33 protein-coding genes and 3 tRNA genes (1 of these 36 running past the window's edge) are annotated in these 48,466 nt (G+C 70.5%); 24 read left to right on the top strand and 12 right to left on the bottom strand.

Annotated elements, in window-relative coordinates:
* Positions 1-331 precede the first annotated feature (331 nt).
* Both B1729_RS01500 and B1729_RS01495 read left to right on the top strand, forming a co-directional pair.
* On the top strand, positions 332-6,343 hold the full coding sequence (locus tag B1729_RS01500; RefSeq protein ID WP_163630326.1) for a DNRLRE domain-containing protein: 6,012 nt from the start codon (positions 332-334) through the stop codon (positions 6,341-6,343).
* A 69-nt stretch (positions 6,344-6,412) separates the two neighbouring features.
* Positions 6,413-7,900, top strand: coding sequence for a glycerophosphodiester phosphodiesterase (locus B1729_RS01495; RefSeq protein ID WP_163630325.1), 1,488 nt, complete (start codon positions 6,413-6,415; stop codon positions 7,898-7,900).
* A 223-nt stretch (positions 7,901-8,123) separates the two neighbouring features.
* Here B1729_RS01495 and B1729_RS01490 read toward each other — a convergent pair whose 3' ends face one another.
* On the bottom strand, positions 8,124-9,689 hold the full coding sequence (locus tag B1729_RS01490; RefSeq protein ID WP_239525636.1) for a sugar transferase: 1,566 nt from the start codon (positions 9,687-9,689) through the stop codon (positions 8,124-8,126).
* Positions 9,690-9,945: 256 nt separating this feature from the next.
* Positions 9,946-11,115: a polysaccharide deacetylase family protein gene (locus B1729_RS01485; protein WP_163616609.1), complete on the bottom strand. Its 1,170-nt coding sequence runs from the start codon at positions 11,113-11,115 to the stop codon at positions 9,946-9,948.
* 121 nt (positions 11,116-11,236) lie between these two features.
* On the opposite strand from B1729_RS01485, the gene B1729_RS01480 reads away from it, so the two are divergent.
* Positions 11,237-11,635 (top strand): hypothetical protein, encoded by a 399-nt coding sequence (locus tag B1729_RS01480; protein WP_163616611.1) that lies wholly within the window; start codon positions 11,237-11,239, stop codon positions 11,633-11,635.
* A gap of 81 nt (positions 11,636-11,716) precedes the next feature.
* Here B1729_RS01480 and B1729_RS01475 read toward each other — a convergent pair whose 3' ends face one another.
* A complete protein-coding gene (locus tag B1729_RS01475) occupies positions 11,717-13,417 on the bottom strand; it encodes a hypothetical protein (RefSeq protein WP_204259985.1) in 1,701 nt (566 codons plus the stop codon).
* A 336-nt stretch (positions 13,418-13,753) separates the two neighbouring features.
* On the opposite strand from B1729_RS01475, the gene B1729_RS01470 reads away from it, so the two are divergent.
* Positions 13,754-14,419 carry a DUF305 domain-containing protein gene (locus B1729_RS01470; RefSeq protein WP_163616615.1) on the top strand — a complete coding sequence of 222 codons (666 nt, stop codon included), beginning with the start codon at positions 13,754-13,756 and terminating at the stop codon, positions 14,417-14,419.
* 107 nt (positions 14,420-14,526) lie between these two features.
* Here B1729_RS01470 and B1729_RS01465 read toward each other — a convergent pair whose 3' ends face one another.
* Positions 14,527-16,329 carry a DUF4398 domain-containing protein gene (locus tag B1729_RS01465; RefSeq protein ID WP_163630323.1) on the bottom strand — a complete coding sequence of 601 codons (1,803 nt, stop codon included), beginning with the start codon at positions 16,327-16,329 and terminating at the stop codon, positions 14,527-14,529.
* A gap of 353 nt (positions 16,330-16,682) precedes the next feature.
* On the opposite strand from B1729_RS01465, the gene B1729_RS01460 reads away from it, so the two are divergent.
* Complete coding sequence (locus tag B1729_RS01460; protein WP_163616618.1) at positions 16,683-17,195, top strand: ACT domain-containing protein; 513 nt, start codon at positions 16,683-16,685, stop codon at positions 17,193-17,195.
* 38 nt (positions 17,196-17,233) lie between these two features.
* Here B1729_RS01460 and B1729_RS01455 read toward each other — a convergent pair whose 3' ends face one another.
* Genes B1729_RS01455 through B1729_RS01445 form a run of 3 tightly spaced genes read right to left on the bottom strand, consistent with a single transcriptional unit; the run spans position 17,234 to position 21,866 of the window.
* Positions 17,234-21,148, bottom strand: a complete 3,915-nt coding sequence (locus B1729_RS01455) for a hypothetical protein (RefSeq protein WP_163630321.1) — start codon at positions 21,146-21,148, stop codon at positions 17,234-17,236.
* Entirely contained in the window at positions 21,145-21,390 is a 246-nt protein-coding gene (locus B1729_RS01450) for a helix-turn-helix transcriptional regulator (protein WP_163616622.1), read from the bottom strand. The genes B1729_RS01455 and B1729_RS01450 overlap by 4 nt, the downstream gene beginning before the upstream one ends.
* Entirely contained in the window at positions 21,390-21,866 is a 477-nt protein-coding gene (locus B1729_RS01445; RefSeq protein WP_163630319.1) for a DUF2975 domain-containing protein, read from the bottom strand. The genes B1729_RS01450 and B1729_RS01445 overlap by 1 nt, the downstream gene beginning before the upstream one ends.
* A gap of 142 nt (positions 21,867-22,008) precedes the next feature.
* Between B1729_RS01445 and B1729_RS01440 the strand changes: the two genes are divergently transcribed.
* Entirely contained in the window at positions 22,009-22,572 is a 564-nt protein-coding gene (locus B1729_RS01440; protein WP_163630317.1) for a dihydrofolate reductase family protein, read from the top strand.
* A gap of 38 nt (positions 22,573-22,610) precedes the next feature.
* Here B1729_RS01440 and B1729_RS01435 read toward each other — a convergent pair.
* The 3 genes from B1729_RS01435 to B1729_RS01425 all read right to left on the bottom strand — a co-directional run bounded on the left by B1729_RS01435 (position 22,611) and on the right by B1729_RS01425 (position 22,943).
* A tRNA-Phe gene (locus tag B1729_RS01435) sits at positions 22,611-22,683 on the bottom strand.
* 93 nt (positions 22,684-22,776) lie between these two features.
* A tRNA-Asp gene (locus B1729_RS01430) sits at positions 22,777-22,850 on the bottom strand.
* 20 nt (positions 22,851-22,870) lie between these two features.
* Positions 22,871-22,943: transfer RNA gene (locus tag B1729_RS01425), tRNA-Glu, on the bottom strand.
* 218 nt (positions 22,944-23,161) lie between these two features.
* Here B1729_RS01425 and B1729_RS01420 point away from each other — a divergent pair.
* Entirely contained in the window at positions 23,162-24,562 is a 1,401-nt protein-coding gene (locus B1729_RS01420; protein WP_239539304.1) for a M23 family metallopeptidase, read from the top strand.
* Between the two features lie 96 nt (positions 24,563-24,658).
* Here B1729_RS01420 and B1729_RS01415 read toward each other — a convergent pair whose 3' ends face one another.
* Positions 24,659-25,192 (bottom strand): inorganic diphosphatase, encoded by a 534-nt coding sequence (locus B1729_RS01415; protein WP_163616628.1) that lies wholly within the window; start codon positions 25,190-25,192, stop codon positions 24,659-24,661.
* Between the two features lie 214 nt (positions 25,193-25,406).
* Here B1729_RS01415 and tilS point away from each other — a divergent pair, with 214 nt between their 5' ends.
* From tilS to B1729_RS01330, 17 genes are all read left to right on the top strand, one after another.
* A complete protein-coding gene (gene tilS, locus B1729_RS01410) occupies positions 25,407-26,402 on the top strand; it encodes a tRNA lysidine(34) synthetase TilS (protein ID WP_163630315.1) in 996 nt (331 codons plus the stop codon).
* Positions 26,403-26,455: 53 nt separating this feature from the next.
* Complete coding sequence (gene hpt / locus B1729_RS01405) at positions 26,456-27,007, top strand: hypoxanthine phosphoribosyltransferase (RefSeq protein ID WP_163616632.1); 552 nt, start codon at positions 26,456-26,458, stop codon at positions 27,005-27,007.
* 245 nt (positions 27,008-27,252) lie between these two features.
* Entirely contained in the window at positions 27,253-29,259 is a 2,007-nt protein-coding gene (ftsH, locus tag B1729_RS01400; protein WP_163616634.1) for an ATP-dependent zinc metalloprotease FtsH, read from the top strand.
* Positions 29,260-29,268: 9 nt separating this feature from the next.
* Positions 29,269-29,874, top strand: a complete 606-nt coding sequence (folE, locus tag B1729_RS01395; RefSeq protein ID WP_163616636.1) for a GTP cyclohydrolase I — start codon at positions 29,269-29,271, stop codon at positions 29,872-29,874.
* Positions 29,871-30,716, top strand: coding sequence for a dihydropteroate synthase (gene folP, locus B1729_RS01390; protein WP_163616638.1), 846 nt, complete (start codon positions 29,871-29,873; stop codon positions 30,714-30,716). Before folE ends, folP begins: the two co-directional genes overlap by 4 nt.
* Complete coding sequence (gene folB / locus B1729_RS01385; protein ID WP_163616640.1) at positions 30,716-31,111, top strand: dihydroneopterin aldolase; 396 nt, start codon at positions 30,716-30,718, stop codon at positions 31,109-31,111. The genes folP and folB overlap by 1 nt, the downstream gene beginning before the upstream one ends.
* A complete protein-coding gene (folK, locus tag B1729_RS01380) occupies positions 31,108-31,668 on the top strand; it encodes a 2-amino-4-hydroxy-6-hydroxymethyldihydropteridine diphosphokinase (protein ID WP_163616642.1) in 561 nt (186 codons plus the stop codon). Before folB ends, folK begins: the two co-directional genes overlap by 4 nt.
* Positions 31,665-32,162, top strand: a complete 498-nt coding sequence (locus tag B1729_RS01375) for a DUF3180 domain-containing protein (protein WP_163616645.1) — start codon at positions 31,665-31,667, stop codon at positions 32,160-32,162. Before folK ends, B1729_RS01375 begins: the two co-directional genes overlap by 4 nt.
* A complete protein-coding gene (locus B1729_RS01370; protein WP_163616647.1) occupies positions 32,104-32,685 on the top strand; it encodes a PH domain-containing protein in 582 nt (193 codons plus the stop codon). The genes B1729_RS01375 and B1729_RS01370 overlap by 59 nt, the downstream gene beginning before the upstream one ends.
* Complete coding sequence (locus tag B1729_RS01365; RefSeq protein ID WP_163630313.1) at positions 32,682-34,520, top strand: PH domain-containing protein; 1,839 nt, start codon at positions 32,682-32,684, stop codon at positions 34,518-34,520. The genes B1729_RS01370 and B1729_RS01365 overlap by 4 nt, the downstream gene beginning before the upstream one ends.
* Complete coding sequence (locus tag B1729_RS01360; RefSeq protein WP_163630304.1) at positions 34,517-35,233, top strand: Rossmann-like and DUF2520 domain-containing protein; 717 nt, start codon at positions 34,517-34,519, stop codon at positions 35,231-35,233. Before B1729_RS01365 ends, B1729_RS01360 begins: the two co-directional genes overlap by 4 nt.
* Entirely contained in the window at positions 35,230-36,075 is an 846-nt protein-coding gene (panC, locus tag B1729_RS01355) for a pantoate--beta-alanine ligase (protein ID WP_163630302.1), read from the top strand. Before B1729_RS01360 ends, panC begins: the two co-directional genes overlap by 4 nt.
* A 28-nt stretch (positions 36,076-36,103) precedes the next feature.
* On the top strand, positions 36,104-36,898 hold the full coding sequence (locus B1729_RS01350) for an MBL fold metallo-hydrolase (protein ID WP_163630300.1): 795 nt from the start codon (positions 36,104-36,106) through the stop codon (positions 36,896-36,898).
* A gap of 144 nt (positions 36,899-37,042) precedes the next feature.
* Positions 37,043-38,566 (top strand): lysine--tRNA ligase, encoded by a 1,524-nt coding sequence (lysS, locus tag B1729_RS01345; RefSeq protein ID WP_163630298.1) that lies wholly within the window; start codon positions 37,043-37,045, stop codon positions 38,564-38,566.
* Between the two features lie 86 nt (positions 38,567-38,652).
* Positions 38,653-41,598, top strand: coding sequence for an AAA family ATPase (locus B1729_RS01340; protein WP_163630296.1), 2,946 nt, complete (start codon positions 38,653-38,655; stop codon positions 41,596-41,598).
* A gap of 57 nt (positions 41,599-41,655) precedes the next feature.
* Positions 41,656-41,829, top strand: a complete 174-nt coding sequence (locus B1729_RS01335; RefSeq protein ID WP_163616659.1) for a hypothetical protein — start codon at positions 41,656-41,658, stop codon at positions 41,827-41,829.
* Positions 41,830-41,845: 16 nt separating this feature from the next.
* Positions 41,846-48,034, top strand: coding sequence for a S8 family serine peptidase (locus B1729_RS01330; RefSeq protein WP_163630294.1), 6,189 nt, complete (start codon positions 41,846-41,848; stop codon positions 48,032-48,034).
* Between the two features lie 114 nt (positions 48,035-48,148).
* Here the strand turns inward: B1729_RS01330 and B1729_RS01325 are convergent, their stop codons facing one another.
* On the bottom strand, positions 48,149-48,466 hold the final stretch of the coding sequence (locus tag B1729_RS01325) for a DUF4192 family protein (RefSeq protein WP_163630292.1). 1,077 nt of this gene lie beyond the right edge of the window; only the last 318 of its 1,395 coding nucleotides appear in the window; the start codon falls outside the window, past its right edge; the stop codon is at positions 48,149-48,151.

Below are 48,466 nucleotides of genomic sequence, written 5' to 3'. Positions count from 1 at the left end.
GTTTCGGGTTCGACGGCCGCCAGCGTCCCTCACCTGCCGGCGAGGGACGTTCTCGCGCACACCATACAACGCAAGCGCGTCGTGCGGAATAGACCGTTCGAACGAGCGCACCCGCTCTGCGTTTCGGCGGAGGCGCAGGCCTCATCACGCGCCGGATGCTGCACCGCAGATTCCCTGGAGACAAAGCCCGAACGGAGGCGTACAGTGTGCCTAGCATCGTCCCGAATGCCGAGAGACGCGCCTGGGAAGCGTCCGAACTCGACGACTGGGAACCCGGCGGTGCATCTGGGAGGGCCCACGGCTACGCCTGTGGGCAGTGGGGGTGTGACCAATGGTCTCACGTGTCTGGGCAGGTGTCGTCGTAGCCTCGGCGCTGGTCGTCGGCCTCGTCGCGGTCACGCCGCCTGAACCGGCCGCGGCTCTGTCGCCCGGCGTTCAGTTCAGCGCCGACGACCTGCCGACGTGGCAGACCGACGGAACGGTGTATGCGCTCGCGCAGTCGGCCGGCAAGGTCGTGGCGGGGGGCACGTTCAGCGAGCTGCGTCCTCCTGACGGAGGTTCGGGTTCGCCGGTCGCCGTGAACGCCCTCGCGATCCTCGACGCCGAGACAGGCGACCCCGACGGCTGCCAGCTGAGTCTCTCACTGGCCGGCGGAACGCCGGCGGTCTATGCGGCCACCGCAGCGCCCGACGGCAACACGGTGTTCATCGGCGGCAACTTCTCGAACGTCGGAGGGGTGTCCACGGGTCGCATCGCGCAGATCGACGTTCGCACGTGCACCGTCACCGGCCTCCGCCTCCCCAGCATCTCCTCGATCGTGCACACGATCGCCGTGAAGGGGACGACGATGTACTTCGGCGGCATGTTCCTCACCGTGGGCGGTGAGGCGCGCCAGCGGTTCGCCGCGGTGGACGTCACGACCGGCGCTCTGCTTCCGTGGACGGCCAACGTCGACGACATCGGCCGAGGGATCGGCGTCTCGCCCGACGGCGCCAAGGTCGCGATCGGCGGAGACTTCTTCTCGGTCAACGGCGCGTCCTCGCACTCGATCGCGATCGTCGACGCGGTGACAGGTGCGAACATCCGCACCTATCCGGCCGGGTTCATCGCGAACAACTCGGTGACCAAGCACATCTTCAGCGCCGACGACGGCAGGTTCTACATCTCGAACGAGGGCACCGGCGGCGGAGTCTTCGACGGACGCGCGGCGTTCTCGTGGGCGACGGGCGACCAGCTGTGGCGCGACACGTGCCTCGGCGCCACTCAGATGACAGTGCAGTATCAGACGACCCTCTACTCCGTGAGCCACGGCCACGACTGCGGGTCGGTGAATGCGCAGCAGGACGGCACGCGTCACTACTTCCTCGCGCAGAGCGCGGCCGACGGCTCGCATTTCGCGTGGGACCCCAAATCGAACGACGGCATCGGCGAGAACATCGGCCCGCGCGCGCTCGTCATCGCGACCGGCAGGTCGACCGGGCAGCAGTTCATGTGGAGCGGCGGTGACTTCACGACGATCAACGGTGCGCCGCAGGACCACCTGACGCGCTTCGGGACCACCGACACCGGCAATCCGCCGGCGCCGACGGTGTCGGCGGTCGCTCAGAGCAGCGGGTCGATCGACGTCCGGATCCGCACCTCGGTGGACGACGACGACTCGAACCTCACGTACCAGGTCTTCCGCAACAACTCGTCGAGCCCGATCTGGAGCGGTGCCGCGTCTTCGGTGTGGTGGAATCGCCCGCAGGTGACGTTCGTCGACACCGATGTGGTCGCGGGGGAGACCTACACCTACCGTGTGCGAGCGACAGACGGCACGAACAGCTCGGTGCTCTCGCAGGTGGCGACCGCCACTGCGGTCGCACCGGAGGCCGATTACGCGGCATCCGTCCGTTCCGACGCGCCGGCGATCTACTGGCAGGGGAACACCTCGGGCTCGTGGTTGCAGGACGGCTCCGCGGCGACGACGAACACCAGCCGCCAAGGGGGCCTGCTCGAGAACGGCGCGGCGAACTCGGCCGACACACCCGTCACCGGCGACCCGAGCGGATCACTCGGCTTCGACGGAGGCGATGACTACGTCTGGCACCAGGGACTGGCCCCGGCGACGACGACGTACAGCGTCGAGACGTGGATCAGGACGACGACCACTCGAGGCGGCAAGATCGTCGGATTCGGAAGCGGTCGCCCGCGCACCGACAGCGGGGCGACGGTGCTCAGCGGCAGTTACGACCGGCACCTCTACATGACCAATACGGGCCGGGTGGTCTTCGGCGCCTACACCGGCTCGACCGTGACCCTGACCTCGCTCGGCGCGCTGAACGACGGGTCGTGGCACCACGTCGTGGGCACGCAGGGCGCGGGGGGTATGGCGCTGTATGTCGACGGAGTCCGCGTGGCGCAGAACTCGAACGCGGCCGCCCAGTCCTACTACGGGGTGTGGCACGTCGGCGGAGACAACCTCTCCGGCTGGCCGAACCGCCCGACGAGCAACTTCTTCGCGGGCACGATCGACGAGACCGCCGTCTACTCGTCGGCGCTCGGCGCGGGCGACGTGGCCGACCACTACGAGGCGGCGGGCCGAGAGCTCGATCTCAACCACGCTCCCGCGGATGCTTACGGCACACGCGTCTTCGTCACAGACCCGACGCTCTACTGGCGCCTCGGCGAAGCATCGGGCACCACTGCCGCCGACGCCGGCCGCTTCGGCACCTACCCCGGGACGTACCGGACCGGCGTCACCAAGGGTCAGCCGGGCATCATCCCCGGCGACACGGCGGTGACGACCCCCGGCACGCAGCAGGGCACGGTCGCCACGCAGGCCACGCTCACGCCCCCGGCGGCCTTCACGGCTGAGATCTGGTTCAACACGACGACCGCCGGCGGCAAGCTGTTCGGATTCGAGAACGCACAGACCGGCAACGGCACGAACTACGACAAGCACCTGTACATGACCGCGGGCGGCAATCTCGTCTTCGGCTCATGGGCCGGTTCCGCGGCAGTCGTGAGCAGTCCGCTCGGCTACGCCGACGGCACGTGGCACAGCGCGGTGGGGGTCCTGGACTCCTCCGGCCGGAAGCTCTACGTCGACGGCGTGCTCGTCGCCCAGAGCAGCGTGACCGGCGCGGATACGGCGAGCGGCTACTGGCGGATCGGCGGCGGCAACCTCAGCAGCTGGCCCGGCGCGACCTCGAACTTCTACTTCCGCGGGGCGCTGGACGAGTTCGCCGTGTACAACGGCGGCCTGAGTGCCAACGAGATCGCCCGCCATTACGCGCTCGGTGTACAGGACGTCGCGTCCCCGAGCACGCCGTCCGGGCTCACCGCCACCCACGGCTCCGGCGGCGTGGCCGTGTCGTGGACGGCATCCGCCGACAACACCGGCGTGCTGGAGTACCGCGTCTACCGGGGTACGTCGGCCGACTTCACCCCCGACGCCGACTCGTTCGTCGCGACCACGGCGACGACCTCGTACCTCGAGGACGCTCCCGCGCTGGGTACCTACTACTACCGGGTGACCGCGGTCGACGGCGCCGAGAACGAGAGCCTCCCGTCGGCGCCCAGGCAGCTCCTCGTCACCGACATCGACGCCCCGACGGCACCCGCCAGCCCGGCTGCCACGCAGGCGGGGGCGAATGGCGCGACCGTCACGTGGGCGCCGTCCGCGGACAACGTCGATGTGATCGACTACCTGGTCTACAGGGGGGATGCCGCGGGCTTCGCCATCGCCGACGGAACGCTGGTCGGCACGGTCGGCAGCACCTCGTTCAGCGAGAGCGGACTCTCCGCGGGCGCACACTACTATCGCGTCGTCGCGCGAGATGCGGCCGGCAACGTCAGTCAGCCCTCGGACACCGCGACGCTGACGATCGTCCCGCCGGATGTGACCGCCCCGAGCTCACCCGGCGGCTTCACGGCGACGCTGTCCAGCGGAACCACCGTGACGCTCTCGTGGAACGCCTCGACCGATGACCGCGGCGTCACCTCCTACGTGGTGTACCGGAGCCTCGTCGCGGACTTCACGCCGAGCGCCGGCAGCCGGATCGCGGAGGTCACGACGCCGGGTCACGTGGATACGGGGCGTGCCGCCGGCACGTGGCACTACAAAGTGACCGCACAGGATGCCGCAGGCAACGTCAGCGCTCCATCGTCCGCGTCGGTGACCATCCAGCCGCCTTCGCAGGCGGTCGAGGTGACCCTCACGCCCACCGAGGACGCGATGGTCGCGCAGGCGGCCCCGACGACCCTGTACGGCTCGTCGAACCAGCTGTCGGCGCGGGGCACCAACGGAACGATCGAGTCGTTCATCCGACTGCAGCTGCCGGCCGCGCCGGCAGGCACGGTGCTGACGAGCGCCGTGTTGTCGGTCCGCACATCGAACGACAGCACCGCCGCGACGACGGACTCTCCTCAGTTCCGCCTGGTGACAGGCGCCTGGACGGAGGGCGCCGTCAACTGGAACAACCGTCCGACCACGACCGCGACCGGCGTGCTGGGCACTCTCACGGGTGCGACAGCGCTCAACGCCGCCTACACCGTCAGCCTCGGCGCCGACGGACTGTCGTCCTTCCTGGGGCAGACGGTGACCCTCCGCATGTCGGGCACGAACAGCGACAACATCCGCCTGTGGTCCGCGGAGGCGTCGACGGCGTACCGGCCATCGTTGCGGCTGACTTTCACGCCCGCCTCCGGCCCGGACACGCAGGCGCCGACGGTGCCGACCGGGCTCGCGACCTCCGTCGCCGGCAACGCGAACGTGACCGTCACCTGGTCGCCCGCGGCGGACGACGTCGGCGTGACCGGCTACACCGTGTACCGGGGGACGAGTGCGGGCTTCGCGCCGGACGCCTCCTCGAAGATCGCCGACGTGACGACGCCGTCGTACACGGACAACGGCCGGACAGCGGGCGTCTGGTACTACAAGGTGACGGCGCGGGACGCGGAGAACAACGTGAGCGCGGCGTCTGCGAGCGTCTACGCGACCATCCTCGCCAACGGCGGCACCCCGGTCGAGATCACGGTGCCGATCACCGACGACGCCATGGTCGCGCAGTCGTCCCCGACGACGCTCTACGGCACGTCGAATCAACTTTCGTCGCGCGGCACCGGCGGTGCGATCGAGTCGTTCCTCGCCGTCCCGCTTCCGGCGGCTCCCGCGGGCACCGCTCTCACGGGCGCCGTCCTCTCGGTCCGCACGTCGACCGACGGCACGGCGGCCTCCGTGGGCGCGCACGAGTTCCGTCTGATGTCCGGAGCGTGGACGGAGGCCACAGTGACCTGGAACAACCGCCCGCTGACCGCCACATCGGGGGTCCTGGGCAGTCTCACCGGCGCGACGGCCACCAACACCGCCTACACCGCCGCGCTGACCACGGGCCCTCTCGCATCGGCCCTCGGCCAGACCGTGACCCTCCGGATGTCGAGCGCGGGCGCTGACAACCTCCGGCTCTGGTCGGCGGAAGCGACGTCGGCGACATACCGTCCGTCCGTGAAGCTCACCTTCACACCCGTCGCCGGCCCCGACACGGAGGCGCCTTCGGTGCCGACGGGTCTCAGTGCGTCCGTCACGGGCAACGCCGACGTCGGGCTCACCTGGAGCGCATCCACCGACGACAGCGGTGTGACCGGCTACACGGTCTACCGCGGGACGGCTGCGGACTTCACGGCCGACTCGTCGTCCCGGCTGTCCGACGTCACCAACCCCTCGTACACCGACAGCGGGCGTCCGACGGGCACCTGGTATTACCGGGTGACCGCGCGGGATGCCGCCGGCAACGTGAGCGCGGCTTCGTCCGCCGTCTCGGCGACCATCACTCCACCGGTCGTGCCCCCCGTCGTGCAGGCAGTCGTGACCAGCGCCGACACCATGGTCGCCGCGAGCAACGCCGCGGGGATGTACGGCACGACCAACCAGCTGTCGTCCCGGTTCACCACGGGTATCGAGTCGTTCATGTCGTTTGCGCTTCCTGCCGCACCGGCAGGGATGCAGCTGGCGTCCGCCTCACTGTCGGTGCGAACGTCCACCGACTCCACCGCGGCCTCCGCCGACACCCATGTGCTCCACCTGATGTCCGGGCCATGGGATGAGGCGACCATGACGTGGAACAGCCGTATCACGCAGACCTCGTCCGGTGTGATCGGTCAGCTGGCGGGTGCCGGCGCCACCAACACCGCTTACGCCGTGGTCATCCGGGCAGCCGATCTCGCAGGGCTGTCGGGTCAGACGATCACGATGCGGATGTCGAGCACAGCGGGGACGGACAACGTGCGGATCTGGTCGCGAGAGGCCGCCAACGCGTCGTATCGCCCGACACTGACGCTCACCTACACGGCGGTGCCGTAGAGCCCGCAGATCGCCGAGACGGCAGCGCCTCGGCGGCCGGGGCGCCAGGGAACAACGGGAGGTGAAGCGATGGCCCCGTCTCCGATGTCGCGGCGTGGCTTCCTCATCGGCGGGCTGTCGACCGTGGTCCTGGCCGGCTGCTCTGCGCCGCCCCGCGCGAGCAGGAGCCCGTCCCAGGCGATCCCCGCTTCTCCCTCTCCTTCGGGCGCGCCCTCACCCTCGCGCGCACCCATCCCGCTCGACGTCCGCGAGCTCATCAGCCGGCCGAGGTTCTACGTCGGTCACCGCGGCAGCGGCGACAACTGGCCGGAGCACACTCTCGCCGCCTATCGGAACTCGCTGCAGGCGGGCGCCGAGGCGATCGAGATCTCGGTGTGCTCGACCTCGGACGGCGTGCTGATCTGTCACCACGATCTGTCCGGAGAACGCGTGCTGGGTGTCGACAGGAAGATCGCCGACATGACCTGGAGCGAGGTGAGCGCACGTTCTGTGGACGCCAGGAGCTGGCTGGGCGTCAACACTCCTCTGGAGCCCGTCTCGAGGCTCGAGGACGTCCTGCGGGAGATCGGCCCGGACACGCTGGTGTTCATCGAGGACAAGCAGGGGACGAACACGCTTCAGCTCCTGGACACCCTCGATGCTCAGCCCCGGGCGACGCAGCGCTTCGTCTGGAAGCAGTGGGCGCCGGCCTCACAGGTGCGCGCTGCGAAGGAGAGAGGCTATTGCGCGTGGGGATACTTCGACGTGGAACAGATCGATCGGCTGGATGAGTTCGCGACGACTTTCGACATCCTGGGCGTGCCGGTGTCGATGCCGGACGAAGTGATCAGGCAGGTCGTGGCCACGGGGATCCCGCTGATGTGCTGGGAGGTGCGGTTCCACGACGATGTGGAACGGCTCGCGGGCCTCGGAGTCGCCGGGCTGATGTGCTCCAACGTGGGCTACCTCGTCGACGGCAGGCGTGCCGACCGGGACACCTTCGCCACCGGCCGACGAGCGCCCGGCGATCTTCCTACGGCGATCGCCGCGCTCGGCTGGTCTTCTCAACCCTCGTTCGTCCCGGACCGGGCAGCCCTCCGCATCCAGCAGATGGATCCGACCAGCTACCTGATGGGTTCATTGGCCGTTCCAGGAGGGGCGCTGAGCCGTCTGGATCTGACGATCGTCTGGCCGGATGCCGTTCCTCCCCGCGGCGCCGCCGGCGTGGTGTTCGCCTTGAACGGCGACGCGCCGGGAGGGCAGGGCGGGCGGGGCGACGCCGACGGCTATCAGTTCTCGCTTCACGCCGACGGCACGATCGCCCTCGCTCGCTGCAAGCGCGGCGTCACCGGGCCCGACCTGGCTGCGGGAAGTGTCGACGCGCCGACGGCAGGCGACCCGGTGCGGATTCGGATCGACGTGTCCGACGGCCGGATGCTCGCCACCGCCGACGGCGGTGAACCGATCGAGGCCAAGCTCGCGGAATCGGACGCCAGGGGACCCTGGCTCCGCCTTTTCAAGGACTACGCGTCGAACCAGGCGGTCGAGTTCTCCAAGGTGCGAGTAGTGTCGAGCTGACTGACGGCCCGGCATTCCATTATCGGAATGTACACGTCGCGCCGTCTCCGCCGCCCGGGCGCCGGTGTTAAGGACCCGCGGTCACGCCCGCTTGGGGAACGGGCGTCCACCGTTGATGCCAGCGCCAGTGTGCACCTGACGGGCAGCGGCGGGTGACGACCGCGGATCCAGCTGTTGGCGGCCGGCGACGCCATTGTCGCCGGCCAAGTCTTCTGAGGGAGCATCAGTAGGCCCCCTTCGGTGCGATCATGACTTTCGCCGTACGCCACATGATCATGACGTCGGTGGCGATCGACCAGTTCTCGACGTAGCGCAGGTCCAGGCGCACGCTGTCGGCCCACGAAAGGTCGCTGCGACCGCTGATCTGCCAGAGCCCGGTGATACCGGGCTTGATGTAGAGCCGGCGGTACACGCTGCCGTCGTACGATGTCACCTCGCTCGGAAGCGGCGGGCGAGGGCCGACGATGCTCATGTCACCGCGCAGCACGTTGACGAACTGCGGCAGCTCGTCGATCGAGAACCTGCGCAGGATCGCGCCCACGCGCGTCATCCGCGGGTCGCGCTTCACCTTGAACAGCGGTCCTGCGCCGTCGTTCCGGGCGAGCAACTCAGCGCGCCGCTCCTCGGCGTCGACGACCATGGTGCGGAACTTGAGCATCGAGAACTGGCGGCCGTCGCGGCCGACCCGCAGCTGGTGGAACAGCACCGGGCCGCGCGAGTCGAGTTTGATGGCGATGGCCACGAACGGCGCGATGAGCGCGATCGGGACAAGGGCGAGGAGTGACAGCACCACATCCATCCCCCGTTTGATGGCGTGGATGCCGCCCTCGAACTCGGGGATCTTCACCTGCACGAGCGGCAGCCCATCGAGTGGCCGCAGCGACAATCGGGGTCCTGCCACGTCGGTGAGCCGGTTGCACAGCACCAGCTCGGCCGCACTGCCCTCCAGCTCCCACCCCAGCCGCCGAACGAAGTCGCGGTCGTCGTCCGGGGTGCTCGCAACGATGATGGTGTCGGCACCGGCCTCGCGTCCGTAGGCCGCCGTGAAACGGATCGACCCGATCACGGGGTAGAGATGATCCTCGATGTCGATCGGCTCGAACACGCCGTCCGTCGTCGTCGCCCCGATCACGAGGTAGGCGTGATGAGGGTCGTGCACGAGCTTCTCGATGACGTACTCGACGTCGTCGCGTGTGCCCGCGACGAGGACTCGCGAGACGCACTCGCCGCGTTCGCGCTCGTGGATCAGCCACCTGCGCCAGAGCCAGCGGCTCAGCACGAGGGCGACGAGGCCCACGGGCAGCGCGATGATGAGCTGCGCGCGCAGTCCGGGCAGCTGCGCGAGGATGAAGACGGTCGACAGGATGCCGAACGCGAAGCCCGTCGCATGCCCGATGCGCATGTACTCGGCGGCCCCCGAGCCCACCACGGAGGGCTCCCGCGTGCGGGCGAGCGCCAGGAGCGTCATCCACGCGCAGATGACGAAGAGTCCGATGCGGGCGGGCCCGGCGAGCTGTGCGAAGGGCACGCCCCCGGCGATCTCGAAGACGATCGCTGCGGCGGCGGCCGCGGTGATGCAGACCACATCGGTCGCGATCAGCCGTCGCCGGTAGCGCCGCTCCCAGAGGTGGCGGCGCTCCAGCGACGGCTGCGCGCGAGGGGCGATCGCGTCGGGGAGGACATCCAGAATCGGGCGCGTCGGAGTTGGGCGTCGAAGGAGCGTTCGGGTCACTCCTCCGGCGCCCGTCGGCGCCGCTTCGATCGCGGTCGGCTTCAGGCCGCGGTCCACCGCGCGCACGATGACGCGTCCCTAGCAGACATGTACTTCCCCAGAAGCCCGCACGACGGCATGCCGAGCAGGCCATTCCACCCCAGTGCGCAGACCCGGCCGGGTTGTCGGGTCGTGGGATCGCTCGATTCGGGTTCGAACTCCCCTGCGCCCTGTAAATGTACTGCGGCCGCCCGTCGATCGGAAGACTTTGGTCCCGAAAACCTTGACAAGACTTAATTCGAACCGGTATTGCGCGGTGTGCCGCAGTCTCGCCTCAGCCGATGAGGTTCACCAGCGCGTCGAGGCCCATGCCGTAGTTGATGCGCACCGTCGGCAGCGCGAGCTTGTCGGTGCCGATCGTGACGTAGCCGGGCTCGATGGTGCGTGCCATCTCCCAGCCCGCCTGTCGGAGGCCTTCCTTGGCGGTATCGCTGTAGTGGCCGAACGGGTAGGCCATGATCTCCTTGACGCCGAGCACGCCGTACGAGGCCTCCATGTCGGCGACGATCTCGGGCACGCCGAGGTTTGTGATGAGACCGTCGCCGTTGGCGCCCGCGCGGTGCATGTCGTGGGTGTGCGACCGGCGCAGCACGTACATGTTCGGCGGCGGATCCTGCCGGTACGCCGTGATCATGAACGATGTCGCGAGCACCTTGTACGTGGAGACCACCGGCACGGCGAGGTCGAACCACGTCTGGTCGGCGTCGTCGTCGGTGACGATCACCGAGTGGTTCGGCAGGAACAGCCGCCCGTCGATGAAGGCCGACAGCTCGTCCCAGGTCGGCAGGTAGAAGCCCGTCGTCGCGATGTGGTTCACGTGCGCGTCGAAGTCGCCGATGTACGCGTAGTTGCCGCGCAGCCATCCGCTCTCGCCCTCGGGGTCGGCGGTGAACTGGTGGTACATGAGGATCGGGATGCGGGCGTCCTCCGCCGCGTTCTGCTCGGGGCTCATCCACGCGCCGTGGAGCGTCACACGGCGGTCGGTGCACACGACGGGTTCGGACCCGTTCACGCGTCCCGGGATGGCGAAGGCTGCGGCATCCGCCGGCGTCGCGTACCACCCGGCGAAAACGAGCCCGTCGCGCGCGGGAATCGGCAGGCCCGTATACAGGGCGCCCTGCGTCTGGAGCATCGGGGCGTCGCCGATGCCGTCGCCGGTGAAGCTCACCGCGCAGGCGGCGGGATCCGTGGCCGTGCCCAGCAGCTGCTCCTCGGGCGTGAGCGGGGTCTGTTCGGGAACGGGCGTCGCGTCGGGCGAGGCGGCGTGTGTGACGACCGCGGCATCCGGTTCGCGACTCTCGACGCCGGCCCGCGCGAATCCGATCGCCGCCACAATACCGCCGATGGCGGCGAGCACGACGACGGCGCCGGCGACGCCCACGAACAGGCGCCGGCGGCGCACCCGCGCGGACGGCCGCGCGGGACCTGTGTTGAATGTGGCCATACGACTCCCCCAAGAGTCCGGACCGCGCGTCCCCCACGCTTGGCCCCTGAGGGGATGGTAGCGGGATGCTGCCGCCGGGGCCCGCGGAAAGCGCCGGTTGTGGAGAACGCGGTTGTGACGCATGCGCGGTCAGTCGCTACGCTCGGATGCCGTGCTGCCCCTGGACTGGATCGAACATCGTCGTGCCGACGGTGAGCTGCTGGGATGGATGCTCGCCGACGGCGAGGGCTTCCGCGTCTTCGACCTGCTCGGGCGGGAACGCACGTCGGCCGAAGACGACGGCGCCATCGACTGGCTGACCGGCGAGGAGCTGCTCGACGAGCTCGGAATCGGCTACCTCGCCGATCAGTGGACGCTGTGCCTCCCGGACGGTGCGGAGCGACCCGTGCGCATCGCCGAGGTCAGCGCGCGGGGGATCACCGTCGTCGCCGACGAGTTCGGCGCGGCATCCGTCGTCGGCGCCGATCCGGAGCGCTTCCGCGTGCCGTTCCCGGTGACCGACGAGCTCAGACCGCGCTGACGGCTCGCGCCCCCCGCCGCCCGGAAACGCGACGCTGCCCGGCGACCGAAGTCACCGGGCAGCGTCCGGAGAGGTCAGGCGTCAGCTGAACGTGCCCGTGAGGGCAGCGATCGCCTGTGCCAGGTCGGACTCGGCCGCCAGGCCCGACTTGCGCGCGGCGTTGGCCAGGTGGTCGACGACCGACTGGTTGTTGCCCTTGGCGGCGAGCATCTCTGCCTTGTCGAGGTGCCCGCGCACATCGGTCAGGGCCGTGCCCGTGAGCGTTCCTGCGCGCTCAGCCTGATCGACGTACGACCGCACCACCGAGAAGCTGGGCGCGTGCTCGTACCGCGGCTGGGCCTGTGCGTTGAACAGGTCGACCGTGTACTCGCCCGCGGCGGCGATCTCGTTGGCGCTCAGCTGCGCGCTCGGCTGCAGTGCGAGGCTGTCGAACCCGCGGCCGATCTCGTTGCCGAAGACGTTGCCGTTGTACCAGTACGTCGACCAGTAGCCGCCCGTCACGAGACGCGTCGCGTCGTTCGGGCCGCGGTCGAAGTACGCGATCTCGACCGGGTTGGCGCTGTCGGTGAAGTCGAACACCGACAGGCCGCCCTGGTACCAGGCCTGCACCATGATGTCGCGTCCGGGCACCGGGATGAGTGAGCCGTTGTGCGCGACGCAGTTCTCCTGCGCCGTCTGGATCGCCGGCATCTTGTAGTAGCTCGCGAACTGCAGCTTGCCGTCCACGATGTCGAAGATCGCGTTGGCGCCCCAGTTCTTCGGGTCCTCCGCGCGGCAGCGCGGCGAGCTTCCGCCGCCCCACTCGTCGGTGAAGACGACCTTGGTGCCGTCGTTGTTGAACGTCGCCGAGTGCCAGTACGCGAACCGCGGGTCGGTCACGGCATCCAGGCGCACCGGGTTCACCGGGTCGCTGATGTCGATCAGGATGCCGTTGCCCTCGCACGCGCCGGCCGCGAGGCCGATCTCGGGGTAGGCCGTGATGTCGTGGCACGCATCCGTTGCGGAAGTGCTCTGGAGCCCTTCGCCGTGGCTGCCGCCCGGCCACAGGCCCGCAGGGCTGCCGCTCTCGGCGACGAACAGGCGCGCCTCGTTCACGACGGCCGCGGAGGCCGGGTCGGCGAGCGGAACCTTGATGACCTCGACCTGGAAGCGGGCGGTGTCGATCGGGTTGCCGTTGGCGTCCAGGTAGGCCGCCTCGGTGTTGGCGTTCGTCGGGTTGACGCAGCCTTCGAGCGCCGTGGTCGTCGTGCGGACGCCCGCGGTGCCCGACACGTAGACGTACACGTTCTCGGCGTCGTCGGGGTCTTCCACGACGGTGTGGGTGTGCGATCCGCGGCACGTCTGGACCGCGGCGACCTGCACCGGGCTCGTGATGTCGGAGATGTCGAACACGCGCACGCCACGGAAGGTCTGCGGGTCGGTCGCGGGCACCGAGACGGTGCCGCAGTCGAGGCGGCCGGGGCCGGACTCGACCGACATGAACAGCAGGTCGCCGAAGACCGAGACGTCGCCCTGGCCGCCGGGGCAGACGAAGGTGCCGTCGAGGGTCGGGGCCGCCGGGTCGGAGATGTTGTAGATCTGGAAGCCGTAGTAGTTCCCGGCGATCGCGTAGTCGCCGGTGAAGGCCAGGTCGGAGTTGGTGGTGAACGGCGAGGTCTTCTGCTGCGCCGACAGGAGGGCGATGTTGCTCGCCGCCTGCTCCGCGTCGTGCAGGCCGGCGGCCAGGCCTTCTCGGGGGTCGGAGTCCGGGACATCGGCGAGCGCCGCGGTCGCCGTCATCATGGAGAATCCGAGCGCCAGCGCGCCGACAGCGGCGAGCGTGCGGGTCCTCCAGTGTGATCTGTGGGGAGATCGTGTCGTCATGCGGGGATGGCCTTCCAAATCAGCATTGCATCATCGATATGTCGGTTTGTTCCTCAGGCCGAAGTGCATTCCGCGCCGTCTGGGGGCGACACCGATCGCACTTCGCATACTGCATGCGTATGCAGTTATATGAATGGAACGTATCGGTGCCGCATCAGCCACCGCTACAGAAATCGTTAACTTTCTGTTTCCGTCGCTCGCTTCCGGCCGCTCGGCCGCGCATGATGGAGCAACCCCCCTACGAGAGGTTCGATCATGTCGACGCCGACCCGATTGGTCTCGCTCGGTGCCGCCGCGCTCCTCATCGTCGGGCTCTCCGCCTGCACGGCAGAGCCTGAAGAGGCAGCGCCGCTGCCGACGAGTCCTGTCGTGCAGCTGGGCGCTCCGGGCGAGCCGAACCGGACACTGTCCCCGGAGGAGGCGGCCGGACTCGGCTCGCCGACGTACGTCGAGCAGGACGTGCTCTTCGTGCGCGACATGCTCCACCACCACTCGCAGGCGATCCAGATGACCGGCTACGTCGACGAGCGCACGACGGACGAAGACATCCGCCTGCTCGCCGAGCGCATGAACGTGAGCCAGACCGACGAGATCACCCAGCTCGAGACCTGGCTGCAGACACGGGGCGAACCCGTGCGCGATCCGGACGACTCCCACGCGCACAGCGCGGAGTCGATGCCCGGACTCCTCACCGATGACGAGCTCGCCGAGCTCGAGGCAGCCGACGGCGAGGAGTTCGAGCGGCTCTTCCTCGCGTACATGATCCGGCACCACGAGGGCGCGATACAGATGGTGACCGAGCTCTACGCGGAGGCCGGCGGCCAGGAGTCCGACATCGATGCGTTCGCCCGGCATGTCGAGGCCGACCAGGGCATCGAGATCGCCCGCATGAAGGAGCTCCTCGCCGAGCGCGAGGGCTGATCCCCACGGGGATCGCCCGGCAGGTCCGCCGCGAGACGAGGGATGCCCCCGCGATCCGTGGATCGCGGGGGCATCCGGTGTGCGGCCCGGTGGCCGCGGGCGTCGCCTCAGCTGAAGGTGCCCGCCAGTGCAGCGATCGCCTGCGCCAGGTCGGAATCGGCAGCCGCACCCGACTTGCGCGCAGCATTGGCCAGGTGGTCGAGGACCGACTGGTCATTGCCCTTGGCGGCGAGCGCCTCGGCCTTGTCGAGGTGCCCGCGCACCTCGCTCAGCGCCTTGCCCGTGAGCGTCCCTGCGCGCTCCGCCTGGTCGACGTAGGAGCGCACGACAGCGAAGCTCGGCGCGTGCACGAGCGTCGTCTGCAGCTGGGCGTTGAACTCGCTCAGCTGGATCTCACCGGCCGCCGCGATCTCGTTCGCCGACATCATCGCGCTCGGCGTGAGCCCGAGCGTCTCGAAGCCGCGCGCGATCTCGCTGCCGAGCACATTGCCGTTGTACCAGTACGTCGACCAGTAGCCGCCGAGATTCAACCCGGTCGCATTGGGCTCGTCGATCGGGCCGCGGTCGAGGTAGGCGATCTCGACCGGGTTCGCGGTGTCGGTGAAGTCGATCACCGAGACGCCGCCCTGGTACCAGGCCTGCACGAGGATGTCGCGACCGGGCACCGGAACGATCGACCCGTTGTGGGCGACGCAGTTCTCCTGCGTGGTCTGCACGGCCGGGAGCTTGTAGTAGCTCGCGAACTGCAGCTTGCCGTCGACGATGTCGAACAGGGCGTCGGCGCCCCACTGGGGTTGATCGGTCTCACGGCAGCGCGCTGACGTGCCGCCGCCCCACTCGTCGGTGAAGATGACCTTGGTGCCGTCGTTGTTGAACGTCGCGGAGTGCCAGTACGAGAAGTTCGGGTCGGAGACCGCATCCAGCCGCACCGGGTTCGCCGGGTCGGAGATGTCGATCAGGATGCCGTTGCCCTGGCACGCACCGGCGGCCAGGCCGATCTCGGGGTAGGCCGTGATGTCGTGGCACGTGTTGGTGTTCGGCAACGGGCTGTAGGGCGTGCCCGACGGGTGCAGCGTGCCGGACAACGTGTTCTGCAGACCGTTGAAGGCGCCGGTGTCGGGGTCGGAGAAGATGCGCGGCTGGTTCACGATCGCCGCGGTCGCTGGTGCTGCGAGCGGCACCTTGATGACGTCGATCCGCCACTGCGTGGGGTTGCCCTCCGTGATGGGCGCCTGCGTGTTCGACGACACGCTCTCGCACCCGGCGAGCTCCAGCGGCGAACGCACGTTCGATGTGCCCGAGTTGTAGATGTAGATGTTCGCAGGGTCGTCGGGATCGGTGACGAGCGTGTGCGTGTGCGAGCCGCGGCAGGTCTGCACGCCCGGCAGCTGCACCGGGTTGTCGATGTCGGTGATGTCGAAGATGCGCACGCCGCGGAACCGCTCGAGGTTGACGGCCCCGGGTGCTCCCTGCGTCCCGCAGTCGATGCGGCCGCGGGTCTCTTCGACCGACATGAACAGCAGGTTCCCGTAGACCGATACGTCACCCTGGCCGCCGGGACACACGAACGAGTTCCGCAGCGTCGGGGCCGCGGCATCCGTCACGTCGTAGACCTGGAAGCCGTTGAAGTTGCCGACGACGGCGTGGTCGCCGGTGAAGGCGAGGTCGGAGTTGACGAAGCCGAAGTTGCCCGGAGGGGCGTCGAACGGAGCGACGCGGGGGAGGCTTGCGAGCAGCTCGATGTTGCTCGCGGCGAGGCCGGCGTCGAAGTATCCGGGAGCGAGCCCCTCGCGGGGGTCGTCCTCGGCGGCTGCTGCGGTGGCGCTCATCAGCGACGCGCCGAGCAGGAGGGCTCCTGCTGCGGCGAGCGTGCGCTTGCGCCATCGCGTGGGTTGGCGGGTGAACTTCATCGGTCGTACCCCTCTCACTGCGCTGGAAACGAACACCTCCGGCAGGAGTCCTCGCGCACGACGACGTGCGAGGGGGCAGGCCCTGGGGGAGGCCGTTGATCGGAATCTATCGGGTCGCGGAGCCGCTGGCTAGGACCGGTTACAGCACAATTCGGGTAGGGCCGTCGGTCCCGGCGGAGCGTTCTGCGAACGCGGTCGTCACCCTGGTGAGCGCTGTGCTCACCGAGGTGATGCGTGCTGCGATCGCTCGACGGATGCTGCGAGGGCAGAGCCTGAGACCGCGATGGCGGCGGAGCGCGCGATGGGTGGGCGCACTCCGGGTGGCCGCCCCGCCCGCTCGCTACAGTGAACGCATGACGACGTTCGTGCTCACCGTGGTCGGCGACGACCGGTCAGGACTCGTGGCGGCGGTCGCGGACGTCGTCGGAGACCACGGCGGGAATTGGGAGAACAGCCAGCTCGCCGAGTTGTCGGGCGCCTTCGCCGGCATCATCGAGGTGTCGGTCCCCGCCGAGCGCGCCGAGGAGCTGCGGGCGGCGCTCACCGAGCTCGAGGGTCTACTCAAGGTCACGGTGCACCCCGGCGCCGAAGAGCCGCCGAGAGCCCCGGCCCGCGCGCTCACGCTGCAGGTGATCGGAAACGACCATCCCGGCATCGTCCGCGACATCTCCGCTGTGCTGCGCAACCACGACGTCTCGATCGACCACCTCACGACGCGCACCGCAGAGGCGGCCATGTACGGCGGACGGCTCTTCGAGGCGACAGTCGTCGCCCGGGTTCCGGCATCCGTCGATCTCGATGCCCTCACCGGCGAGCTCGAGCGCCTGGCGACCGAGATCCAGGTCGACGTCACGCTCGCCCCCTGAGCCCCGGGTTGCGGACGAGCCGTTCGCCGGGCTGCGGGTCAGGAGAGGTCGCGGAGGCGCGCGGTGAGGCCGGTGCCGTCGCCCGCACGCCGCTCGTAGCCGACGGCGATGATGAGCAGGACCGCGCCCACGACCGACAGCGTGATCCACCACGGCATCGCCTCGATGCCGCGGCCGATCTGCACCATGAACGCGAGCACGTTCTCGATCGGCAGCACGACGATGCCGATGAGGAACGGCGCGGCGAGGCGCTGGGTGGCGCCGACGAGGATCGCCACGAGTGCGATGGCCATGACGAGGATCGCCCGCCAGGTCCGCGGATCGGTGTAGGTCGCGGCGACCGAGGCGCTCAGCATCGTCACGAGCCCTGGCGCGAGCAGCGGCCACGATCCGGTCCAGCCGGCGGGCCACGCGGTGATCGACCTGATCGGCGCCTCCACCATGGGTCGGCGCAGCGCCAGCGCACCGGCGGTGAGGAGGAACAGGCCGAGGGGCAGCGAGAACCACTCCACGCGCAGGTCGCGAGGACTCCACGCGACCACCGCCGTCACGAACGACACGGCGAACAGGAACCACACCGGTGGCAGCCCGGTCGGCCCGCGGAGGCCGCGGGCCGCGACCGCCACCATCAGCGTCAGGAAGCCGAGCAGCAGCGCCCACATCGTCCAGATGACGAACCAGTCCCGCTCGGTCGCCGGCCAGGTCGCCACACCGAGGATCAGGACGGCCGGAGCGCCGAGCCACCGCGTATCGGCGAGCAGCGACCCCGCGGGCGCGCCTGGGCGCAGGGCGCGCGCCGCGCTCGCCGCAGCCCCGCCGCCGATCAGGCCGAACAGGAGCGCCGCGACGACGACCGGGTCGGTGGGCGCGGTGTCGAGGCCGGTGCTCCACCGCACGCCCTGCGCCGCGGCGGCCGTCGCGGCGACGATGGCGACGGCGAGCGTCGGGGTGCGCAGCGCGCGGAGCCGGCGCACGCGGGGTGCGGACGCGCGCGTGACGATGACGGATGCCGACACCAGCACCCACGCGGCGGCCACCAGTGCGTACGCCCGGGCGGGGAAGCCGGCCTCGATCGAGAGCGCCGGGACTGTGACATCCGTCCGGTCCAGGGCCAGCGCGACCAGCACCGGCACCACCGCGATCGCCAGCCCGGCGGCGTACAGGCCCACGGCGCGGCGACCGCGCGCCGTGAGTACCGCGGCGACGATCGAGGCCCCGAGGGCCGGCGGCAGCAGGTAGGGCTCGAGCCCGGTGACGCCGGCGATGCCCCACGCGCTCCACAGCGCGCCGGTGAACGCCGCGCCGGCGAGCGGCCACGCGTAGCGGCGCGGGGCGGTGAGGGCGGTCGCGGCGAACCCGACGCCCAGGATCAACAGCACGAGCAGGGTCGTCGGCAGCCCGGCCGACGTCCGGACGAGCGAGAGCGCGACGGCGATCGCAGCCGTGAGGAGCGCGGATGCCTCGACAGCCAGCCCTGCGGCGCGCGCCTGCGCGTGCGGCAGCCGGCGGCCGAGCGCGTCGCCGATCAGGTCGGCCGACGCGAGCACGCCGGCGACGATCGCGGCGATGATCGGGAGCACGACCGGCGATCCGCTCATCGGCAGGAGCTGAGCGCCGAGGCAGACCGCCACCACCGCGACGGCGGGCACGAGCGTCGCGGCGGCGAATGTGCGTACGACGACTCCCAGGCCCTCGCGCTTCGTGGTGACGAGGGTGAGCGCCAGGCCGAAGATCACGGCGGTCGACAGCGCCGTCCAGCCGCTCCGCTCGAACACCACCTGCAGCACGCCGATCGCGAAGGGCACCGCCGTCACGACCAGCACGGCGTACCACTCGCGCGACGGCACGCGTCGGGCGAACGTCACCGCGATGGCGACCGCGCCGGCGGCGCACGTGGTGAGGCACACCACGACGAGGGGATCCGCGCCGGCCCGGCCGAGTGCGGTGGCGAGCACCACCAGCGCGTACGCGAATCCGACGCCGACGTGCACGAACCGTGCCGCCCGCGGCACGGTGAGAGCGAGCACGCCGATCGACGCGACGACCGCCGCGCCGGCCCAGACGGTGAGGTCGTCCTCCCGCCACGACAGCACCGCTGCGAACACGACCGCCGCGTGCGCGCCGGCGACGAGCGGCATGCGCACGGCGGCCGAGGCTCCCCGCAGCCCGCTGGTGACGACGGCGCCCGCGGTGACGGCCGCGACGAGCCCGAGCGCGACGCGCGCCCACACCTCGAGTCCCGGCAGCGACAGCACCGTGAGGAAGGCGAGCACCGTGTACCAGGCGCCGAGGAACCCGAGCCATCGCGTGCCGAGCGGCTGCGGCATCCGTTCTCCGCCGGGGTCTGCTGCGAGCGACGTGCCACCCAACGCGGCGTCGACGGGTACGGCGATTCCGCGGCCCGACGCCGCCGGGGTTTGGGGCGCGCCGGGTGCATTCGGGGCGTGCGCCGCGCGCCCCGAATGCACGCTGTGCGCCCCAAACCCGTGGGGGGTGGATGCCGCGACATCGGCTGCGGCCGTGGACACGTGGTCGCGCCGCGTGAGGGCGGCGAACGAGGCGAGCGACAGCGCGAGGGCGGCGAGCCCCGCCGTCAGTCCGATCGCGTTGCCGGGCAGCAGGAACATGCGGTCGGTGGAGGGGCTCGCGAGGGCACCCGCGAGCGACAGGAGCGCCGTGAGCGTCGGGATGGCGGCGATCACTGCGACGACGGCGACCGCGCCGATGAACAGGGCTCCGCGTGCGACGACGCGATGCAGCGGTGTGGCCGCGCCGACGGCGACGAGTCCGACGCCGGCGGCGACGGGGAGCGCCGCGAACCAGGTGCCGACCCCGAGCGGCGGCATCGCGATCGGCAGCACGGTCGTCGCGCCGACGATCGCCGCGCCGGCGACTCCGCTCCAGAGCCGGCCGGCGGGGTGGTGCGCCGAAGCGACGGCGATCGCCGCGATCGACGCCAGGGTGGCGCTCGCCAGGTACGCGGTCGGAACGGCGGTGGCGGCATCCGTCTCCCACACCGTGACCAGTGCGGCGGCCGCGAAGCCGAACTGCGCGACCGTCAGCGTCGTTCGCTCGGCCGTGAGTGGGCCGAACCCGGCGGATCCGCGTGCGGCGAGGGCCACCAGTGCGCTGGCAGCGGCGGCCGACGCGAGGCAGCCCGCGGTGGTGGCGAGCGCCGAGTCCGCGCCCAGGGCGAGCAGGAGCGGAACGAAGGCGAGCGCGAGCAGGCCGGTCCAGAGCCAGGCACGGATGCCGGCGCGCGGGCCGAGCGCCGCGAGCGCGCCGCCCGCGATCAGCGTCGCGAGCGCGGTGAAGACCCAGCCGTTCGACTCCGGCGGCAGCAGCGGAAGCGCCGCGGTGACCGTGAGCGCGAGGAAGACGACGCCGAGGGCGCCGATCGCCTCGGCCGAGAACCGCAGCCCCCGTCGAGCGAGGAGTGCGGAGCCGCCGAGGAATGCCGCCGCGATCGTGCCGATGATCGCCGCGCGCGGCCACGGGTCGGCGAGGTCGGGGTTGAAGAACGTGAACACCACCGCGGCGCCGGCCACGAGCGCCGCCCCGGCCACGGCGAGGACGGACTGCACCGTGGCGGACGCCCGCGCTGCGCCCGCGTACACGTCGCTGGGGCCGGGCGACGGCGAGGCAGCGGAGGCGGCGTGCTGCGGCGCGGTGTCCGCGGCTTCGGTCGCGGCGCTCGCCGGCGTCGAGATCGGGACGAGGGGCACCTGCGCGAGCAGAGCCTGCCGTGCGCGCAGCGCGTCGGCCGCGCTCCGAGACGCCAGCCAGAGGTCGCGGCCGATGGTGCCGGCGAAGTCCGCGCCGCACGCGGGGCAGCGCTGGTCGTCGACGACCCCCGTGGCGCAGACCGGGCAGCGTGCGACATCGAGCAGCTCGGCGATCGCCGTGTCGCTCCAGGCGTGCGTGCGCCGCGCGCTCGCCGTTGCGGCACTCACGCGTCACCCTCTCTCACGGCGATGGCCGCCGGATGGTCGTCGGGCACCCATTCGAGGATGTCGCCCGGCTGACACTCGAGCACCCGGCAGATGGCGTCCAGGGTCGTGAAGCGCACCGCCTTCGCGCGCCCGTTCTTGAGCACCGAGACGTTGGCGGGGGTGATGTCGATCGCCGCAGCGAAGTCGGTGACAGACATCTTCTTCTTCGCCAGCTGCACGTCGAGGGTGATGATGATCGGCATCACACCACCTCCGAGAGGTCGTGCTCGAGCTGCGAAGCTTTCTGAAGCAGTCCGCGCAGCACGACGAGCAGGAGGGAGAGCCCCGCGCCCACCACGATGCCGAGCAGGCACAGCAGGACGATCGATGGCGATCCCGCCGGCGCACTGATGAGGAAGCCGAGGGTCGTGACGATGAGGACCGTGGCGAAGACGACGGCCCACAGGCTGACATCCACCCAGACGAATGCGCGCGGCGTGAAGATGCTGTCGGCGCGCACGAGTGTCAGCAGTCGCCAGACGCAGACGAGCACGACCTGGGCGCAGAGGGTGAAGATCACGCCGATGACGATCCCGGGCACCTCGAGGTAGGCGAGGTACGGGTACATGCCGGCGAGCGATCGCGCCATGCCGGGCAGCACCACCACCTGGCAGAGGAGCAGCAGGCCGATCAGCACGGCGAGGATCGCCTTCAGGACGACGATCGTTGTGGGGCGCATCGGAAACCTATCGATAAACGGCAAGGACCTATCGAGAAACAATAGCCTCGGCATCCGTCTCCGGCGCAAGAGGGAAGCCTGAGAACCGCCTGGCAACCGCGGGGGTGGTCGGCGGCGGGCGTGCGGGGTAGCGTGCGGAGGCGTGGGCTCCCTGATGTACTTCAACTCGGCGTCGCTCGACGGCTACATCGCCGGTCCCGACGGGCGGTGGGACTGGGCGAGTCCCGACGCCGAGGTGCATTCGTTCGTGAACGAGCTGATGGCTCCCGCGACCACGCACCTGCTCGGGCGTCGCGTGTACGAGGTCATGAAGGTGTGGGACGATTTCGCGCTCGACGACCTGTCTCCCGCCGAGCGCGAGTTCGCACTGCAGTGGCGCGACGTCGACAAGATCGTCTACTCGCAGTCGCTCGAGTCGGTGTCAGCCGGCCGCACCGAGCTGCGCTCGCACTTCGATCCCGCCGAGGTCCGGACGATGACGGATGCCTCGTCCTCCCCGATCGGGATCGGCGGCGGGCAGCTCGCCTCGGTGGCGGCACGCGCCGGCGTGCTCGACGAGGTGCACGTCATCGTGGCGCCGGCGGTCGTCGGCGGCGGCATCCGCTTCCTCGACGAAGGGCTGCGGCTGGATCTGGAGCTCTTCGACGAGCGCCGCTTCGCGAACGGGTCGGTGTATCTCGGCTACCGCGTGCGGCGGGGGAATTGAAGAAACCCCCGTGAGTAGAAGCCTCACGAGGGTTTCAGTGGCTCCGACGGGCGTCGATCCCGTGACCTCACGATTTTCAGTCGTGCGCTCTACCAACTGAGCTACAGAGCCGCGCGGCAGCTGTGCGAGGAATACTCCTCTATACAAGACCTGCCGCGTCCTAGACGAAAGGCCCTCTTCGAAAAAAGGGCCCGTCGCTCGGAGCGACCCTGACGGGACTTGAACCCGCGACCTCCGCCGTGACAGGGCGGCACGCTAACCAACTGCGCTACAGGGCCATGCTTTTTAATTGTGGGAGTGACCCCAACGGGATTCGAACCCGTGCTACCGCCGTGAAAGGGCGGCGTCCTAGGCCGCTAAACGATGGGGCCGGGTGAACCCTGGGGCTCACTGCCGAGGACCAAGCATACGTAATAGTCCCTCAAAACGCCAATCGGGGGCATGGCGCTCTTGTGGATCACACCATCCGGGCGCACACTGGCCGGGTGACCGCTTCCCGAGGCGGCGGTCGTTATGCGCCACTGGGGGTTGCGCATGTTAACGATGTTGCTAGTGTGAAACGAGTTGACGCCGCGAGGGGAGGGACCCGGTGCAGCCCGAGAACGTCACCGTGAAGACCCTTGCCGACGACGCCGTGGAGTGCGGGTGCGCCCCTTCCGCGACGGAGGAGCGGCGGCTCTGGCCCGCGATGAACCGGCGCACAGCGCTCGGGCTCGGAATCCTCGGCGTCGCCGCGCTGGGCGCGGTTGGCGGCACGATCGGCCCGCTGGCCAGCCCTGCCTTTGCCGCCGACTACCCGTCGTGGGACGACGTCGTCGCCGCGAAGGCCAACGAACAGGCCAAGGCGGCCGAGGTCACCAGGATCCAGCAACTGATCGCCGGGCTCGAGGCTGATGTCGCGGCCAAGAAGCAGGTCGCCCAGCAGCTGGCCGACGAGTTCTATGTCGCCCAGCAGGCATACTTCGACGCGGCGCTGCGGGCCGACCAGCTGCAGCAGCAGGCCGACGCTCAGGCGGCAGCCGCGGTGGATGCCGCGAACAAGGCCGGCCGCGTCGCGGCACAGCTGTACCGCAACGGCGGCGACGACACGTCGCTCGAACTCTTCTTCGCAGGCTCGGCCACATCGGCGGACGACCTGCTCGCGCGCCTGGGCACGATGGACAAGCTCGTCCAGCGCAACCAGGACGTGTACGCGCAGGCCGTCACGGCGCGCGACTCGGCCCAGAGCCTGAGCGACCAGGCGGCGGTGCAGCGCGTCGAGCGAGACCGGTTGCAGAAGATCGCCGAAGAGAAGATGGTCGCCGCCCAGAAAGCCGCCGACGAGGCGCAGGCTGCGCTCGACGCGCAGAACGCCAAACGGGGCGAGCTCGAGGCGCAGCTCGCCGCCCTGCAGGACACCGTGGCCAAGACCGTCGCCGACTACGAAGAAGGCGAACGCGTCCGCAAGGCAGCCGAAGAAGCGGCCCGAGCCGCGGCAGCAGCTGCCGCGCGAGCCGAAGCCGAGCGCCTCGCCCGGCAGAACAGCGGTGGTGGCGGCGGTGGCGGTGGCGGAGGCGGTGGAGGCGTCGTCGGCTCCGGCTGGGCCCGTCCGTCGTCCGGCTGGCGCAGCTCCGGCTACGGCCCCCGTACGGTGCAATGCGGCAACAGCTACTGCTCCAGCGGCTTCCACTACGGCGTCGACCTCGCTGCCGGCTGCGGAGCGGGCATCTATGCCGCCTCGGCCGGCCGCGTCGTGTATGCCGGCGGGAACGGCGGCTACGGCAACTACATCAAGATCGACCACGGCGGCGGCGTCGGCACCGGCTACGGTCACATCCGCAACGGCGGCATCTTCGTGGGCGTGGGTCAGTGGGTCAACGCCGGTCAGCTCATCGCGAGCGAGGGCAACACCGGCAACTCGTTCGGCTGCCACCTCCACTTCGAGACTTACGTCAACAACTACCCCGTGAATCCGATCGACTTCATGGGCGCCCGGGGTGTCGGGGTCTGAGCCGCACCACCTGAGCCGCACGTCCTCTGTGCCGCACGTCCTCTGAAACGACGAGAACCGGATGCTCCGCATCCGGTTCTCGCGTGAATCTCGGTGTCAGAGCGTGTTCGGGGCGACGCCCTCACCCTGGGTGCGGGTCTCGCCCTCGTGCTCCTTGAAGCGGTCGAAGGCCTCGCCGACCAGGCGCTCGGCCTCGGCCGCGCCGGCCCACTCGTCGACCTTGACCCACTTGTTGGGCTCGAGGTCCTTGTAGTGCTCGAAGAAGTGCTCGATCTCCTTGCGGGTGAACTCGGGGATGTCGTTGACGTCCTGGACGTGCGACCAGCGCGGGTCCTTGCCGAGCACCGCCACCACCTTGTCGTCGCCGCCGGCTTCGTCGCTCATCTTGAGCACGCCGACGGGGCGGACGCTCGCGAGCACACCGGGCGCGAGGTCGAAGTCGAGCAGCACCAGCACGTCGAGCGGGTCGCCGTCCTCGCCGAGCGTGTTCTCGAAGAACCCGTAGTTGGTCGGGTACCCGAACGCGGTGTAGAGGATGCGGTCGAGGAAGACGCGGCCGGTGCCGTGGTCGACCTCGTACTTCACGCGGCTGCCGCGCGGGATCTCGATGACGGCGTCGTACGCGCCCATATTGGTGCTCCTTCGGAAAGACGGTGGGATGCCGCGACAAGCCTAGTCGCGCAGGCTCGGGGCGTTTCGTGTCGCAGGCTCGCTCAACGACCGGGGTTCGGGTCGTCCCGGGTCGTTGAGCGAGCGAGGAACGAGCGAGACGAAACGCGCTGCACCGGGCCGAGGCAGTGAGGTTCGATGCGATTCGCCTGGGTCGCGCCGGTACGGTGGGCGGGTGGATGAGCGCCGCCCCGGACTGGCCCCCGTCGTCGCCGAAGTGCGGCTCGCCGTACGCCGCGCGCTGACGGGGGTCCCGCGTGGAGCCACCGTGCTCGTGGCTCTGTCGGGCGGCGCGGACTCGCTCGCGCTGGCGGCGGCGACGGCGTTCGAGGCTTCGAAGCTCGGACTGCGCGTCGCAGCGGTCACCGTCGACCACGGACTGCAGGACGGGTCGACGGATGCCGCAGCCGCCGCGGCGGCGACGGCCGAGGCTCTCGGGCTCGAGGCCCGCGTGGTCCGCGTGGAGGTAGGCGCGGCCGGCGGGCCCGAGGCGGCGGCACGCGACGCGCGCTACCGCGCGCTGCGCGACGCCGCCCGCGACGCCGGCGCGGCGGCGATCCTCCTCGGCCACACGCTCGACGACCAGGCCGAGACGGTGCTGCTCGGCCTCGCGCGCGGCGCGGGCGCCACCAGCCTGCAGGGCATGGCGGAGGTCTCCGAGCTCGACGGCGTCGCTCTCCTGCGGCCACTGCTCGGGGTGCGGCGGTCCACGACCCGCGCTGCGTGCGCGGCCGAAGGCCTCGAGCCGTGGGAAGACCCGCAGAACGCCGACCCCCGATTCGCGCGGGTGCGCGTGCGCGAGACGGTGCTGCCCGTCCTCGAGGCCGAGCTCGGCCCCGGCATCGCCGATGCCCTCGCCCGCACCGCGGCGCAGCTGCGTGAAGACGCGGAGGCCTTCGACGAGATGATCGACGAGACGATCGAAGACATCGTCGAGCACGCCGAAGCCGGCATCTCGGTGTCGGTCGCCGCCCTCGCGGCCAACCCTGCCGCGCTGCGGAACCGCATCATCCGGCACGTGGTGGCCAGCGAGTTCCACCAGGGCCTCACGCGGTCGCAGACGATCGAGGTGGCGCGCCTCGTCACCGACTGGTCGGGCCAAGGACCCATCGATCTTCCCGGATGCCGCGCTCGCCGCGTCGGCGGCCGCATCGAGTTTACGGCGCGTTGAGTCGCGGAGGGCGTTCGGTCGGGTCAGAGGCGGTGCCCCTCTAGACTCGTCCCATGCGCGCGGCCGACGTCTCCAGCGACATCACCGAAGTCCTCGTCACCGAGGAGGACATCCGAGCCAAGCTCGATGAGATCGCGGCGCGGGTCGCCGAGGACTACGCGGACGAGGATCTGCTGCTCGTCGGCGTGCTCAAGGGCGCGGTCATGGTGATGGCCGACTTCTCCCGCGCGCTCAAGAAGCACATCACGATGGACTGGATGGCGGTCTCGTCGTACGGGGCCGGCACGAAGTCGAGCGGCGTCGTGCAGATCCGCAAGGACCTCGACACCGACATCCTCGGCAAGCACGTGCTCATCGTCGAGGACATCATCGACTCGGGCCTGACCCTCAGCTGGCTGCTGGAGAACTTCGCGGCGCGTGGCGCGGCATCCGTCGAGGTCTTCGCGCTGCTGCGCAAGCCCGAGGCCGCCAAGGTCGAGGTGCACTGCAAGTACGTCGGCTTCGACATCCCCACCGAGTTCGTCGTCGGCTACGGCCTCGACTACGCCGAGAAGTACCGCAACCTCCGCGACGTCGCCGTCCTCGCCCCGCACGTCTACTCGTAATCGTCGCGTTCCGTCTCTGCGTTTCGTCTCGCTTCGCTCGCTCAACGACCGTCCCTCACTCAACGACCGGTCGTTGAGCGAGGAAGGAACGACCGAGACGAAGCGCCCTGGATCCGGCGATTACGCCCGGGGCGAATGCACAGACGACGCTTAGGAACCGCGCGATACCCTGATTCAACCGTCGACGGGCGCTTTCCTGTCCCCGACGGCACGTCGACGAAAGGGGTCGGGCTCTCGCCCGCGCCATGGACTTCAAGAAGATCACCCGCAACCCCCTCTTCTACGTCCTGCTGATCGGGGTCTTCCTGATCGTGGGGTTCTCGCTCATCTCGAGCCTGAACGGTGCGAAGCAGATCTCCACGCAGGAGGGTCTCGAGTTGCTCTCCGGTGAGACGGTCACCGAGGTCGTCAACACCGACGGCGATCAGCGCGTCGACATGAAGCTCTCCAAGGAGTACGACGGCGCGACCGACGTGCAGTTCTACTACGTCACCGCACGTGCCGCCGAGGTCGTCGACGCGGTCAACGCGGCCGACCCGAAGGACGGCTTCAACGACGCGGTGCCGCGCGCGACCTGGTTCGACGGGTTCCTCTCGCTCCTGCTGCCGATCCTGCTGCTGGGTCTGCTCTTCTGGTTCCTGATGTCCAGCGCTCAGGGCGGCGGCAGCAAGGTCATGCAGTTCGGCAAGTCGCGGGCGAAGCTCGTGACGAAGGAGATGCCGCAGGTGACCTTCCAGGACGTCGCGGGCTCCGACGAGGCGATCGAAGAACTCGAAGAGATCAAGGACTTCCTGAAGGACCCGTCGAAGTTCCAGGCCGTGGGTGCGCGCATCCCCAAGGGCGTGCTGCTGTACGGCCCTCCCGGAACGGGCAAGACGCTTCTCGCGCGTGCCGTCGCCGGCGAGGCGGGCGTGCCGTTCTACTCGATCTCGGGCTCGGACTTCGTCGAGATGTTCGTCGGCGTCGGCGCCAGCCGCGTGCGCGACCTGTTCAACACCGCCAAGGACAACTCCCCGGCCATCATCTTCATCGACGAGATCGACGCGGTCGGCCGCCATCGCGGCGCCGGCATGGGCGGCGGTCACGACGAGCGCGAGCAGACGCTCAACCAGATGCTCGTCGAGATGGACGGCTTCGATCCCAAGGTCAACGTCATCGTGATCGCGGCCACCAACCGCCCCGACATCCTCGACCCGGCGCTGCTGCGCCCGGGCCGCTTCGACCGTCAGATCGGCGTCGACGCGCCCGACTTCAAGGGTCGCGCCAAGATCCTCGAGGTGCACGGCCGCGGCAAGCCGCTCGCCGACGGCGTCGACCTCGAGGTCGTGGCCCGCAAGACGCCCGGCTTCACCGGCGCCGACCTCGCGAACGTGCTGAACGAGGCCGCCCTTCTCACCGCGCGCTCGAACGCGCAGCTGATCGACAACCGCGCGCTCGATGAGGCCATCGACCGCGTGATCGCCGGTCCGCAGCGGCGCACCCGCGTGATGAAGGACAAGGAGAAGCTCATCACCGCGTACCACGAGGGCGGTCACGCGCTCGCGGCCGCGGCGATGAACCACACCGACCCCGTCACGAAGGTCACGATCCTCCCGCGCGGCAAGGCCCTCGGCTACACGATGGTGCTGCCGCTCGAGGACAAGTACTCCGTCACCCGCAACGAGCTGCAGGACCAGCTCGCCTACGCGATGGGCGGCCGCGTCGCCGAGGAGATCGTGTTCCACGATCCCACCACGGGCGCATCGAACGACATCGAGAAGGCGACGAGCATCGCCCGCAAGATGGTCACCGAGTACGGCATGACCGGCGACATCGGCCCGGTCAAGCTCGGGCAGTCGTCGGGCGAGGTCTTCATGGGCCGCGACATGGGCCACGGCCGCGAGTTCTCGGAGCGGATCGCCGAGCGCGTCGACACGCAGGTGCGCGACCTCATCGAGCAGGCTCACAACGAGGCCTACGAGGTCATCAACGCGAACCGCCACGTGCTCGACAAGCTCGCCCTCGAGCTCCTCGAGAAGGAGACGCTCGACCACCTGGAGCTCGCCGAGATCTTCAAGGACGTCAAGCGCCTGCCCCCGCGCCCGCAGTGGCTGTCGAGCGAGCAGCGCCCGCCGTCGACCCTGCCCCCGATCGACGTGCCGAAGCGCCGCGACGAGGCGGGGCTCGCCGCGAGCGTCGAGGCCGAGCAGCCGGCCGCCGAGAAGGCGCCCAAGCGTCGTCCGTCGGGACAGGCGCGACCCGCGACCGCGTAGGCTCGGCCCGTGGCCGTCGATCGTGAGCGCATCGCCGCGCTCGTGCGCGAGCTGCTGGAGGCGATCGGCGAAGACCCCGATCGTCCCGGCTTGAAGCAGACGCCCGAGCGCGTGGCCGACGCGTACGGCGAGTTCTTCGCGGGAGTGGGAGAGGATGCCGGGGCGCCGCTCGCGCGCACCATCTCGGTGTCGCGGGGCCCGGCCCCCGACACGCTCCCGTCCGGCGCGGTGATGCTCCGCGACATCCTGTTCCGCTCGGTGTGCGAGCATCACCTGCTGCCGTTCCGCGGCCATGCGCATCTCGCGTACCTCCCCGGTGAGCAGGTCGTGGGCCTCGGCGCGTTGCCGAAGGTCGTCGAGATCCTGTCTTCGCGTCCGCAGGTGCAGGAGCGCCTCGGCGAGCAGATCGCCGACGTGATCGCCGCCTCCCTCGACGCGCGGGGCGTGCTGGTGGTGCTCGAGGCGACGCACGAGTGCGTGACGATGCGCGGCGGGAGTCAGCCGGATGCCTCGACCGTGACGATCGCGGCGCGCGGCGAGCTGGCCGAGCCCGCGGCGCGTGCTGAGCTGGTCGCGCTGCTCGGGACGGCGCGGCCGTCGGGGATGCGCGCATGACGCTCATCATGGGCGTCGTGAATGTGACGCCCGACTCGTTCAGCGACGGCGGACGGCATGCGGATGCCGATACCGCCGTCGCCCATGGCCTGGCGCTGCACGCGCAGGGCGCCGACATCCTCGATGTCGGCGGCGAGTCGACGAGGCCCGGTGCGGAGCGCGTGGATCCGCGCGTCGAGCAGGGCCGCGTGCTTCCCGTCGTGCGCGCCCTCGTCGACGCCGGCGTGGTCGTGAGCATCGACACGATGAACGCGTCGACGGCCCTCGCCGCCGTGACGGCCGGGGCACGCATCGTGAACGACGTGTCGGGCGGCATGGCCGACCCCGAGATGCTGTCGACGGTCGCGTCGACGGATGCGGACGTGGTCCTGCAGCATTGGCGGGGCCACTCCGCCGACATGTACGCGCGCGCCGTCTACGACGACGTCGTGACCGAGGTCGCGGCAGAGCTCCGCGCTCGCGTCGAGGCGGCCGCGGCGGCCGGCATCGCGCCCGCCCGGGTGATCGTCGACCCGGGCATCGGGTTCGGCAAGCGCGGCGAGCAGAACTGGCAGACGCTGCGCGGGCTCGACCGCTTCGTCGCGATGGGCCCGCGGGTGCTGATCGGCACGAGCCGCAAGCGGTTCCTCGCCGACGCGCTCGCCGGCGATCCCGCCGACGGCGCCGAACCGTCCGAGGCTCGCCGCGACCTGGCGACCGCCGTGACGAGCGTGCTCGCCGCGCAGGCCGGGGCATGGGCGGTGCGTGTTCACGATGTCGCCGCCACGCGGGATGCTCTCGTGGTTGCCGGGCGCTGGACAGGCTCGCGACAGGACGACCGATCGGGCAGCCGGGAGGGCTGATGGACTTCATCGACGAAATCACGCTGACCGGGGTGCGCGCCTTCGGGCACCACGGCGTGTTCGCCGAAGAACGGCGGGAGGGCCAGGAGTTCGTCGTCGACGCGACCCTGTACGTCAGCACCGCGCAGGCCGCGGCATCCGACGACGTCGCCGACACCGTCCACTACGGAGAGGTGGCCGAGCGCATCGTCGAACTGGTCGGCCGCGAGCCGCTGAATCTGATCGAGGGCGTCGCGGCGCGGATCGCCGACGACCTCCTCGCGCGCGACGGCGTGAAGATGGTCGCGGTCACGGTCCACAAGCCGCAGGCGCCCATCACGGTGCCGTTCGCCGATGTGTCGGTCACGATCCGCCGTGCCCGACGTGAAGAGCCGTTCCGGACGGAGGAATCGTGAACCGGCGCCTGGCACAGGGTTTCGACGGGGATGCCGAGCGTCACCCGCGCGGACCGGTCGAGGCCGTCATCGCCCTGGGCGCGAATCTCGGCGACCGCAGCGCGACGATGGGGGCTGCGATCAAGGACCTCGCACGCGTGCCGCTGGTCGACGCCGTGCGCGTGTCGGAGCCGATCGAGTCGGTCGCCATGAAGCCGGAGGGACCGGATGCCGAGGCCCCGGCCTATCTGAACGCCGTGGCGATCCTCACCACGCGCCTCGCGCCGTCGGTGCTCCTGGGCTACCTCCATGCGATCGAGCAGCGGCACGGCCGTGTGCGCTCCGCTGCCCGCTCCGCCGGCGAGCCCGGCTGGGAGGATCGCACGCTGGACCTCGATCTCATCGCGTACGGCGATGTCGTCAGCGACGACCCCCGCCTGCGGCTGCCGCACCCGCGCGCCGCCGAGCGCGACTTCGTGCTCGGGCCCTGGCTGGCGGTGGATCCGGATGCCGTGCTTCCGGGCGCAGGTCGTGTCGACGAGGTTCTCCGCCGGCTGCAGGAGGGCGGACGCCGATGAAGCGCACCGGTGCCGGTGTTCTCGCGATCTCAGCGATCCTCGGGGTCGCCGCGGGCTTCCTCGTCGACCAGCTGCTGACATCGGCGGGACGCCCGACGTTCACGCCGGCGGTGACGCTGCCGATCCTCCTGGTGCTGCTGGGCGCCTTCGTGATCGCGCTCGCCATCCCGATCCGGCGCGCCACGCGCGGCACCTCGACGTCGAAAGTCGACCCGTTCCGCGCCGTGCGCATCGCGATGCTGGCGAAGGCCTCGAGCATCGTCGGCGCGGCGATCGGCGGGCTGGGAGCGGGGCTGTGGGTCTTCCTGGCGACCCGGCCTGTCACACCCTCGCTAGGCTCGTTGGCAGCGGTCATCGCGACGACCGTGAGCGGCGCCCTGCTGGTCGCCGCCGGTCTGGTCGCGGAGCACCTCTGCACCATCCGGAAGGACGACGATGACGAACAGCCCGGAGGCGACGACCCCGGACTCGAGCCCCGCCTCCACGACCACTGAGGCCGGGGGCACGTTCGAGGGGATCGCCGAGCCGCGTTCCGAGAACCGGCTGGTGCTGGAAGGCGGCGTGTGGCACCAGATCTCGCCGAAGTACGTGACGGTGCAGCTGATCTCCACCGGCTCGTTCCTCGTACTCGTGGTCGCAGCCACGCTGGTGCTCGCCCTGCTGATGCATCAGCTGTGGGCCTGGATCCCCGGCGGGATCCTCACCGTGATCCTCGCGTGGACGCTCCTCATCCTGCCCCGCCAGGCTCGCTCGATCGGGTATCAGCTGCGCGACGACGATCTGGTCTTCCGGCGCGGTATCCTCTGGCAGCGCTTCGTGGCGGTGCCGTACGGCCGCATGCAGCTGATCGACATCACGCACGGTCCGCTGGACCGGGGCTTCGGCATCGCCCAGCTGAAGTTCGTCACCGCGGCCGCGGCGACCGGCGTCATCATCCCGGGGCTCGAGCAGTCCACCGCTGAGACGCTCCGCGACCACCTCGTCGGAGTCGCCGAGAGCCGGCGCACGGGTCTATGACGTCCACCCCCGAGCCCGTGAACCAGGTTCCCGACCCTGGGGACCAGGTCCCTGAGCCTGTCGAAGGGCCGCTCGCCCCCGGCGCACCGCCGCCGCAGCTGGTGCGATCGCCGCTCAGCGACGGCGAGTGGCATCGCCTGCACCCGCTCACGCCCCTCCTGCGCGGCGGGCTGTTCCTGATCGTCGTCATCGGCATCGTGCTCGCGAATCTGCGCGATCGCCTCGTGTTCATCTTCCTGCCGTGGCTCGCGCCCGACATCGAGGAGGAGGTCGGCGAGTGGGAGGGTGCCGGCGGCGACCCCATCGACTTCATCGTCGCGAACAACCTCTACGTGCTGGCGGGGCTCGCGGTCCTCGCCGCGCTCATCGTCCTCGTCGCGGTGTTCTACACGTCGTGGCGCTTCCACACCTTCCGCATCACCGATGACGACGTCGAGGTGCGCAGCGGCATCCTGTTCCGCACGCAGCGCCGGGCACCGCTCGATCGCGTGCAGGGTGTCAACCTCACGCGGCCGATGATCGCGCGACTGCTGGGCATGGCGAAGCTCGAGGTCGTCGGCGCCGGAGCCGATGCGAACGTCAAGCTCGAGTACCTCTCCACCGCGAACGCCGAGGCTGTGCGGACCGACATCCTCCGCCTCGCATCCGGACGTCGTCTCGCGATGACCGCGGGACCGGCCGCGGTCAGGCCCGTCGGCAGGGCCGCGATGCTGAGCCAGACCGTGGGTCGCGAGATCACCGGCATGATCGAGGGGCCAGAGGCGCCGGTCGCCGAGCTCGAGTCCGTCGTGAGCATCCCGGTCGGCCGGCTCGTGGCATCCCACATCCTCAGCATGTCGACGCTGGGCCTGATCTTCGCGATCATCGCGATCGTGGTCGGTGTGAGCCAGGGCGTCACGTGGCTGCTGTTCGGGTTCGTTCCCGCGATCATCGGCTTCGGCGCCTACTGGCTGCGCTCGATCGTCCGGTCGCTGCGGTACGCGATCGCGCCGACGCCCGACGGCGTGCGGATCACGTTCGGCCTCTTCACGACCATCACCGAGATCGTGCCCCCGGGGCGTGTGCACGCCGTCGAGGTGACACAGCCCATCATGTGGCGCCCCGCCGGCTGGTGGGCGGTGCGCATCAACCGCCTCACCGGGCGCAGCGCCGCCGACGGCAGCACGGATCAGTTCACCACCGCCCTGCCGGTGGGCACCGTCGCCGACGTCGAACGCGTGCTGCGGCTGCTGCAGCCCACGCTCTCCGACGAGGAGCGAGCGCTGGTCGTGCAGGAGGGCATGTTCGGACCGGGCGAGGTCGACACCTTCACGAACACGCCGAAGCGCGCCTGGTGGATCGTCCCGCTGTCGTATCGGCGCAACGGCTTCCGCCTCACCGCCGACGCGCTGCTGATGCGACGCGGCGTCGTGTGGCGCAAGCTGGTCATCCTGCCGCTCGCGCGTCTGCAGAGCATCGGCCTGTACCAGGGCCCCCTCGACCGGGCGTCGGGCGTGACGAACGTGCGCGCGCACGTCGTCACCGGTCCGGTGTCGCCGTTCCTGGCTGCCGTCGACCGCGACCACGCTCTCGCGCTGTTCGACGATGTCGCGCGCGGTTCGGTGCGCGAAGCGCTCGCCGACCGCACGCATCGGTGGGCGGAGGACGAGACGGATGCCGCAGCCGCCGCGAGCGCCGGATCCACCGCAGCGGACGAGGCTGGCGACGTTTCGTCTCGCTTCGCTCGCTCAACGACCGAACCTCTGATTGCGGTCGTTGAGCGAGCGAGCGCCAGCGAGCGAGACGAAACGCGCCGAGCCTCCGAGAGGACGCCCGGCGAAGAGGACCACGGATGACCCGCGATGGACGGCTCGGAGTCGGGATCATCGGGGCGGGTCGTGTCGGACCGGTGCTGGGTGCGGCGCTCGCCGGTGCCGGACACGCGCTGGTCGGGATCACGCAGGGCTCCGACCCGGAGCGGGTCGAGGCGATCCTTCCGGGCGTGCCCGTGCTGGACGCGACCGAGGTCGCCCGGCGCAGCGAGCTGGTGATCGTCGCCGTGCCCCACGACCAGCTCGAGGGACTCGTGCGAGGTCTGGCCGAGGTCGGTGCGTGGCAGCCGGGGCAGCTCGTCCTGCACACGGACCCGGCCTGGGGGGCCGGCATCCTCTCTCCCGCCGTCGCGAAGGGCGTCATCCCGCTCGCCGTGCATCCCGCGATCGAGTTCAGCGGAACGTCGATGGATCTGCGCGCGCTGACCAGTGCGTACGCGGCCGTCACGGCACCAGGGCCGGTGCTGCCGATCGCGCAGGCCCTCGCCGTGGAGCTGGGCTGCGAACCGGTGGTCGTCGAGGAGTCGGCCCGCGCGGCGTACGGCGAGGCGATCGCCACGGCAAGGGTCTTCTCGCGCTCCATCGTGCACCAGGCGGCCGCGCTCCTCGCGGAAGCGGGCGTGCCGTATCCGGGGTCGTTCCTCTCCGCACTGGCGCACACCACGCTCGACCACGCGCTCACCGAGGCCGGCTCTGGTCCGGTGGGTGGCGAGCCTCCCGCTACGATCCAAGGATGATCAGCACCATCGACGAGCTGCGTGCTCGGCTCGCCGAGGTCCGCGCCGCCGCACCGGGGTCCCGCGTCGCCCTCATCTCGACCATCGGCTCCCTTCACGACGGACATATCGACCTGGTCCACCGGGCGCGCGAGGTCGCCGACATCGTCGTGGTGTCGGTGTTCGTCAATCCGCTGCGGTTCGCATCGCCGGCGGATTTCGCCGCCTATCCGCGCACTCCCGAGGACGACGCCCGACTGCTCGCGTCGCTCGGCGTCGACGTCGTCTTCTCGCCCGGGGCGGACGAACTGCTTCCCGACGGCTCCGCGACGACGAAGGTCACCGCCGGCGACCTGGGCCTGCGGTACGAGGGGCGGTTCCGCCCGTTCTACTTCGACGGTCTCCTCACCGTCGAGGCCAAGCTGTTCCACCTCGTCCGGCCCGATGTCGCCGTCTACGGCGAGCGGGATCGGCAGCGCGTCTTCCTGGTGCGCAGGATGATCCGCGACCTGTTCTTCGACGTCGAGGTCGCGACGGTCGAGACCGTCCGCGGCGACGACGGCCTTCCGGTGTCGACCCGCGTCGGGATGCTCGACGACCGCGACCTCGCCGCCGCCGCGCTCCTCCCCGCGGCTCTCGATGCCGCAGCCGCCAACGCCGACCGCGGCATCGACGCCTGCATCGCCGCGGCGCAGTCGACGCTCATGGGGGAGCCCCGCATCCGCCTCGAGTATCTGAGCGTCGTCGATCCGGTGACGTTCCTCCCGGTCGACGAGGGCACCAGCGGACCCGCGCTCGCGCTCATCGCCGCGACGGTGGCGGGCCACCGACTCATCGACAACGCCGAGATCTACCTCGGCTGAGCGCGGACACCGGGCCCCAGGAGACGACATGCGCATCACACGGATCGGCGGTCCGACGGCCCTCGTCGAGTGGGAGGGGTGGCGGATCCTCACCGACCCCACCTTCGATCCACCGGGTCGCACCTATTCGTTCGGGGCGGGAACGTCGTCCCGCAAGACGACGGGGCCCGCGGTCGACCTCTCCGACATCGGCGCGGTCGACATCGTGCTGCTGAGTCACCACCACCACGCCGACAACCTCGACGATGCCGGCCGCGCCGGCCTCGGCGTCGCGCGCACGGTGCTGACGACGATCGCCGGCGCCAAGAGCCTGTCGACGTCGGGCGCGCACCGCGACGCGAGAGGTCTGCGTGCCGGAGACGCCATCACCCTCACCGCCGAGGGCAAGCCCGACCTCGTGATCACGGCGACGCCGTGCCGGCATGGCGCTCCTCTCACGCGTCCGATCGTCGGTCCGGTCATCGGGTTCACGCTGGCGCGCGTGGGCGGCGCGCACCCTGTGCTCTGGATGACCGGTGACACCGTGATGTACCGCGCGCTGCGTCGCGTCGCCGCGGGCTTGCATCCGGACGTCGCCCTCGTGCACATCGGTGCGGTGAAGTTCCCGCTCACGGGCCCGCTGGCGTACACGATGGATGCCGACGACGCGGTCGAGCTGATCGGGCTGGCCGAGCCCGGCACGGCGGTGCCCGTGCACGTCGAGGGCTGGAGCCATTTCTCGCAGCAGGAGGATGCAGCGGCCCGCGTGCTGGACGCCGCCCCCGGCGCGGTGCGCGAGCGCGTCCGCTGGGCGCCCCTGGGGGAGCCGATCGAGCTCCCCTGACCGGCGTCGACACCGGCGCGGGCCGAGGCGCGGGCTGCGGCATCCAGTGTTCTGAGTGGGCTGTTCAGAAAGGCCGGAGGTCGCCGCCGATACACTTGGGGGTCCGCGTTCTGCGGAGAACATCCCCACCGAGGAGCACATCCCGTGACCGACACGACCTCGCCCGCCGAGACCGCCGAGCCCACCGAAGAGGAGATCTTCGAGCAGAAGGCCGTGCGGCTGGCCAAGCGCGAGCGGCTGATCGCGGAGCGGACGGATGCCGCAGGCGGGGCGTACCCCGTCAGCCTGCCGATCACCGACACGATCCCGGCGCTGCGGGAGCGTTTCGCCGACCTGGAGGCGGGAGCCGAGACCGGCGTCACCGCCGCCGTCGCCGGTCGTGTCGTGCTGAGCCGCAACGGTGGCAAGCTCTGCTTCGCCACGCTCCAGGCGGGCGACGGCAGCCGCATCCAGGCGATGGTGTCGCTGGCTGCGGTCGGCGCCGACTCGCTGCAGGCGTGGAAGGAGCTCGTCGACCTCGGCGACCACGTGTTCGTCAGCGGAGAGGTCATCTCGAGCCGACGCGGCGAGCTGTCGATCATGGTCTCGGACTGGCGCATCGCCTCGAAGGCCATCCTGCCGCTGCCGAACCTGCACAACGAGCTCAGCGAGGAGAACCGCGTCCGCAGCCGCTTCCTCGATCTCATCGTGCGGGATCGTGCGCGCGAGACCGTCGTCGCCCGCGCCAAGGCGAACGCCAGCGTGCGCCAGACCTTCGCGAACCACGGGTTCCTCGAGGTGGAGACCCCGATGCTGCAGGTGCAGCACGGCGGTGCGTCGGCGCGTCCCTTCATCACCAACTCGAACGCCTTCGACACCGACCTCTACCTGCGCATCGCGCCGGAGCTCTTCCTCAAGCGGGCCGTCGTGGGCGGCATCGACCGGGTCTTCGAGATCAACCGCAACTTCCGCAACGAAGGCGCCGACTCGACCCACAGCCCCGAGTTCGTCATGATCGAGGCCTACCAGGCGTACAGCGACTACAACGGCATCGCCGACCTGACGCAGGAGCTGATCCAGAACGCCGCCGTCGCGGTCACCGGATCCACCACGGTGACCTGGGCGGACGGCACGGAGTACGACCTCGGCGGCGAATGGGAGCGCCTCCCGATGTACGGCTCGCTCTCGGAGGCGTCCGGCCGCGAGGTCACGCCCGAGACGCCGCTCGCCGAGCTCGTCGCGTTCGCGAACGAGGTGGGCGTCGACATCCCGCCTCACGCCACCCACGGCAAGCTGGTCGAGGAGCTGTGGGAGCACTTCGTCAAGCCCGGTCTCGCCCGCCCGACGTTCGTCATGGACTTCCCGATCGACACCAGCCCGCTCGTGCGCGAGCACCGCACGATCCCGGGCGTGGTCGAGAAGTGGGATCTCTACACCCGCGGCTTCGAGCTCGCGACCGGCTACTCCGAACTCGTCGACCCCGTGATCCAGCGCGAGCGCTTCGTCGAGCAGGCCAAGCTGGCTGCGCGCGGCGACCTCGAGGCCATGCGCATCGACGAGGAGTTCCTGCGGGCGCTCGAGCACGGCATGCCGCCGACCGGGGGCATGGGCATGGGCATCGACCGTCTGCTGATGGCGATCACCGGTCTCGGCATCCGCGAGACGATCCTCTTCCCGCTCGTCAAGTAGGCGGAGCGCGCCGTCACCGCCGGCGCGATGTACTCCCACGACGGGCGCGCCTCGACGGTCGAGGGCGTCAGGTGAGACCATCTCGCATGGTCAACCGCTCAGACGCGAACTCTCCAGTGATCTCCACGCCGCATTTCGTCGGTCGCGATCCCGAGTTGGCCGCGCTCCGCGATGCCGTCTCCCGGCCGCCCGCGATCGTGCTGGTGGAGGGTGAGGCGGGGATCGGGAAGAGCCGACTGCTGCAGGAGTGGCTCGCCGGCGCGCCCACTCTCACCGCCCTGGTGTCGGTGTGCCCGCCGCTGCGGGAGTCGCTGACCTTGGGTCCGATCGTCGACGCGTTCCGGGGGATCGACCGACTCGTGGCAGGACTGCGGCTCACCGATCTCGCGGGCGCGCTGCGGCCGCTGTTCCCAGAGTGGTCCGGCGACCTGCCGCCCGCCCTCGAACCCCTCGACGACGCGAAGGCGGCACGGCATCGCCTGTTCCGCGCGCTCGACGAGCTGCTCAGGGCGCTGGGCGTGGGCGTCCTCGTCCTGGAGGACGCGCACTGGGCCGACGAGGTGACGCTGGAGTTCCTCCTGTTCCTCACCTCCCGGCAGCGCTCGGACGGACCGAGCCTGGTGATCTCGTACCGCCCGGAGGAGGTGGACGCCGGGTCGCTGCTGCTGCGGCTGACGTCCCGCCTGCCCGTCGGGGTCACCGGGTCGAGGATCGCCCTCACGTCGGTGGCACCCGACGACACGGCGTCGCTGGTGTCGTCGATGCTGGGCGGAGAGCCGGTCTCCGACGAGTTCCGCAGCTTTCTGCACGAGCGGACCGGGGGCATCCCCCTGGCGATCGAGGAGTCCGTCCGGCTCATGTGCGATCGTGCGGACATCACCTTCCGTGACGGGCAGTGGGTCCGCCTGGCGCTCACGGAGCTCCAGGTGCCGCCCACCGTCCGCGACTCCACCCGAGAGCGGGTGGACCGCCTGTCGCCCGCCGCGCAGCAGACGCTGCGGGCCGCCGCGGTCCTGGCCGAGTGGTCGTCCGAGGCCGCGATCGCTGCGACCGCCGACCTCACGCCCGAGGACGCGCGCGCCGGCATCGCTGAGGCGGCCGACGCCAGGATCCTGTCGGGCGACGACCGCGGCCGGTGGCGGTTCCGGCACGTCCTGGTCGCGACGGCGGTCTACGAGACCGTCGCGCGCACCGATCGCGCGCTCCTGCACCGCCGAGCCGGCGAGGCGTTGGAGTCCGTCGATCCGCAGCCCGTCGCGCGCCTGGCCCACCACTTCCGCGAGGCCGGCGAGACCCGGCCCTGGGCGCGGCACGCCGAGCAGGCGGCCGCGCAGGCGATGGCTTCGGGCGACCACACCGCTGCCGTCGTCCTGCTTGTCGACCTCCTGAGGGAGACGGCACTCCCGCCCGCCGACCTCGCGCGAATCGCGCGCACCACGGGGCTCGCCGCCTTGGGGCGCCGAGAGCCGGTCGACGAGGTCTACCACCGCGTCGTGCGCGGCCTGCGCACGGTGCTCGACGGCCCCGGGCTGTCCGCTCGCGAGCAGGCTGAGGTCCGCAACCCGCTGGGCCGGCTCTTGATCACCGGCGGCGAGGCGGCGGCCGCACGTGTGGAGCTCGAGCGGGCGGTGACGGACCTCGGCCACGACCCCGCCGAGGCGGCCAAGGCCATGACGTACCTGGGCTGGGCCTACGGGTCGCCGTGGCCGGCCTCCACCCATCGACGCTGGCTGCGGCGTGCCGCCGACCTCGCGGCGGGAATCGAGTCGCCCGCGGTCCGCCTGAACCTGACAGGCAACCGCGCGGCCGCGTTCCTCATGCTCGGCGACGACGAGGCCTGGGACGTCGTCGCCGGCCTGCCGTTCGACGGCGCGACCGCACCGGAGCGGCTCGACGTCGCCCGCATCCACACCAACATCGGGACAGGCGCGGTGATGTGGGGCCGGTACGCCGACGCGGAGCGGCACCTCGCCGTCGCGCTGCGGCTCGCCGACGCCGAGGAATCGTCGCGACTGCGCTTCAACGTCCAGCTCGAACTCGCCAACCTGGACTGGTTCCGCGGACGGTGGGAGGGGCTGGCAGACCGCAGCGCCGCTCTCGCCGAGGCCAACGCGGACCGGCCGGCGATCCACCTGGCCGGCGTCCGGCTGACCGCCCGGCTGGCCGCCGCGGCCGGACGCCGCCGAGAGGCGGAGGAGCAGTTCCGGTACGTCCTCGATGAGGCGACGCGGCTCGGCGCCGCCGACGACGTGATGGAGCCCGCCGCGGAGCTGGCGCGGCTGTGGCGGGCGGACGGTGATATGGCGCGGGCGCTGCAGATCACCGACGCGCCGCTTCGCACCGTCCGGGCAAAGGGGATCTGGCTGTGGGCCACCGACGTCGCGCCCGTGCGGGTCGATGCGCTGTTCGCCGCGGGGGAGCGCAAAGCCGCGAAAGCGCTCACCGAGGAGTTCGCCCGCGGGCTGCGCGGTCACACCGCTCCGGCCCCTCGGGCCGCGCTGGCGCTTTGTCGGGCGCACGTTGCTGCCGCGGGGGACGACCCGGCCAGGGCGGCTTCCGCGTACGCGCGGGCGGCGCAGGCGTGGGACGCGCTGCCGCGGCCGTACGACGCTCTGCGTGCGCGCGAGGGCCAGGCGGTCGCGCTCCTGGCGGCAGACCGCCTCGCCGAGGGGCGGCAGCTGCTGTCCGCACAGTACGAGGAGCTGTTCCGACTCGGCGCCCGCGGGGACGCCGACCGGGTCGCCCAGCGGCTCCGCGACCACGGCGCGGAAGTTCCCCGGCTGTGGCGCGGCGGCCGGAAGGGGTATGGCGACCGCCTCTCGCCCCGCGAGCTGGAGGTGGTCCGGCTGGTGGTCGCCGGCAGGACGAACCGGCAGATCAGCCAGATCCTCGCCAAGTCGCCGGCGACGGTGGACCAGCAGCTGAGGTCGGCCATGCGCAAGGTCGAGGTGACGTCCCGGACCGCCCTCGCCGTCAAGGTGACCGAGGCCGGACTGCTCGAGGACGACGACTTGGGTGTGACGCTCTCATAAAGATTGACGTATTCGCCGGATAGCGACGTGCGGGCTGCATGCCGAAACATGACCTGCATGTCCCACGACCCGGAGTCACGCGCGCGCCACGAGATCGCCGCGAGTGACGACTCGAACACCGAGCCAGAGCTGCCCCAGCCCGGTGGAGCGCGCACCACCGAGGGCGCCGTCGACCCCGACGGCGCTGCCGACCGTGCGCGCCAGAGCCACGACCCTTACCAACCCCTGTAGACCGGAGGCCCCACCCATGAGACTTATCGCCATCGCCACGTCGCTCGCCGTCATGGCCGGCCTGAGCATGGGTGCGCCGCTCCCGGCGGCCGCCGCCGAACCGGATGCTGTTCCCCCCGAAGCAAAGATCACGGGCGATCTGAAGGACCGGTTCCATGAGGACCCGGTCGCCGATTTCTGGATCACGTTCAACGCCAACGCCGACCTGGCGCCCGCCAAGGAGATCACCGACTGGGACGAGCGCGGTCAGTTCGTCTACGACGCGCTCAAGAAGTCGGCCAAAGCTTCCGAGGCGGCCGTGGCGGCCGAGCTCGAGGCAGCGGGCGTGAAGTACACGTCCTACCCGCTCGTCAACGCCGTGCTCGTCAAGGGCGGCACGCAGGACCTCGCGCTCGACGTCGCCTCGGTGGGGCAGGTCGCCGAGATCCACGCGTCGCCCCAGGTCGCGCTCGTCGAACCCGTCGAAGAGGAGACGCCGGCTGAAGAGGGCCTCCGCCCCGACGCCGCGGTCGCAGGCGACGCGGGCGTCAACGCGTGGGGGGTGGACGCCATCCGCGCCCCCGAAGCCTGGGCGATGGGCGCCACGGGCGCCGGTATCACGGTGTCCAACCTCGACTCGGGCGTCCAGTTCGACCACTCGGCGCTGGTGTCGAAATACCGGGGCGCCAAGCCGGACGGCACGTTCGAGCACGACTACAACTGGATGGCCACCCGGACCACCTGTTCGGACGCGCCCTGCGACGACAACGGTCACGGCACGCACACCATGGGCACGATGGTCGGCGACGACGGCACCAATCACGTCGGTGTCGCCCCAGGCGCGAACTGGATCGCGACCGACGGCTGCTGCAGCAGCTCCGGTGCCGAGTCGCTGCTGGAGTCCGGCTGGTGGCTGCTGGCCCCGACCGACCTGCAGGGCAACAACCCGGATCCCTCCAAGCGCCCCCACATCATCAACAACTCGTGGGGCCAGGACACCGAGCACGACTTCCACACCTTCTTCAATGCGATCGACGCGGCCTGGACGGCCGCCGGCATCTTCAGCGTCTGGTCGTCGGGCAACACCTCTCCGTATGCGGACTGCGACACCGTCTCCTCTCCGGGCGCGGCCCCGAGCGCCTACTCCGTCGGCGCCTACGACGTGAGCGGCAACCTGGGGGCCTTCTCGCGCAAGGGTGAGGGCGAGAACGGCCAGATCAAGCCTGAGATCTCGGCTCCCGGGGTGGGTGTTCGCTCGTCGTATCCCGGCAACCAGTACGTCGAGATGTCCGGCACGTCGATGGCGTCACCGCATGTCGCCGGCGCCGTCGCCGACCTGTGGAGCTACGACCCGACGCTGATCGGGCAGGTCGAGGAGACCCGTCGCCTGCTCGCCGAGTCGGCCGTCGACGTCGACAACACGTCGTGCGGCGGGACCGCCGACTTCAACAACATGTACGGCGAGGGTCGGCTGGACCTGCCCCGCCTGCTCGAGCTCGCGCCCCGTCAGGGCGGCACGCTGACCGGAGTGGTCACCGCGAACGGTGAGCCGGTCGTCGGCGCCGACGTGACGATCAGCGGACCGTTCACCCGCTCCGTCGGGACGGACGAGGCCGGCCGGTTCTCGGTGAACCTGCCCGTCGGCGACTACCGGCTGAGCACGAAGGTCTTCGGCTACCTCACCGCGACCGCCGAGGTCACGATCGCCCTGGGCGAGCAGTCCTCCGCCGACCTCCCGCTCACGGCCGCCCCACGGCACGACATCCGCGGCACGGTGGTCGACGGGGAGGGCGACGCCGTCCCGAACGCCGACGTCTCGGTCAGGGGCACGCCGCTGGACCCCGTCCGCACGGACGCCGACGGCGCGTTCGAGATCGCCGACGTGCCCGAGGGCCAGTACGGCATCGCCGTCACGCCAAACGCCTGCTTCTCGCCCACCTCCGTCCCGCTGACGGTCGGTGCTGAGAACGAGCGGCTGGAGATTCCCGTAGGGCTCGTCGTCGACGGCGGCGGCTACAGCTGCGCCGTCTCCGAGGGGGAGCACCTGCGGGGTACGGACAGACTCGACTTCGAGGCGCCCTTCGTCTGGTCCGAGGTGAACCTGCCGTTCCCGATCGCGCTCTACAACGGGAGCCACGACACGCTCGGCATCGGCCTGCGCGGCGTGATCTCTCCCGACGCTTCCACGGGACCGGGCTACGGCGGTGCCGGCGCCTTCCCGTTCTCCACCGAGACCCCTGTCGAGTTCGCTCCGGGTGGCGGCGTGTTCACAGCGGCGACGAAGCTCGACGGCGAGGACGCATTCGTCGTCGAGTACCGCGACGCCAGGATCTGGGCCTACCCGATCCGGTCGGAGTACAGCGAGCCGGTCGACTTCTCGGCCACGTTCACCCGCTCGGGCAAGATCGTCTTCGGGTACGGCGACGGCATCGGCACCGAAGACCCGGTGACGGCCGGCGCCCGCGCGATCACGGGCATCCAGGGCTGGGCCGGCGTGGACGGCATCCGGTTCTCCGACAACGCGCCGGTGCTCGAGGACGGGATGATCGTCACGTACGACCTGCCCGACTGGGGCTACCTCGACGCCACCGTCGTCGACAAGAACGACGGGCTGCCGGTATCCGGTGCCACGGTGTCGTTCACCGATGAGGACGGACTCGTCGAGTCCGTCACGACGGGGGGGACGGGCGTCGTGCACCGCCAGCTTCCCGTCGCCGACTACACGATGACGGTCGAGGCGCCGAACTACGTGACCGCGTCGTACGACTTCACCCTCGACGAGCTCTACGCGAAGGCGAAGATCGACGCGCGCCTGACCACCGGCGTCGCCGACCTGAAGTCCGACGGTCTGGACGTCCTGATGGGCACAGATCAGAACGGCGTCGGCTCGCTGACGCTGACCAACAACGGTTCCGCCCCGCTCACGTACGACCTGGGCGAGGCCGAGCGCCATCCCGAACTCGACGGCGCGGGCGCCACGACGCGCACCGGGACAGGGGCGGACAGCACCATCGACCTCACCGCCTGGACGGCCGGTGCGAGCGACATGACGCCGTCGAACGTCGACGGAGAGTTGGAGGCATCCGCCGCCGCGGAGGCGGATGCGGCCCTCAAGGTCGGCGCGACGGCCGGCGGCGAGGTCATCACCCGTATCGCGATCCCGGGCACCATCGCGGAGAAGGAGCCCTCGGGCGTCGGGTACGACGGAGACGTGTGGGTCCACGATTACGACAAGCGGACCAACACCGCCTACACGGTGACGGGCAAGTCCACCGGCAAGGTCTTCGACGCGGCGTGGAACCCCGACTACCGGGCTTTCGACATGGCGCTCGACACCGAGACCGGTGACATGTGCCAGATGGAGGACAGCCCTGACAGCTACATCCACTGCTTCGACCGGGAGACGGGCAAGGAGACCCGTCAGATCAAGGGTGACTGGTCCACGTTGCCCCTGACCGGGCTCGCCTACAACCCCGAGGAGGACGTGTTCTACGTCGGCGGCCGGAGCAACGGCATGATCGGGACGGTCGCGGGCACGTCTCACGACGACGCCGGCGCACTGCTGTCGTTCTGTGCCCCGCCGCTGCCGGAGATCATGGGCCTGGCCTACAACCAGGCGTCCGACACCATCTGGTACACGGACCGGACCTCCAACCGGCCCACCCGCCTGCTGCAGGTCGACCCCGAGGACTGCTCGCTCGTCAACGCGTGGTGGTTCCCCGGCATGAAGCTGGGCGCGGGTGGCGGCCTCGAGACCGACTCGACCGGCGCGCTGTGGGCGGTGGATCAGCTGACCGACGAGGTCCTGCTCGTCGACGTCGAGGACGACCTGTTCACCGACCTTCCCTGGCTGTCGCTCTCCTCGAACGGTGGCACCCTCGCCCCGGGAGAGTCGACCACGGTCAAGGTCTCGATCTCCTCCAAGGACGTCGACCCCGGCACGCTGGCCGCGAACGTCATCGTGCGGTCCGACTCCGGGCGGCAGTCGAAGGCCTACGTCCCGGTGACGCTCACAACCTCCGCCTACCAGGTGGCCGTCGACGCGGGCGGGTCCTCGTTCACCGATGCCACCGGCTTCGCCTGGTCTGCCGATCAGGCGGCCGGCGAAGGCACGTGGGGCTACCAGGGCAAGGACAAGGCGACCTCCACGCGCGCGCCGATCGCGGGCACCGAGGACGACTCTCTGTTCCAGTCCCAGCGCACCACGCCGGACCGCGACCTCGTCTACACCTTCCCCGACGTACCGAAGGGCACGTACAACATCGACCTCGGGTTCGCGGAGACCGAGCAGGTGGGCGTAGGCAAGCGGGTCCTCGACGTCCTCGTCGACGACGAGCTGACGCAGTACGCCTACGACGCCGCCTCCGCCGTGGGTCCGGACGCCGCCGACTGGCACACCGCCGTCGTGCAGCACGAGGGCGGACCGCTGACCGTCGAGCTGCGCGGGGCGAAGGGCCTGCGGGCACCGAGCGTCGGGGCGCTGCGCGTCACGCTCGACCCACGCGGGGCCGAGGCCGAACCGGAGCCTCAGCCCGAGCAGCCGGAACCGGGCCCTGTGCCCGTGGCGCCGGCGGGTCGCTCGTACTCGGTGCAGGTGACCGAGGGGCTCTACCGGCAGGGAACCACGGACTCCGAATGGCAGGGCGACGACCTGTGCGGCGTCCTGTGGTTCGACTCCAGCTTCCTGTTCCCGTTCTACGACACGGCCTGGGACGGCGTGTGCGTGACGACCAACGGATCGCTGGCATTCGACCGGTCGAGCAGCCAGGCGAGCAACACGGCGCTGCCCTCGCGAAGCCCGGTCGATGCCATCTACCCACTGTGGGATGACTTGATCGTCGACGACCAGGCGGGCATCTACTTCGGCATGACCGAGGTGGACGGGATCGCCGCGGAGGTCATCGAGTGGCGCAACGCCACCTTCTACAGCGACCGGACGGCCAGGGTGAGCTTCTCCGTCACCCTGATCGCGGACGGCCGCATCCAGATCGGGTATGGCGACGGCGTCGGCGGTGACAACCCCCTCACCCACGGGTCGTCGGCGACGGTCGGCCTGGAGAGCCTGACGCGCAACCCCGCCAGCCAGTACTCCTTCAATCAGCCGGTGCTGACGGCCGGGCTGGGGCTGGAGTACACGCTTCCGGCGTCGGGCACGATCGAGGGAACGGTCACCGACAAGAACGACGGCCAGCCGATCGCCGGTGCGATCATCACGCTGCGCGGTCCCGCCGGCGACCGGGTCATCACGGCCGACGAGCTGGGCCGGTGGAAGGCCCAGGCGCTGGTCGGCGAGAACACCGTGGAGGTCTGGGCGCCGAACTACGTCACGGCCAGCCACCCGGTGACCATCGCCGCGAAGGACCAGGCCGAGGTGGTCGACACCGCACTGACCACGGGCGTCCTGACGGTCACCCGAGGCGACCTCGATTGGCTGCTGGCCCAGGGCCAGATCGCCACGGCTGACGTCACCGTGACGAACACGGGCTCCGCCCCGCTCCAGGTGGAGCTGAGTGAGCAGCGGCGCACCGACGACGGCGGGCACGAGGCCGCCGACCTGCCGTGGCTGACCCTCACGGGCAAGGCCGCGGACGGCACGGTAGAGCTCGGGGTCGGCGAGTCCACCACGGTCACCGCGAAGGTCGACAACGCCGGCGTCGAGCCCGGCGTGCTCGTCGGGGACGTGCTCGTCGCGTCCAACGCCGGCAAGGACGCGTCCCAGTTCCAGCCGGTCCGACTGGCGACCTCCGCCTACTGGCAGGGCGTGGATGCCGGCGGGTCCGGGTTCGTCGGCGCGGACGGCTTCGTCTGGTCGCCTGACCGCGCGCTGGGCTCGGAGCCGTGGGGGTACGTCGGTGGCACCGATCGTGCCACCAAGGCCGACATCGGCGGCACGGAGGACGACGACCTGTACCGCACCCAGCGGACGGGCAAGACGTTCAGCTACGTGTTCAAGGACGCGCCCGCCGGGACGTACCGCATCGGTCTCGACTTCGCCGAGATCGACAAGGTCAAGGCCGGCATGCGGGCGTTCGACGTCCTGGTGAACGGGAACCCCGTGCTCCACGACCACGACGTCCAAGCCACCGTAGGCGCGCTGACGGCGGACGTGCAGGAGGTCACCGTCGAGCACGCCGGAGGCGATCTGACGATCGAGTTCACCGGCGAGATCAGCGAGCGCGAGCCGATCGTCAATGCCCTGAAGGTTCGGGAGGATCCGCGCCTCTGACCTCGTGCTGACGGGCCGCCGGCCCGTGACGGAGCCTCTCCCGGTCGTCGCCGGGGGAGGCTCCGTCGCGTCCCGCGCCGGGGTGCGGCGCCCCACTGCGCGCCTACCCCGCCCTCACGTCGCCGCAGCGCCCGCGCGGCGGAACGCCCAGTCGGGCAGGTGGCCGGCGCTCGCGAATGACAGCACGATCTGCGACAGCCCGTGCTCGGGCTCGACCTCGCACGCTCGTTCGGCGTACGCGGCGGCGTGAGTCGAGCGTCCGAGGGCCCACGACAGCCACGCGCACATCGCGAGGGGGCCCGGCTGCGAAGCCCGCGGCGCGACAGCGGCGGCGGCCCGCGCCAGCGCGAGCGCCGCCTCGAGTCGAGAGACCTGCGGCGGATCGCCCTCGCCCCACATGCGCATCGCGAGGTGGGCCGGGTACTCTTCGCC

It is taken from the genome of Microbacterium sp. B35-04, from assembly GCF_010634885.1.
Classification (GTDB): Bacteria; Actinomycetota; Actinomycetes; order Actinomycetales; family Microbacteriaceae; genus Microbacterium.
This window is presented reverse-complemented; position numbering and strand designations above follow the sequence as displayed.

What these genes read in the sequence shown, in the direction of transcription:
- B1729_RS01365 (WP_163630313.1), top strand. Translation starts at nt 32,682, where the DNA reads ATGACGTCCACCCCCGAGCCCGTGAACCAGGTTCCCGACCCTGGGGAC.
- B1729_RS01330 (WP_163630294.1), top strand. Translation starts at nt 41,846, where the DNA reads ATGAGACTTATCGCCATCGCCACGTCGCTCGCCGTCATGGCCGGCCTG.
- folP (WP_163616638.1), top strand. Translation starts at nt 29,871, where the DNA reads ATGACGCTCATCATGGGCGTCGTGAATGTGACGCCCGACTCGTTCAGC.
- B1729_RS01480 (WP_163616611.1), top strand. Translation starts at nt 11,237, where the DNA reads ATGCGCGGTCAGTCGCTACGCTCGGATGCCGTGCTGCCCCTGGACTGG.
- hpt (WP_163616632.1), top strand. Translation starts at nt 26,456, where the DNA reads ATGCGCGCGGCCGACGTCTCCAGCGACATCACCGAAGTCCTCGTCACC.
- ftsH (WP_163616634.1), top strand. Translation starts at nt 27,253, where the DNA reads ATGGACTTCAAGAAGATCACCCGCAACCCCCTCTTCTACGTCCTGCTG.
- B1729_RS01465 (WP_163630323.1), bottom strand. Translation starts at nt 16,329, where the DNA reads ATGAAGTTCACCCGCCAACCCACGCGATGGCGCAAGCGCACGCTCGCC.
- B1729_RS01415 (WP_163616628.1), bottom strand. Translation starts at nt 25,192, where the DNA reads ATGGGCGCGTACGACGCCGTCATCGAGATCCCGCGCGGCAGCCGCGTG.
- B1729_RS01335 (WP_163616659.1), top strand. Translation starts at nt 41,656, where the DNA reads ATGTCCCACGACCCGGAGTCACGCGCGCGCCACGAGATCGCCGCGAGT.
- B1729_RS01500 (WP_163630326.1), top strand. Translation starts at nt 332, where the DNA reads ATGGTCTCACGTGTCTGGGCAGGTGTCGTCGTAGCCTCGGCGCTGGTC.
- B1729_RS01340 (WP_163630296.1), top strand. Translation starts at nt 38,653, where the DNA reads ATGGTCAACCGCTCAGACGCGAACTCTCCAGTGATCTCCACGCCGCAT.
- B1729_RS01460 (WP_163616618.1), top strand. Translation starts at nt 16,683, where the DNA reads ATGACGACGTTCGTGCTCACCGTGGTCGGCGACGACCGGTCAGGACTC.
- B1729_RS01445 (WP_163630319.1), bottom strand. Translation starts at nt 21,866, where the DNA reads ATGCGCCCCACAACGATCGTCGTCCTGAAGGCGATCCTCGCCGTGCTG.
- folB (WP_163616640.1), top strand. Translation starts at nt 30,716, where the DNA reads ATGGACTTCATCGACGAAATCACGCTGACCGGGGTGCGCGCCTTCGGG.
- B1729_RS01495 (WP_163630325.1), top strand. Translation starts at nt 6,413, where the DNA reads ATGGCCCCGTCTCCGATGTCGCGGCGTGGCTTCCTCATCGGCGGGCTG.
- B1729_RS01360 (WP_163630304.1), top strand. Translation starts at nt 34,517, where the DNA reads ATGACCCGCGATGGACGGCTCGGAGTCGGGATCATCGGGGCGGGTCGT.
- B1729_RS01350 (WP_163630300.1), top strand. Translation starts at nt 36,104, where the DNA reads ATGCGCATCACACGGATCGGCGGTCCGACGGCCCTCGTCGAGTGGGAG.
- B1729_RS01450 (WP_163616622.1), bottom strand. Translation starts at nt 21,390, where the DNA reads ATGCCGATCATCATCACCCTCGACGTGCAGCTGGCGAAGAAGAAGATG.
- B1729_RS01475 (WP_204259985.1), bottom strand. Translation starts at nt 13,417, where the DNA reads ATGATGACGGCGACCGCGGCGCTCGCCGATGTCCCGGACTCCGACCCC.
- B1729_RS01370 (WP_163616647.1), top strand. Translation starts at nt 32,104, where the DNA reads ATGACGAACAGCCCGGAGGCGACGACCCCGGACTCGAGCCCCGCCTCC.
- B1729_RS01375 (WP_163616645.1), top strand. Translation starts at nt 31,665, where the DNA reads ATGAAGCGCACCGGTGCCGGTGTTCTCGCGATCTCAGCGATCCTCGGG.
- panC (WP_163630302.1), top strand. Translation starts at nt 35,230, where the DNA reads ATGATCAGCACCATCGACGAGCTGCGTGCTCGGCTCGCCGAGGTCCGC.
- B1729_RS01485 (WP_163616609.1), bottom strand. Translation starts at nt 11,115, where the DNA reads ATGGCCACATTCAACACAGGTCCCGCGCGGCCGTCCGCGCGGGTGCGC.
- B1729_RS01470 (WP_163616615.1), top strand. Translation starts at nt 13,754, where the DNA reads ATGTCGACGCCGACCCGATTGGTCTCGCTCGGTGCCGCCGCGCTCCTC.